The sequence below is a fragment of the Psychrobacter sp. ANT_H59 genome, from assembly GCF_008369225.1.
GTDB lineage: Bacteria > Pseudomonadota > Gammaproteobacteria > Pseudomonadales > Moraxellaceae > Psychrobacter > Psychrobacter cryohalolentis.
In genome coordinates, this window is the sequence record NZ_VOBE01000002.1 from 346,028 (window position 1) to 403,698 (window position 57,671).

Genomic DNA, 57,671 nt, shown 5'->3' on the forward strand with positions numbered 1-57,671 from the left:
GTTTACCTTTATGAACACTGCCCGTATTGGTACTGGTATCCAAGGTCTGGCGCACACCGAATTGTCATTCCAAAACGCCCTACCGTATGCCAAAGATCGTCGTTCAATGCGTACTTTATCGGGTACGAAAGATCCTGAAAAAGTAGCTGATGCGATTATTCATCATGCTGACGTACGCCGTATGTTACTTACCCAAAAAGCTTTTGCTGAAGGCGGTCGCTCGATGATTTATCATTCAGCACGCTATGCAGATAAAATGGCACAAGGCATCATCAATGGCGATGATGAAGAGTTTGAAAAATGGGATGATAAGCTTGGCTTCTATACGCCTATCCTAAAAGGCTTCTTGACTGAGCTAGGTATTGAAGCAGCCAAACACGGTCAGCAAGTCTATGGCGGTCATGGCTATATCAAAGAATGGGGTATGGAGCTGATCGCTCGTGATGCCCGTATCGCGACTATGTACGAAGGTACGACTGGTATCCAAGCATTAGATCTATTAGGTCGTAAAGTGATCTTGCAGTCTAAAGGTAAAATCATTCGCGATTACACCTCAAGCATCATGAAATGGTGTGGCGAGTATGCCTTAGACAAAGACATGCGCAAGTTTGTTTGGGCATTGACTAAGCTGTGTGCTGAGTGGAACACTCTGACAGTACGCTTGATGCTGATGGCACGTAAAGACCGTGAAATCATCTCAGCAGCATCTGATGATTTCTTAATGTACTCAGGCTATGTGATGATGGGCTACCACTGGGCACGTATGGCAGCGGTTGCGTATGACAAGCTTGAAAATGGCGGTACAGAATCACCAGAGTTCTACAAAGCCAAAATCCAAACGGCAGAATTCTATTTTGATAAGCTGTTACCACGTACTTCAGGTCACGCCGAAGGCATGGTTGCACCAAGCAGCAGCATGACAGCAATGGACATTGATAACTTTGCTTTCTTAGACTAGGATTGATTAAAAGCTAGTCTAAGACTGTTATAAATAAAAAAGCGCTTAGTTAAATAACTAGGCGCTTTTTTTATACTGTATTAGCAAGTAACTAATAAATTCAGTTACGCATTTAACATTTTCTTATGATACACCGCACTAATCTCTTCAACCTCTACGCAGACTTGTAACGATGCGCGTCCTGATTGCTCAGCACCCAGCGTTTGCTCTATAGTAGTCACCAATTGCTCAGCAAGCTGATTACGGATACTTATATCACGACCGCTCATGATTTTTAGATGTGCATAAATAAAGCCATTGACTTGCTCATCATCTTCAACGCCCACTAAAAACGTTTCAACAGGAATGATGCGCGCTTTGATATCTGTTGCTTTACCAAAGTGTCCACTGTCCCACAAGATTTTATTCAACGCTTTAAGGAATGATTCTTCGTGAGCAATACTGACATTGGCTGTCACTTGAATGGTTAAATGCGGCATGATTATATCCTTATACAATACGGGTAAAAAACGAAAAGTGAATAGCTTCGCAAAGCTAATGTATCTGACAATCAGCTGTTTTCAATCATCGGTAATAGAGGCAAAGCGAGCCGTAAGTGTCGTCGCTAATTGTGCTGGCGGCAGTTCAATCTCTAGACCACGGCGACCACCACTGATGTAGATAGTCGAATGCGCTTGCGCTGACTCATCTATAACAGTTGGCAAGCGTTTTTTTTGTCCCAATGGACTGACACCGCCTAGTACGTAGCCGGTACTACGCTCGACTTGTTTGGGATCTGCCATTTGGACTTTTTTGCAGGCCAGCATTTTATTAACAGATAGCGCCTTAGCCATTTTTTTAAAGTTTAAGGTTTTATCCACTGGCAAGATAGCAACGGCGAGCACATCTGTATCGGTCAATACGACCAAGGTTTTAAAAACTTGTGTCACGTCAACACTCAGCTTTTCGGCCGCTTCTAACCCAAAAGAGGCAGCGTTACTGTCATGAGTATACTCGTGTAATCGATAATCAAGACCACGTTGTTTGGCGAGATTGATAGCTGGCGTCATAATATTCTCACTGAATTAAGTGACGTTAATGAGTAAGCAGAAATACAAGATAGTATATCTTGTTCAAAACTATTTTTACCCTAAATACTTTACTTTTCAAATCATTGAATAGCTTATGCAGCGCGTATCTTACTGCACAGTAACCAGAGCTTATTAATATTGGTAGTATCTACAGACACTATATATCGCTTTGATGGCTTTTATGGCATTATAAGGGCAATATATTTGACTAATTTTGATACCGATTATGATACCGAAGTTCTTAAAAAAACGGATTTTTAAAGCACCAGTGGTCAGCGGCAATACGCCAGCCACTGAACCGTCAGACACGCCAAAAATTAATGGCAGCCCTGTTGTACCCACGCCTTATACTAATGCACCCATTAATCAATTGTACCGTAAAATCTCGGGACAGATGCTAGATGTGGCGGTAAAACCAAAGCTTTTAGGTGAGTTACCTGAGTTTGATCAGGATGATCAGACGTTAAGATTTTATGTGCTGCAAGATTATTCGCGCTCCAACAGTATTTTGATTGACCTACAAACGCAAGAACATAAATTACCGCCAGCATTGGTTGGGGTAAATGACAGTGCTCATAATATCAAAGAAAATGCTGCCATTATATTTTTACATCACCCCCATGCTAAAGAAAACCAACTATCACCGCGCCTATCACGTCTGGTCTCTGCTGTTTTGCAGTATCCAGAATTAAAAGTACGCTTGGTACCAGTATCTATCCTCTGGGGACGCGCGCCTGAAAAAGAGGATTCTTTATTTAAACTGCTAACGGCTGATAACTGGCAAGATCCTAGCATTACCAAACAGTTATTTAATATCGGCGTGATGGGACGCGATACTTTTATACAGTTCCATCCTCCGCAAGATTTGCGTACCCTTATTAATGATAGCCTTAAAGACGATGATGATGAGCCTACTGACTTAAATTCCGCTATCTTTGAATCTGCTACTCTTGATACGAATGCCAGTGATGCTACAGATAGCGCCACTGAAAATACAATCAGTGTAGCGACAAATTATACTGTGGTAGCTGCGGCTGATGGCAATCGTGAGCTTGTACGCTCATTGCAGCAGCAGCTTAATATTTATTTGGACAAACAACGCGCCAGTATGCTCGGTCCTGACTTGTCAGACAGACGTAACTTAGTAGATAAGCTGGTTTACTCGCCTGCCATCAAACATGCAATAGAGGCAGAAGCGGCAGAGACCGGTACTAGCCCTCGAGAAGCGCGACTACTCGCAAAGAGCTACGCTAATGAGATGGTTAATGATTACTCACATGCCATCATCCGCGGTTTTTATAAATTTTTAACGTGGTTATGGACGCAACTGTATGATGGTGTAGAAGTACATCACTTCGAGCGCGTACGTGAACTGGCAGCAGATTATGAGCTGGTATATGTACCTTGTCATCGTAGCCATGTTGATTATTTATTACTGTCTTATGTCATTTATAAACGCGGCTTGAGTATTCCTTATGTCGCGGCGGGTGATAACTTAGATGTGCCAGTTTTAGGTCCAATATTACGCGGTGCAGTGGCTTTTTATATACGTCGTAGCTTCCGTGGAAATGCACTTTATACCGCAGTTTTACGCGAGTATATGCACACGCTTATTACTCGTAATACGCCGATTGAATACTTTATCGAAGGCGGGCGCTCACGCTCAGGACGTTTGCTACCACCGAAAATGGGTATGCTAGCAATGACAGTGCACAGCCAATTGCGTCAGAGTAACAAGCCAGTGGTCTTTATTCCGACTTATATCGGTTATGAGCGCATCATGGAAGGTGGCACCTATATCGGTGAGCTAAAAGGTAAGCCAAAAGAGTCTGAATCATTACTTGGACTCCTCAAAGTCGGTCGCAAGATTGAACGTATTTTTGGCAATGTGCACTTAAGTTTTGGTACACCGCTACATCTAACCGATTTTATGGCCAAATTTGATGTACCAGAAAACAGCTTACCTGCTGATCGCACCGATACGCCGCTCGATGATAAAGCCAGCGCCATGGTTGATAATATCGGTGTCAAAGTCATGCAGCATATCAATAAAGCAGCAGTGGTTACTCCGGTATCCTTGCTATCACTGGTGTTACTATCTGCACCAAAATCGGCGCTCGATGAAGATATTTGCCGCGAGCAAATTGCCCTTTATCAAGGCTTGGCTCAACAGCTGCCGTATTCAAGTGATACGGTCGTTACCGACATGTCACCGCAGCAAATTATTGATTACGGTATTAAGCTTAAGCTTATTGAACGTATCCCTCATATCTTGGGCGATATTATCCAGATTGCAGGTAAGCAAGCAGCACTGCTGAGTTATTTCCGTAATAATATCTTGCATGTCTTTATTCTCCTGTCTTTCTTAGCGGCTTTAGTTGCCCGTAATGGTCGTATCGAACGTAGTCGTCTAGACAATATCGCCATGCAGCTCTATCCATTTCTGCAAAGCGAGCTGTTTTTATACTACCCCGCACATGGTTTGGCGGATACCCTGAACAAAAAAGTTGACAGTTTAATTGCTCACGGTCTAATTGTAGAATTGGGCGATGGTATGCTCAGCGTCCCTGAAGCCAATAGCAGATGCTACCAACAGCTACAAGTGCTTGCTACACCTGTTGAGCAAAGTCTTGAACGCTACTTTATGACCTTAGCTCTACTCGCTCAACAAGGCTCAGGCAACTTAACCGAAAACGAAGTAGTTGATTTATGTCATCTGCTTGGTCAACGTTTATCAGTGTTATATGCTGATGATATTCCTGACTTCTTTGATCGCGCATTATTCACCAGTTTCCTCGGTGCATTGACTCGTTTGGATTATCTGCAAAAAGATGCAGAAACCGGTATCTTAACCTTTGATCAACGTATCAATGATATTGCTCATCATGCAAAATATGTGCTGAGACCCGAAATGATGCAAATCTTGCATCAAGTTGCCAGTCTCAATGAAGAAGAGATTGCCCATGCTATTACTGAGATTAGTAATAAAAAGCAGCGTAAGTTTGGGCGTAAGCGTTAACTTTTAAATCACTTAATAACACAAAAAAATGATGATGCATAAAAAAGACCTCTAATAATTAGAGGTCTTTATTTATTACTTTACATTTGAAATTTCTAAGCAGCTATCTTAAGTTGAAATCTTTTTATACTTCATACGCTTAGGATTGGCATCATCACCCATCGTTTTCTTACGATACGTTTCAAACTCAGAATAGTTACCATCGAACCAAACTGGACCTTCATCTTCGAATGCCAATATATGAGTCGCAATACGGTCAAGGAACCATCGATCATGCGATACAACCATCACAGTACCTGGGAAGACCTGAATCGCATCTTCTAGCGCACGTAATGTTTCAATGTCCAAATCGTTTGATGGTTCATCAAGGAGCAATACGTTTGCGCCTTGCTTCAAGGTCTTAGCTAACTGCAAGCGGTTACGCTCACCACCAGATAATTGACCGACGTGCTTTTGCTGATCTGAACCTTTGAAGTTAAAGCGACCAATATAAGCGCGGCTTGGCGTCGTATAGTCGCCAACGGTAATAATATCAAGCCCGTCAGAGATTTCTTCCCAAACTGTTTTGCTGTCATCTAAATTGTCGCGTACCTGACCAACATAAGCAACTTTGACACTTTCACCCAAATCGACTGAGCCTGTATCCGGTGTATCGCGTTCGGTAATCATGTTAAATAGCGTGGTTTTACCCGCACCATTTGGACCAATAATACCAACAATGGCACCAGCTGGGACGTTAAAGCTAAGGTTTTCATAAAGTAAACGGTCACCAAATGACTTGGAGATATCGTTGACTTCGATGACTTTATTACCCAAACGAGGACCCGGTGGAATATAAATCTCAGAGGTCTCATTACGCTTCTGGAACTCTTGTGAGTTCAATTCTTCAAAACGCTGCACACGAGATTTAGACTTAGCTTGTTGACCTTTTTGGTTTTTACGAATCCAATCCAGCTCTTTTTTCAACGCTTTAGCAAACGATTCTTCTTGCTTATTCTGCTGCTCTAGACGAGTGTTCTTTTGCTCTAGCCACTCAGTATAGTTGCCTTCATACGGATAGCCATGACCGCGGTCAAGCTCCAAAATCCACTGAGCGACATTATCCAAGAAATAACGGTCATGGGTAATGGCAACGATAGTACCGCTATAGTTCTGCAGGAACTGCTCTAACCATGCCACGGACTCAGCGTCCAAATGGTTGGTTGGTTCGTCAAGTAATAACATATCAGGGCGTGATAATAGCAAACGGCATAGCGCCACACGGCGTTTTTCACCACCTGATAGTTTACTGACATCCGCATCCCAAGGTGGCAGACGAAGTGCATCAGCCGCTTTTTCAAGCTGGGTATTTAAGTTATGCGCATCCCATGCTTGGATGATGTCTTCCATCTTACCTTGCTCTTCAGCAAGCTTGTCAAAGTCAGCATCGGGTTCAGCATATTCCGCATAAATGGCATCAAGACGCGCAAGCGCATCTAACGCCTCACGCATACCGTCTTCGACGTTACCACGGACATCTTTGCTGTCATCGAGCTGCGGTTCCTGCGGCAAATAACCAATTTTGGTACCCGTTTGCGCACGAGCTTCACCACTAAATTCAGTATCCACGCCCGCCATGATGCGTAGCAAGGTTGATTTACCTGAGCCATTGATACCCAAAACACCAATTTTGGCGCCAGGGAAAAAAGATAGATTGATGTTCTTTAAGATTTCACGCTTAGGTGGAACAAGTTTTGACACGTTGTTCATCGTGTAAATATATTGAGCCATTAACACTCCGATAGACTGCATAAAAGAGGCAAACAAACAGACTTAGCAATACTACTAAGTAAGCTGCACCTCAAAATCAGGGGTATTCATTGACTGTCATTATCGCATTGTGATGAAGCCCCTGCAAGCTAACTGGCTGTTTTACCGCTTGTTTCATACCTTTTGACACAAAGCTGAGCGCATTTTATATAAAAGCTTCTATTAAAATTATCATTCAGCTTACTGATGTATCTTTCTGATTCATGGCAGTTTTATAAAAACCACAAAAAACAGCATTAAACATTTCGCAAAATTAATCAATAGACGATATTATGTTAGCTAATCTTAATAAAATAGCTTTGTAAAAACGGCTTGATAGAAAAGGTACTCCATGACGACTGGCTATCGCCCTGAACTGATCCAACGCGTGTTTATTGATTTCATCAGTACGCGGCTGCACCCCTTTTGGTCATTAACTGTGCCTAAATTGCGTCTTATAGCACGCCGTACACTCAGTGATGACTTGATAGCGCTACAATTTGAGCCTAACCGCGCCTTTAAGCAGCAAGCTTTTAGTTCAGGTAATAGCTCACACGATGGCTGGCATGGCGGACAACATATTAATTTAAGCATACTGATTGATGGTATTTATCATCAACGCCACTATTCATTGGTTGGTCTAGCGCAGCAGCCATTATGGTGGCATGAGGACAGAGATAAAAATTCTAACGGAAATAAAAATAGCTTTGATGAGAAGTCACAACCGCAAACTATTGTCTCTACGATAACTATTGCTGTTAAGCCACAAGGTCTAGTATCAGATTATCTAAGTAAACGTGCAGCACTGGGTACTATATTTAATAGCAGTTTACCCAGTGGCGAATTTACTCTAGCTCATACAGTGTTAGCACAGCAAGCAAATCAAATAAGCGAACCTTTATCCCTTACCTCTACACCACTGCCACTATTGTTTATCGCTAGCGGCAGCGGTATTACGCCAATGCTAGGTTTGATTACGCAGGCGCTGCAAAATGGACATCCAGTAACGCTGCTACATTACAATCGTACAACTTTCTATAAATCACCATTGCAGGATCAATGGCAGCAGTTAGCTGCTAAATATCCAATATTCATTTATCATCTTATTAATACGGAAGACCCCAGTACTTATCTTGCCGGCTCACGACACTTAAATGTAGAAACTTTAACAGCATTAAAATTACCACTGATGGATACACAGATATTTGCCTGTGGTTCGCCGGCGTTATTAGCGGGTTTGTACCGCGCTTGCGGTGAGATTGATTTGCCAGATAACAAGCAGCTGCGTGACAATATTACGATAGAAAGCTTTAGTGCCATAGAAAGCTTAGATTATATGTTTTCTACTATAGATAAAGCAGACGAAGAAGTGATTACTAGCGACGTAAAAACCATTTATTTACGTGGACGGCAACGACAATATAACAGTAGTACGACATTACTATTAGGTGCTGAGAGCGCTGGTATTCGAATGAGCCACGGCTGCAGACAAGGTATCTGTCAGCTGTGTCGCTGTAATAAGATCAGCGGTAGGGTCAAAAACATTCAAACCGGTAAGATAAGTAATGATGGCTATGAGTCTATTCAAACCTGCATTAATGTACCAATGACTGATGTCATATTGGATATTTAAAAAATATTATCAAGGATAAGACAGCCTTGCATAAACATTTATTTGTAATGTTTATTAAAACTGACACCGATGATTAAACCGAACGTTGTGCTTACGATTTATTGATGCACCTTCGGATAAGGACTATCTATGCGCTTATTACCCCCTATATTTAAAGCTAAATCTGCCGTCTCTACTATAACTTCGTTAGTCGATGCACCATTCAAAACCACGCGATATCCAACGTTAACGGGTACGCCGTTACCAAAAGTGCAAACCGAAGCGCTCGCTAATGAATTGAATACTCTGTATCAAAGCGTGATGGACTCACTAGGCAGCGATGATGCGCGCTATATTCAGCGTGTTTATGGAACGGTGGTATATAGTGAGGTCATTTCACGGGCATTACTGGCATTTTCTGGGCAATTATCATCAAAACGTAGCAAACTTAGCGTTTGGCTACTGGGCACATCCTTGCTGAGTTTTAGTAAAATTTTAAACAATATGGAGCTTGGTCATAACGTCATGCATGGTCAGTATGATTGGATGCAGCATCCTCACCTTAACAGCCAAAAGTTCGATTGGGATATCGTTTGCCCTGCGCCTCTATGGCAGCATTCGCATAACTACTTGCATCATACTTTTACCAATATCGTCGGTCGCGACCATGACGTCGGCTATCACTTGATTCGCGTGACTGATGAGCAGCCTTGGACGCCAAGCGATCGTTATAACTTATTTAAGACGATGATATTGGCATTAGGCTTTGAATGGGCAGTCGCTTTCCATGATATCCAAATCAGTGTTGACGAATACGCAGATAGGCCGCAGCTGGCAGAAATAATGCAGCCAAAAGCTCGTGCCCTATTCAGTAAAATCACCCGGCAAGCGGGTAAAGATTATATGGCTTTTCCTGCGGTGGCAGGTCTGACATTAGGTCGTAGTAGTGCAATGACAACCTTAAGCGGTAATCTCACTGCCAATATTGCTCGTAATCTATGGACATGGGCGGTGATATTTTGTGGTCACTTTACTGAGCAGGCGCATATTTATACCCAGCTTGATGCCAATGAGAGCAAAGGTGATTGGTACGTACGCCAAATTCTCGGTTCTAGTAATATTCAGGGTAATAAATGGTTTCATATTCTGACTGGTAATTTATCGCATCAGATTGAGCACCATATCTTTCCCGATATGCCGGCTAGGCACTATGCGCAGATTGCACCAACCGTACAAGCCATCTGCGCTAAATACGATTTAGCCTATAATACTGGGCACTTTAGTCATCAATTTAAGCAAGTAATTGGACGCATTCGCCATTTTAGTAAACCAAGTAGCGATGAATGGCGCGCTTACACACAATCGATATCAAATAATGATAGAAGCATTACCAACAAAAGCAGTAATAACCATGCCTCTAACAACGCTACTGAGACGTTACGTGGTTTTAGAAGGTTTCTCCCTCAGGTTGTGCGCCAAGCTATGTTTTATGCCTGATTTTTTATTAACGAGACTGGCATAGTCTTTAAGCTTGAAAAGAGCTTTTAGAAGAGAAGCCTGTTAAAAATATTAACATTTGCCCTATCTACTCTTACGCTAACAGCCTAGAGATGTAAACTAGAAATCTGCACAATAACAAGAGTAGAAATAATTATAATATTTGAAATATAGGGAGTTTTTATGAGTAACGTCGGTACAAAATCAGATATAAATATCGTCCATAATGAGGCAGCGAGACGCTTTGAGACTTCGATAGATGGGCAGACAGGTTATATCAGTTACAAAGAGCGTGAGGATAAGCTGGTATATGATCATACTATCGTCCCACAGGAGTTAGGTGGTCGAGGGGTTGGCTCGGCATTGGTAAAACATGCATTGGACTATGCTCGTGAAAACAATAAGAAAGTAGTACCGCAGTGCTCGTTTGTTGCCTCATATATTGATAAAAATCCTGACTACAAAGATCTACTATAGTTCAAACTATTGAATAAGTATGTTTGACGATAAATAGCTACGATAGTTTGCTCTATTAACCGTTATACTAGCGCTATATCCTCTCATTAATAACGTCATTGCCCTCCTATCTTCTTGATACTTCTATTATATTTTTTTAGCCAAATATATAATAAAATGTCAGTGACAGGTGGGTTTTTTGTCCTATAAATTTTTATAAGCGTTTATTACATTCGTGAAGGCAAATAAAAATTACAGTAGTTGCCACACTATTTTATCGTTAATAATGATTTTTCTATCCACCATAATAATAAAGGATATCACCATGAGTAGTTTATCTAATCAACAGGTCGATTTGCAGCTAGAAGAATTACCAGGCTGGCAGCGCGAAGGTAATGCGATCGTAAAAACCTACCACTTTGGCGATTTTGTTGAAGCTATGAGCTTTATGAATCAAGCCGCTTTTCATGCTGAAGCGTTAGAGCATCATCCTGAATGGAGTAATACTTATAACGTAGTAGAAGTTCGCCTGACTACTGGCGATACTGGCGGCATCACCAGCCATGATGTTCGTTTAGCAAAACGCATGGAACATATCGTCCAGCCCAAACGCTTATAACTATCAAGCTGTGCGCTTACTACGTATCATTGAGCAGATAGCTATAATTTTACTTATAAAAAAAGACCTCAGATACTATCTAAGGTCTTTTTTACTAGCCAGTTTTCTAACTGGCTAATGTCTTTATAGGACGAGTATACTTTTCCTATTACATACGGCGGCTAACAAATGCCACGATGAATAGAATGACTGCTAATGCTAACAAGATATAGGCGAAGTTTGCAGACAATCCAGCAACACCACCAAATCCTAAGAAACTTGCTAACAATGCGATTACGGCGAAAATAATAGCCCAACGAAACATAATAATTCTCCTAAAATAGTAATTGAAAAGTCAAATAATAAGGTTGCTATAGTAATTGCTAACCAACTAACTCTTACATTACCAACCTCAGTCATCCGATATTTTGCTTTTTATTTTTTTACAGCTCTTAGTGTTTAAAAATATAGATAATGCTGTAGATAGTGCTTAGGAATATAGAGTAGCAATGATTTTCAATCTAAAAGGTTCATTTTGGTAATAATGTCGATAGGTTATGTAAACTTTGTAGCAAATCTTACCATTTAAAGATATTTTCAGTACTTATGTGTGGAAACGGTAAATAAGCACTTAAGTACTACTAAGTATATGAGAAAATTATTCAAAGATCTTACGCTCGATTTTATAAATGTTATTTATGATGCTTTTTTAAGCTCAATTGAACTTAACGATCATTTTCTTATAACAATCATTTGACAAAGCACACTAACAAGGAAGATAACGATGAATACGGATATAGCAAAGAGTACCAACTCATCAGGTGATAACAAAAAAATTAATAGTGAAAAACGAGCTTATGCGGTGGTTTTATATGGGGCAACCAGCTTTGTTGGGCAAATCACTGCCCATTATCTGGCAGAGTTTTTGTCTGCTAACAAAGATAAGAGCGGCTCTGAAATTAATTGGGCGATAGCAGGTCGTGATCAAGAGAAGCTCAACGAGTTGCAATCTAAACTGGTAAGCAAAGTAGATATTATCATTGCCAATAGCGATGATGCGGCAAGCCTTGATGCAATGACCGAGCAAACGCAAGTCATTATCTCAACCGTTGGACCTTATCTTAAATACGGCGAACCGCTTATCAAATCGTGTGTTGATAATGGCACAGATTATGTTGATCTCACTGGTGAGGCAATATTTATCAAAGATGTGATGGATAAGTATCAAGAGGCGGCAAAACAAAGCGGCGCCCGTATCGTCAACTCGTGTGGCTTTGATTCTATCCCATCAGATTTAGGCGTTTACTTTACGCAAAAGCAAGCAGAAGCGAAGTTTGACAGTGCTTGTGATGTGATTCATATGCGCGTGAAAGCCGCGAAAGGCGGACTATCAGGCGGTACGATTGCCTCAATGGCAACCATCTTTGAGGAAGTTGGACAAGATAAATCTCGTCGTAAGCAAGTGGCAAATCCTTATTTGCTGAACGATGATAAAGATGCGCCAAACGTACGTCAAAGCAATGTCAGTAAACCAGAATACGATAGCGAACATAAGCGCTGGCTTGCACCTTTTGTGATGGCAAGTATTAATACGCGCATTGTGCATCGCAGTAATCAGTTGCTTGGTTATGAATATGGACACGAATTTAAATATGATGAAGCAATGTGGATGAAAGATGGTATCAAAGGTAAGCTTACGAGTTATGCCTTGAGTGCAGGCTTGCTCGGCTTTGCCACTGCCATGATGATTACGCCAAGCCGCGAGTTATTATCCAAGCACGTGTTGCCTAAATCAGGTTCAGGACCTTCTAAAGAAGAGCAAGAAAACGGCTATTTTGATATTCGTCTCTTTGGACAAACAGCTAACAAAGACAGTATTACTACCAAAGTAACGGGTGATAAAGATCCAGGCTATGGCAGCACTTCACGTATGTTGTCGCAAGCGGCATTATGTCTAGCGCAAGATATCAGCAAAGAAGAAGTGAAGGGTGGTTTTTGGACACCTGCTTCAGCAATGGGCGACAAGCTACTTGCTCGTTTAGAGAAACACGCTGGTCTGAGCTTTGATGTGATTGATAGCTAAACCTATGTCTTAAAAAGCAGTTTCTAGAATATCAATCAGTAGTATTAAAATAACCGCATTTTGGTCACAAGGTGCGGTTTTTATCTCACAATAACACTACAATAATTGCACGACATCACTTATTAGTAGGAGTCTGTTAGATTTTTCATGGATGTACCACTGAATGATTAGTATTTAAATTGCTATTATTACGCCTAGTGTTTACGACGTCTTTTACGTTTATAGATAACGTTATGCACTGACCAGAATTTTTATACGAATCAATCATGATAGTCTCCCATTGATTATCATGATTTTATTTTTTCTATAGATTATATATTAGTTATTTTAAATATATAGATTCTGTATTCTACATAGATAAGTATCGTATCAGACCGCATTTAATCAAAGTTATCTCTACGACCATTTTAGCTGACATTATAAAAATATAAATTGAGGATTAAATAGATGAAAAACCATACTCTAGCTTTATCATTACTGATTGGCGCGGCACTTACTGTTCCGACATTGGCAATGGCAGCTCCAGCTGATACTAAAGCCGCTAAAAAGACGACCGCCACTGCTGAGATGGCTGTTGAAGCCAAAGTTGAAAGCACAGGCAATGAGACTGATGCAAATACTTCTAAAACAAGCAAAATGACGCCGTTTGCGATTAGAGAAACTCAAACGATTTCGCGCGCACGCGTCAATAGCAATATCGGTCAACAGCCAATCACTACTGAGATAAAAGCGCCAAACGGTCAACAACCGATGACTACAGAAATAAAAGCACCTGCAGAAGCTTTACAAAACTCAGAATTACAAACAACTGAAATTATCTCTGAAGATGTAGTGTTAGATGCAGAAGAAGACTTAGCAGAAGTTTCAGAAGAAGATGATCTATAAGTAAATACCTAAGTAATTATACTAAGGCGATTCTTGAAATAAATATAGTGATTAAAAAACACCATTGATATATTTGATTTAATAAAAAAGGCAGCCATTAGGCTGCCTTTTTTGTTTCTATTTAGAATAAGACGTCTTATTTCTTAACTTTAGTCACACCTGCTTCTTGCAATAGCGCGCCGAAAGTACCCATTTTGCTAGGCGCTTCTGCTTTTTCCGCACGAGGCGCCTTACTGCGACTGTCGCTATTATTGCTGCTACTAGGTTGACGCTTAGGCTTAGACGGACGCTTATCGCCAGCTGGACGATTGCTGCGCGGACGACTGGTATCCTCATCATTATTAGTAACATTTGCCGTCGCAGGTTTCGCTGCTGGACGTGCAGATTTTTCAGCTTCAGGTTTCATACTAAAACCAATACGACCGCGTTTTTCGTCAATAGAGATGACACGGACCGAGACAATATCACCGGGCTTGACGCGGTTCATCGGGTCTGCGACAAAGTCATTGGCCATTTGCGAGATATGAACCAGACCATCTTGATGCACGCCAACATCAATGAAGCAACCAAAGGCAGTCACGTTAGTAACAACCCCTTCTAATGTCATGCCTTCGCTCAAATCTTTAATGCTATTAACGTCCTCACGGAAGTTAGCCGTCTTAAACTCAGGACGTGGGTCACGAGCGGGCTTAGCAAGCTCATCTAAAATCGCTTTTACGCTAACATTTTCATCATTAGCAGCTAGCGCTGTGGTATCGATACTATTTAACACACCGTCGTTACCGATAACTTCTGGCAAGGCTTTACCTGTTTGTGCAAGTAAATTATCAACTAGCGCATAGCTTTCTGGATGTACACCAGTTGCATCAAGTGGATTGCTACCATCATGTATGCGTAAGAAACCTGCGGCTTGCTCAAAGGTCTTAGCACCTAAGCGCGGCACATTTTTCAATGACTCGCGGCTATCAAAAGCGCCATGCTCTTTGCGATAGGTAACGATTTGCTGCGCAACATTCTTATTTAAGCCAGCAATGTGCGCCAAGATAGCGGGGCTTGCCGTATTCACATCAACACCAACGGCGTTAACGCTGTCTTGTGTGACTTTATCAAGACTATCTGCCAACTGAGCTTGATTGACATCATGTTGATATTGACCAACACCAATGGCTTTTGGATCTACCTTGACCAGCTCTGACAATGGGTCTTGTAGACGACGAGCAATAGATACTGCCCCACGTACAGAGACATCTAAATTACCAAGCTCATCAGTAGCAAGCTCACTGGCAGAATAGACTGACGCGCCAGATTCATTCACGATGACTGCTTTGGCTTTTAGCACATCATTTGCTGCCAAAATCTCTTTAATCATCGCATCTGTTTCGCGGCTTGCCGTACCATTACCGATAGCCACTAGATCCACATTATAAGTACTTAATAACTCATCGATAACCACTTTGGCTTCAGTCATTTTATTATCAGGCGCAAATGGATAAACCGTTGCGATAACAGGCTTGTCTTCGCCATCTAACATTACATGACCTTGAGCATCAACAATCGCCATCTTAACGCCATGACGGATACCGGGATCAACACCCAAAATAACTTTGCGACCAGCAGGTGCTGACATCAATAAATGCTGTAAATTATTGGCAAAAACATCAATCGCAGCCGCTTCTGCAGTCAGACGCTTTTCAGTCAATAAACGATGCTCGATATGCGGACGCCATTTGTCTTTCCATAAGCTGCTCGCCGCTTCTGTCAAAAATTCTTGACGCTCAGTTGGCGCTTTAGCATCAATCTCAAAATGCTTAATAATTTTTTCAATAAAAGGCGCATTTTCGCCTTCGATTTTTAGACCCAAGACGTTTTCTTGACGACCACGTAGCATCGCTAATAAGCGATGATTTGGCAAACGTGCAAGGCTTTCGCTATGCTCAAAGTAATCTTTGAATTTTTCACCGACTTCACGCTTTTCTTCACTGGCAACGCTCGATACAATACTGGCTGTTTTGGCAAAACTGCTACGTAAATAATCTAACAAGTCTAACGCTTGCGTCCATTCATCTACGATAATGGCTTGTACACCAGCAAGTTGCTTCTCGATATCACTAAAATCAACTTCAATCTCATTACCGCTTTCATCAGTAATACTTGATTGTACTTGATAGTTTGCTAATGCATCGGTTGGCGTCACATCTTGTGTTAACACTGCTTGTGCAGCAATATCAAGACCAGCAGCACGTGCTTTGGCAGCTGCTGAACGGCGACGCGGACGATATGGCAAGTAAATGTCTTCAAGCTCAAGTTTTGAGGTTGCATTATCAATACGTGTCTGCAGCTCGTCAGTCAAATTGCCTTGTGTGCTCAGTAATTCAATAATTTTAAGGCGACGGGTTGCCATATCACGTTCATAATTGAGAGACTTCTCTAGCGCACGCAATTGCGCATCGTCAAGATTCTGCGTCTTTTCTTTGCGGTAACGGGCAATAAACGGAACGGTCGCGCCTTCATCGTACAGTTTGACAAACGCATTGACTTGAGCAGTCTTAATGCCAAGCGCGCGAGCAAGCTTGTCGTGAATATTCGCGTGTGTGGTTGCATCCAAAACCTGTGCATTTGTCGAGGTTTGAGATGGCGTTAAGGTATCAGTGCTACTCATAGACGTATCAATCGTTGAGAAATGTAGTTTTGCATTATAGCAAAAGCTGCATGAATAGAAATCCTTTTTATCTTTTCGTTATTTATCGTGTTATTTATCGCAAAAATCGTTTAATGAGCACACTCTTGACGCTTTATTAAACAAACACCTACAGCATTTGCCTTTATCAGTGATGCAATTATGACTGCAATCTTATACACTAAAGTCTCATCAGCACAAATATTGCTGTGTATCAACGTACTGAACAATAGTTCTCATTTTTATATTTTTTTTGCCAATCGATGGAATGATGCTTAAATAGTTGCACTAATAAATGGTAAAAGTGGTATTCACACTGTTTTTATTGAGAGTAAATATACTGACTGGTGCGTTTTAACAATAATTTTTGCTAATAATAATTTTTATGAGAGGATGCCTGTATGTCTGAAAATAACAGCCCCGATACTTTAACTCAGCGTATTCTAGTCGTTGATGACGATGCACGATTGCGCTCTTTGTTACAGCGCTTTCTAGAAGACGATGGTTTTGTTGTCCGTACTGCCCACGATGGCAGTCAAATGGATAAGCTGTTGCAGCGTGAGCTTTTTTCATTAGTGGTACTTGATTTGATGCTACCAGGCGAAGACGGTATCAGTATTTGTAAGCGCCTGCGCGAAGATAATGGCGACATCCCTATTATTATGCTTACTGCTAAAGGTGGCGACGCTGATCGCATCGCGGGTCTAGAAGCGGGTGCGGATGACTATCTACCAAAGCCATTTAATCCAAAAGAGCTATTAGCACGTATCAAAGCAGTACTTCGTCGTCAAAATCGTGAGCTACCAGGGGCACCAAGTCATCAGCTTGAAGTAGTAGAATTTGGTCCATGGACACTTGATTTATCGACACGTACGCTCAAACGCGACGGCAATGTTGTCACCTTAACGACGGGTGAATTCTCGGTACTAAAGGCATTGGTTCAGCATCCACGCGAGCCATTGACCCGTGATAAGCTGATGAACCTTGCCCGTGGTCGTGAATGGGGCGCGATGGAGCGTTCAATTGACGTTCAAGTATCACGTCTGCGCCGCTTAATTGAAGACAATCCTTCACAAGCACGTTATATCCAGACTGTCTGGGGCGTAGGCTATGTATTCGTACCTGACGAAGCAGAAGTCGAAGCAGCTAAGAGCGAATCACTTTAAATTTCTAAGTATTGCTTGTGTCCGTTGATATATCATACTATTAATGGGTAATCCTATTAATACAACGGGCGCAACATTGAAATCCTCTATTATTCATCAAAATATACCCTGCACTTTGGTGACAGGGTTTTTGGGTTCTGGCAAAACCACACTTATTAACCAATTGATTGCCGATAAATCCACTGATGAGCGTTGGGCATTATTGATTAACGAGTTTGGTCGGATTGGTATCGATGCAGCCTTGGTTTCAAGCTCACAAGATAGCAATTCCGCTCAAAATGATATCGCCATTCGTGAAGTTAGCGGCGGCTGTATTTGCTGTACCAGCCAGTTACCTCTACAAGTAGCTATTGGTCGCTTGCTGAGTGACCATCATCCACAGCGCCTGCTTATTGAACCGACAGGTCTTGCCCATCCACGTGAGCTAATACGGCAGCTTAGCGCGCCGCATTGGCAGACGGCTCTAAAGATGCAAGCGGTCATAACTGTACTTAACGCTCTGCAGTGGCAACGAGAAAAATATCGTGCTCACGAAGGGTTCCAAGCGCATATTCGTGATGCCGATGTCTTGGTCATTAATCGCTATGCCCAATTAAGTACTGACGATAAGCAAGCATTACAAGATTGGATAGCAGAGTTAAATGCGCAAATCACTATTATTTGGGCAGAATCTAATGATCAGACCACAATTAACGATATAAGCACATCAAATGACTATTCAGCAGTGTTAAGCAGGCAGCTGATCAAGCCTAGCCAGACTATCTCACAACAGCGGACAGTCAATATCGCTCAGCCGAAAAAATCTGTGATTAGCTTGCAGCCACTGAGTCATTCATTATCGAATAAGTCATTATTCGACCCTTCCACAAACGATAATAATATTCAGGCAGACAAAGACATCGAGCTGCCCTATCGTTATCATGAAATACAGCAAGATATCGTAGTTGCAGGTTGGCGACTACCAGCGGACTATATATTAAATGCTGATAAGTTACAGGATTGGCTGCTAACGCTACCAAACTGGCAACGCATTAAAGGCGTATTGCATACGTCTAATGGCTGGCTACAAATCAATTTTACGCCTGATAGCTTGTCCACAAAGACAGTGAGCGTACAAGCCGACAGCCGACTAGAGATTATTTTGCAAACAAGTACTGGGCAAGAAGATGCGATAGAGGTTAAGCTAGATTGGGAAGCCTATGACCATGAACTCATGGCGTTGATACTATAGTTAATGATTGCATAGCCATCTATTGTAGTGATAGAAAGATTGTTGATAAAAATAGAACCAATAAAAAAGCCCCTACTATCAAAATAGTGAGGGCTTTTTTATTGGTTCTATTAGCGTAACTGACTGTCTTTACTGCCACGGCGATTAAACAATTCCGCAGCTTTTGCTTCTTGCTCAAGCTCAGATTGACAGCCAACACAGTGCTGTACACCGGGTACTGCAATGCGCCGTGCTTCTGGAATGGGATTGCCGCATTCATCACAACACTCTGCGCTTTTACCTGTCGGTAATGCACGGCGTGCGCGCTCTAGCGCATCGTTAACGGTCGCATCCATTTGCTCATGCTCAGCACCATCTCTTGACCAACCACCTGCCATATTATTATCCTATTTATTTTTATTAATTATGCGTATTTTTAATCGAGCATAAAGGTCTTTGATAACAAATAGATGGGGTTAGATATCAGCAATTTCAATCTACCTGCGCAGACAAATTGTCGCTCAATCCTTGGGTTGTAACTCAACCACTTGTCCACGTACCCCGGTACTCTCATCACTCATCAAGCACACATAACCTGCCATAATATCTTCAGGAGTTTTCAGACTCATCGGATTTTCACCTGGATAAGCGTGAGCACGCATATTGGTGCGAGTACCACCCGGATTGATACAGTTAAAACGCAGATTGGTGGTATTTTGCGTCTCTTGGGTAAAGATATCGCTCATTCCTTCTACCGCTTGCTTAGACAGCGCGTAAGCACCCCAAAATGCGCGAGGATGCGTACCAACACTGCTAGAGGTAAATACGATAGAACCATGCGGTGCATCTTTGAGTAACGGCAGTAACGCTTGGGTAAGCATAAAGGTCGCTGTGAAGTTAATCTTCATGACTTGAGCAAACATATCTACATCGTACATCTCAAGTGGCGTCAATGGACCAAGCATCCCAGCATTATGCAATATTCCATCAAGCTGACCAACTTCTCTATGAATCAAATTTTCTAGCTTTTGCATTTCTGCATAGGTAGCCCCTTCCAGATTCATCGGTAACATAGCAGGTTGCTTACCACCAAAGCTCTCGATTTCATCATAGACATATTCAAGCTTGCTACTGGTACGTCCTAATAGCAGCACCGTTGCGCCATAGCGTGCATAGGTCAATGCAGCGACCCGACCAATGCCATCGCCCGCACCTGTCACCAAGATGGTTTTGCCATCTAAGCAGTTTTCAGAGGGTACAAAGTCACGAATATCCCCGTGGGTTAATTCGGTTGCAGACGATTGCAATTCAGTCTGCTGGCTTGCAATATTATTGGCTATATTGTCGGCTGGATAGTTTGCCGACTGATTCGCTAATGGGTTGATATTGTCACTCATGGCGTTACTCACTACTTATCGTTTAATAAATGGAATGGTTAACCATTATGCTATGTTGTTAAATATTGCCTGATAACACGCTGATCTTGTGGCTCATTTGAGTTATAACATTTGAATTATAAATAGTCGAATTTACCAGAAGAAAGCAGTAATTTACTCAACTGCTCAGGGGTTTCCGTAATATAATCTGCGCCCCATTTCTTCAGGTTATTTTGATCTTCAGGCGGAATATAACCATAAGCGGCCAGAATCGTGGGCATACCAGCGGCATTACCAGCTTCGATATCACGGATATGATCGCCAACATAAATCACACTTGCAGCAGCGCCGCGAGGGATACCAAGCTTCTCTAGCGCCGCATACATAGGCTCTGGATCAGGTTTAGGGCGTGACACATCATCAGGACAAACCAAAACCGCACAGCGCGTATCTAGCTGCATTTTTTCTAATAACAGCTCTGACAAATAGCGCGGTTTATTGGTCACTATACCCCACGGTATACCTTTTTCTTCAAGGGCACTTAAAACGTCCTCAAGCGTGTCAAAAACATGACTATCCACACAAATATCCGCTTCATAATCGTCTAAAAACTGCTGACGAAACTCAAGCAACGTCTCTTCGCTAAAGTCTGTTTGCTCATTATGACGTAGCATAAGCTGCACCATCGCTGAAGCACCTGCCGATACTTGCTCACGAATCTCTGTCTCAGACGGCGCTTGCCAGCCGTTTTCTTGGCTCATTTTGCCAATAATACGTATAAAATCGGCAGCAGTATCTATCAATGTCCCATCTAGGTCAAATAAGACCGCTTTTACAAATTGGCTCATTACGAAGGCTCTTAATTAAGGTGGTAAAAAGGGTATTAAGCGAGAGGTTTCTGTACTGCTATCATATAGTTGACATCGACGTTTTGAGCTAGCCAGTAACGCTTGGTCAATGGATTATAGTGCAGTCCAATAATATCTTGGCGCGCAAACTCTGCATCAATTGCCATTTTATCGAGCTCAGCTGGCGTAATAAACTTGGCATAATCATGCGTACCGCGATCAAGCAAGCGTAATACGTACTCTGCACCCACGATAGCAAACAAATAAGATTTTGGATTACGGTTAATCGTTGATAGTACGCATACGCCGCCTGGCGCCAACAGCTTAAAACAAGCATCTACAATAGCGGCTGGATCTGGTACATGCTCTAGCATCTCCATACAGGTAACCACATCAAACTGACCAGCATGGGTAGCAGCCAATTGCTCAACCGGAATATGCTGATAGCGCAAGGTATCTTGTAAGTTGCTTTGTTCAGCATGGAGACTTGCTGCTTTAAGATTTTCTGTCCCAAGGTCGATACCTGTCACATCTGCGCCGCGACGTGCCATTGATTCTGATAAGATACCACCGCCACAACCGACATCAAGAACCTTTTTACCCGCCAAGCCCATCTCTGCCGTTTTTTGACTATCAGCACTCACGTAGCCACGCTTCACATTTTCCTCTATCCAGTTTAGACGCAGCGGATTGATTTCGTGTAAGGTAGCAAAGGCACCGGTTTTATTCCACCACTCACCCGCCAATTTATTAAATTTTTCAACTTCGCTTGGATCGACATTTATAGCGTTTATGATATCGTCAGCCATGCCACTATCATTTGCTTGAGTGTGCAAAGGCTGCCCAGAAAATAAAGCTTGGCTCATAGTTTTTCCTTTATTGTTATAGTATGTGACTAAAGACTCAATATTAACATGCGAGCCGCAAAGCTGCCGTAAGTACATCGTCACCGATTGTGAACTGCTTTATTAATGCTTTAAAGGTCAATAAAAATAGAATAACAGGCTATAAGTAAGATACCTTAAATAATGACTGACAGCATTACAACCATTAGTTAAGAATCCGGTTCACAAACTGCCGCATTTTACGCTATTATAGTTGCTATTCTATAGTAGGTCGACTCAGTCGACCTATCGTCGTCTATTGACTTTGTCATTGCTTATTTGCTTTGGTATTTATATGACTATCAAAGCTATAACTATTAAAGCAAACTTCTGAATGTCGTTATTTCAAGGAATAAGTATGAAACGTATCATCGCATTAACTGGCTTGGCTTGCGCTATTGGATTTGCCAATATGGGTGCACAAGCTGCCAATTATGTCGCAGGAAAAGACTATCGTGTGTTAGATAATCCAGAAAAAATCAGCGGTGATGCTATCATTGTGCGTGAGTTTTTTTGGTATGGTTGCCCGCATTGTAATGTCCTTAATCCACACATGGAAAAATGGGCAAAAAACAAAGATAAAGATGTAGCATTCTTTAAAACACCCGCAGCATTAAACCCTGTTTGGGAAGCCAGTGCCCGTGGTTTTTATGCCGCGCAATTACTGGGTTTTGAAGACAAGACCCATGACGCTTTATTTGATGCCGTACATAAAGATGGTAAGCAGTTATTTGACCAGTCTTCATTAAGCAAATGGTATGCCTCAAAAGGTGTGAACGAAAAGAAATTTAATAGCCTTTATAACTCTTTTGCTGTTGGTACCAAAATCGGTCGCTCGCAAGCAGGCGCTAAGCGTTATCAGTTATCGGGTGTGCCAGCCGTTGTTGTGCAAGGCAAGTACGTGGTAACCGGTGAAAGTGCTACCGTACCTAAAGTAGTTGATTTCCTAGTCGACAAAGTACGCGCAGAGAAAAAGTAGCATTAGTTTTTTAAAAAAATATAAAAACGCTATTTCTGATCCATTAAAAAAGCCAATCATTAACGATTGGCTTTTTTATATTTTAGCATTCTGTTTTTTGTATTTTATAGGTAGCCGATAAACTAAATACGCCTTCCTATATCTCGTCGCTATTTTTTTAGATTCGTCAAAATAGCCACTTCACGTATATAACTGGCAAGGTCAGCTTTTGACTCTGCCATTAGCTCCTCATCGTTGGTATGCTTGGCATACTCAATCCAGAGCAATAACTGATACATACTATGCTGTTCAGAGGCTTTATATTGTTTGACGAACTGCTTAAGCGTCCCTTCATCATTGATATTTAGACGCTCATACCAGCTCTCTATCTTAGACACTTGCTCTTTAGGAAAATAGGCATCAAATAATGCTTTTATCAGCTCATGGCGATTTTCTTCAATCATAAGCTTGCCAACACGTTTGGTCTGACGATTTCGTGCATTGGCGCTAGTGATATCGGCAAGCGCCATCAACTCTGCCATAAAATAATCACTGGCAGGTAAGGCTTTTAGTTGTTTTTTCGATAAGCTGGCAAGCGGTATCGACAACTGTTGCAGGCGCTCATGAGCTTTTTTGAGCTCTGTGCGCGAGACGCGCATATCTTGTTCTGACCAGTCAATCATAAAAGCTTTCCATTTTTGAAAATAAATAATAAGTATAAAAAAAATATTTATAAAGGGTTTTGTAGACGCTACCAGCGATGCTTTTCACGGTGTTTCGCCGTCACGGTTAAGCCTTCTGGCAAGCTATCTTGTAATCTGTCTTGTAAATGTTTGGTGATAAATACTGAGCGGTGCTTGCCACCGGTGCAGCCAATGGCGACCGTTACCGTATGGCGATTGTTGTGTAAAAAATCCGGTAGCCAACGATTTAAGAAGGTAGCAATATCCTCAGTCATTTCAGCGACTTCTGGATAATCCGCAAAAAATACACCTACTTCGGCATCAAGACCCGTTGCTGCTCGTAGGCTCGGATTCCAATGCGGATTGGGTAAAATCCGTACATCAAAGACAAAATCTGCATCGATAGGACTACCATATTTAAAGCCAAATGATAGCAAGTTAATTACAATTTGATTGTCCACACCGACGTAATTACGCAGACGCTCTTTTAGCTGATGTATATTCAGCATACTGGTATCTATCTTGATATCGGCATGCTTAAATATTGGCTGCAACATCTGAATTTCTTTCTCAATTGCCGCAGGTAAATTATAAACGTTATTTTCTACACCCTTGGTATCTAGAACCATCAACGGATGAATGCGACGTGTGGCATTAAAGCGGGCAACCAGCGTCTCTTCTTGCGCCGTCACATACATCACCGTGACCGCCTCTTCACCATAAGTCTCTTTTAAACACTCATGAATATCAGCAAAATTGGATAAATCTGCACGCGGCGTACGAATATCAACCCCAAGGGCAATGCGTTTAATCCCACTATCACAAACTAGCTTTTGCGCCGCTTCAGGCACAAGCGACAAAGGCAGATTATCAATAGAATAAAAACCCAAGTCTTCAAGGATATTAAGTACCGAAGTTTTCCCAGAACCTGAACGTCCTGATACTACTAAGATACTCAGTTTATCAGCAGCGGATTCGTTGGAATCTGTTAGCTTTGATTGAGCATTATAGGTGTCTTGATTTACCTGCATGTTCCGTCATCCTTATAAATTGCATCCCGCAAATTACAGTATTATAAATAGCAGTGTCATCGAATTTTATTAATTTTGACCAATTGATTATCTAGCAAGCGCGCCCGACCTAACCATGCAGCAACTAATATCACCAAATCTTGATGATTATTGATACTCTCATCACCTACAGCAGTCAGCTCAGCTGTTTTCACTTCTAAATAATCAATAATAAAACCAGCACTGGTCATACGCTCACGAGCTGCAACCAAAAGCATATCTAATGGCTGCTGATTATCGCCAATCTGTTTGGCTAAATACTGTAATTCTTGCTGCAAGATAGGCGCTGTTTTTCGCTCAGATTCACTTAAGTACTGATTGCGCGAAGACAAAGCCAAACCGTCAGTAGCACGGACAATAGGTGCGCCAATAATCTCGATTGGATAGCTTAAGTCACGCACCAACTGCTTGATGATTGCTAGCTGCTGATAATCTTTTTGCCCAAATATTGCGACATCAGGCTGCACGATATTAAATAACTTTGAGACAACGATACCAACACCATCAAAATGCGTTGGGCGAGTTTTGCCACATAATTGTTCAGTGATAGCCCCAGTGAGTACGGATGTCGGCGGTGGCAATACCGGATACATCTCATCAATAGTAGGAGCAAAAACATAATCCGCGCCGACAGTAGCAAGTTTCGCCACATCTTCCTCTAAGGTACGAGGATAGCTATCAAAATCTTCGCCAACCCCAAACTGCGTTGGATTAACAAAAATACTAACTACCACGATATCTGCATGCTGTTTGGCTATTTTTACCAGCTCTAGATGACCATCATGTAGATTGCCCATGGTAGGTACTAAAGCAATGCGCTGCGCTGTGCGGTAAGGCCGTAAAGCCAAGCGTAGCTCTGAGATATGGTGATGAATCGTTGGCATAGTTGACTGCTCTTTTACTGATAGATCTAATGACTGACGTTTAATATTTGCTTAGCTAAACTGATGTTGCGCTGTTGGGAAGCTACCTTCCTTTACTGACTGCTGATACAGAGCAAATGCGCCTTCGATACTGTGCTCCGTGTTACGCTCATCAGTCAAAAAATCATGGATAAAACGTGGCGCGCGACCGTGAACCATACCGAGCATATCGTGCATGACCAATACTTGACCATCGGTATCAGCGCCTGCCCCAATACCAATCACTGGCACAGCAACCGCTTCAGTTACTGCTTTAGCAAGCTCAGCAGGCACGCATTCTAATACTAAAAGTGCGGCACCAGCGTCAACAACAGCTTTTGCATCATCAAGGAGTTTTTGACCTGCCTCATCGCCGCGTCCTTGGACTTTATAACCGCCAAAAACATTCACCGACTGTGGCGTTAATCCCAAATGTACACACGTTGGCGTGCCGGCTTGCGCCAATGTTGTAATCAACTCGCAAAGCTCACTGCCACCTTCAATTTTGATTACGTGTGCGCCTGCTTGCATCAGCTTGCGGCTGTTAGCAATAGCTTCTGGCAGCGTCACATAGCTCATAAAGGGTAAGTCTGCTAAGATGAGCGCTTGCTTATTACTACGAGCGACATTAGCGGTATGATAAGCCATATCATCGACCGTAACCGGCAAGGTTGAATCATGACCTTGCACAACCATACCTAAGCTATCACCAATCAAAATCGTATCAATCTCTGCTTTTTCCATCATGCGCGCAAACATAGCGTCATAACAGGTCAAACAAGTAAATTTGGTACCATCTTTTTTAAACTTATTTAAAGTAGATAACGTTGTCATATTGCTATATCGTCCTCAATACTTTTGACTATTAATCAATCATCATTCGCTTTAAATGAATGAATATCTCTATTTACTTAACGCTTCATGCATTATATTCTGATATCTTCAAGCCTGACCAATCGCTGCTCTGTGGATAATCGATTATCGACTGCCCGGCAATCATTAGCTCAGGCGCGAGCTCTCGTAGCGGTATCAAGACAAAATTACGCTCATGTAAGCCGGCATGCGGTATCGTTAATGTTGGCTCAGCAATCCGCTCATTGCCATATATTAATATATCGACATCAAGACTGCGCTCACCCCAATGGCGTAGGCGGGCGCGTTTTGCTTGCTGCTCTAGATTTTGACAATATTCCAGTAACTCAAACGGCGTAAATATCGTCTCAAAACCCACAACCGCATTGACAAAATCTGGCTGATCTTGGGGTCCCATCGGTACTGAAGCATAAAATGAAGAAATACGCACTGTGCGTATTTTTTCTTCATTTTGCAGCATCTCAGATGCTTGCTGTAAATGCTCGACGGGCGAACCAAGCTCATTTGCTAGATTGCTTCCCAAGCCAACATAGCAAGTAATCCAGGAACGCTCACTGTCATCATTTACGCACTTATTGGCATCAATATGAATATCATTAAGGCTCATACTTATCGCTATCCTTTGACCTTTTTAGCCATTGCCAATACTAAACATCACCGTTACTTGGCTGACGACGGCGACGTTTCGATGGCACAGGACCTTTATCTGCATTCATGTTGCTAATAGCAATCCTGTTAGCGTCTATCTTGTTACTAATGTTTCGATTACTAGCTTCTTCTTTATTGGCATCTTGCTTATTAGCAACCTGAACACTTTTAGCAAGCTTAGCACTTGATGCTTTAACAGGTTTTGGCGCTCTAGCAATAGCATTATCATTAGAATGACTAGCTGGCTTAGGCACTTTTTTTGCATACTTGCCGACTGCTTTTTCATTGCTATTCGTATCTATTACCACTGCCTTTTTGGTACTGCCGACCTCTACTACAGTGCCAGTATTTTCAATCGCAGTAGGCTGACGACGACGGCGCTTATGCGGTATCGGCTCGTTATTCATACTAACAAGTGCTGGCGACTGGGCGACGTTGCGCTCTGCATAAGCGGTGGTAAGCGCATTATTTGAAGTTGGCTGAGTATCAACTGATGCTTGTCGCGTATTCGATCGACTGTTTGAGTTATTTACTTTATCAGCAGATTTTGTTTGCTGATTCGATTGACTATCAGTCGATGCTTTTTTAGCAACTGTTTCTTGCACAGGCGCTTTTTGCGTCGCTTTAGGCAAAGGTTTATCTGAAGCAGACAGCTGTTTTTTGAGAGGCGGTACGACGTTGCCATGCTCTATGACAAACAGCGGCGCAGGTTTTGATGTCTGCTGCCGATTGCTACCATTATTGCGACTCGCCAAAGACAATTGCTGCAACTGCGCTAGCTCATTATTGTCTTGTTTGACTTGCTGAGGGCTATAAACTTTATCGTTAGCATTAGCATTAGCAGATGTATGCTGACTGGCACGGCGGCGGCGTGATGGCACGTTTGAGGCATCGTTAACCATCTCTGATTTTGGACTGTCATTACTTAGCGCTTTATCTTTATAGTCGTTATCTAGCTGATTTAGCTTAGCTGTGTCATTCACATACTGTGGCTTTTGACGATTGCGTCCGCGACTACGTTGACCTTGTTTATAAGCACCGCGGCGGATATTTTCATCAAAACTATCAATCGCTTGATTCTGCTGTTGCTCGGACAAAGTTTGATAGGTCTGCCACCACTCGCCCATATCATTGGTCGACTCAGAAAGCGGATGCTCAGCATCGCCGCACTGCTCGCGCAATAACAAGAAATCAAAACCGGCGCGGAAACGTGGATGCTCAGATAGCTGAACAATCTGTTTGCTACGCGGCGCGGCCAGCTTTGGCTGCAATATCCAAATATCACGGATAAACTGTTCCGCAAATTTTGGAATAGCGGTCTTAATACGTTGACGATCAATCACTTTGCCTGCTGCATGCATTTGTGCATCCGCAAAAGGCATATTGCGCTTCTTGGCTTTTTCTAGTTGATGTAAGTAGTTCTCCCACAGCAAAGCGGCATAAAAGAATGCTGGGTTGATACTTTTGCCAGCAGCAATACGTTTGTCGGTATTAATAGCGACTTGTTTAACTAAGGCACTTGGCTCAGAAGGCGGATAAATGATGAGACTATCAATCGCGCCTGAATCAAACAATAACGGTAATAATGGTACTAAATAACCACCGGTAAACATCTTTTGCGTTTCATCATACAGACGGTGCGGAGAGATTTGTTCAAGTAATGACCAGTTGCCATCATGGAACTGTGCGGCTAATTCGCTATCAAACTCAAAACCCAATTTTGCTTTGAAACGCAAGGCACGCAGCAATCTGACCGGATCTTCTTCGATACGAATCGGTGCATTGCCTAATAAACGGATAATTTTATTGTCAATATCTTCAAGCGCGTCGCAAAAATCATGAACTATGCCTTTAAGCGGCTGATAATAAAGGGCATTGATAGAAAAATCACGACGGGCAAAGTCTTGTTTGATATCACCCCAGACATTGTCGCGCAGAATCATACCGTCTTGATTGGTATTAGAATCATTAATAGGTGGACCACGGAAGGTGGCTACCTCGATAAGCTCACGCCCAGAGTACACATGCGCCAACTGAAAACGGCGACCGATAATACGGCAGCGCTTACCAAAGACGTCTTTAATCTCATGAGGCTTGGCATCAGTGACCGCGTCAAAATCTTTTGGACGCAGTCCTAGCAAGGTATCACGCACGCCACCACCGACGATATAGGCGTCAAACCCAGCTCGGGTTAGGGTTGCGATTACTTCGGTAATAGAATTGGGTAATTCAGATTTATTCAGTTCTAACTGCTTGGCGGCACGCTCGGCCATGCATCTACTCCTTGCCTTTTTTCTTAACCACCCTGACGAACACAGCGTCAATCAGGCGGATGTACATGCTAGTTTAACAAATTTTGGCCATGGTGGGTGTATTTAGACAGTTACTTACATGCTATTTTGTCAATATTGGGGTTAATTAAAGTAAAATACAGCGATTAATCTTGCACGGTCAAACGTCCTCGATTTTTATCAACGGTTTTTGCGCCAATACCCTTTACCTTTGTCAATTCATCAACCGTTCTAAAACTGCCAAACATCTCACGATATAGGATAATGGCTTGCGCCTTATTGCTACCAATACCATGTAGCAACGTAAGCTCACCTTCTGTTGCTCGATTAATATTAATGATTGACTGCATACGCGCTTGGCTTTGCGCTGTTTCTTGCGTTAATAGATAATTATAAGCACTTTGCGCATTATCAAAACAAGGCGCGGCAAGGACAGGATGAGATAGCATAGCCATGATAGAAACTATGCCTACTAAAAAAATGGCTGCATTTTTAAATAGATTAGCATGCTGCCATTTGATAAACGAGTATTTAGTAAACAAGCTTTTATTAGTCGCGTTCATGCTGTTTCGCCGCTTCCCATAACGCATCCATCTCATTAATATCGCTATCTTCTAAACGCTTGCCAGCGGCAGCTAACTGGTCTTCAATATAGCCAAAGCGTGATTTAAATTTATGCACACAAGTTAACGTCGCAGTTTCAGCGTCGAGGTTTAGTTTACGGGCGACATTGACCAGCGCAAACATGCAATCGCCAAGCTCTTTTTCAATATCGGCAATATTATCTTTTATCTCGACTTTTGGCTTATCTAAAATCTCGGCCTTTAGCTCGGCAATTTCTTCATCGAGTTTATCAAATGCGCCGCTGACGCCTTCCCAATCAAAACCCAATTTTGACGCCTGTTTTTGCACATCCTGCGCTTGCATCAGCGCGCTGCCTGCTTTGGTATTGTCCAAACGGCGCTGTGGTTTACCACGTGCAGCGCGGGCTTGTTGCTCCTCCACCTTAATCTCATCCCAGCGTTCTTTTACCGCGGCTTCATCTTGTAGCGTTTCTGCTTCAAATACATGCGGGTGCCGGCGAATTAATTTTTCTTGTAAAGTGGTAATCACATCACTCATACCAAAGCGCCCTTGTTCAGTGTACATCTGACAATGAAACACCACTTGCAACAATACATCACCAAGCTCGCCCTTGATGTCTTCATCATCATCGCCTTGTACCGCTTCGCCAAGCTCATAGGCTTCTTCAATCGCATAAGGAATGAGGCTATGGTTGCTTTGCTTTTTATCCCATGGACAATCTGCTCGCAGCCGTGCCATTAAGGATAATAAATCCGCCAACTCGCCACTTGCTTCTGGCGTTCCTTGTAACGGTGTAGGCGCTGTTATTTTATTTTCTAAGCTATTCATAAAAAACACTCTTATACTTTTATTGGTTATTAAATAGAACCCTATTAAGTTTATAACGATTTTGTCGTTAGTGTAACATTGAACACTGATTGGCTTATAATTGGGTGACTTACTTAATTATCATCTCACTGCTTAAACGCAAGGATTTTATCGTTATGCCCACACCCGATACCAATAATGCCAGCTATGCGACTCAAACCCAGTTCGCACCGATTAACATTTATTCATTTAAAGCTTATGATATCCGCGGCGAGCTTGGTGTCAATCTCGATGAAGCTATCGCCTACCGTATCGGCCGTGCTTTTGCCCAAATTTTATTTCAGCGTTATAGCAGTGCCGATAGTGATGCCACCGCTGAACTGAAAAACTTAAAACCAGCTATCGTTATTGGCAGCGATATTCGCCATTCAAGTGAGCAGCTAAAACAAGCGACTATCACCGGTATGCTAGATGCTGGCGTCGATGTGATTGATTTGGGAATGACAGGTACGGAAGAGGTGTATTTTGCCACCAGCTACTATCAAGCGTTGGGCGGTATCGAAGTCACTGCCAGTCATAATCCCATTAATTATAATGGCTTAAAATTGGTCAAAGAGCACTCAAAACCGATTAGCGCCGATGATGGTTTGGCAGAGATTCAAGCGTTGGCAGAATCGGGGCAATTTACCCCTGCTAACACCTTAGGCAACCTACAATTACTGACGGACAAAAGCGCCTATATCAATCATGTGATGACTTTTATTGATACTGACAAATTAAAACCACTTAAACTGGTTATTAATTCAGGAAATGGCAGCGCCGGTCCCGTGGTTGACTTATTAATCGATAAGTTAGCACAAGCTGGCGCACCGATTGAAGTGATTAAATTGCATCATGAGCCTGATGGTAGTTTTCCAAATGGTATTCCCAATCCGATGATTGAAGCTAATAGAGCCGCCACTCAGCAAGCCGTGTTAGCACATAAAGCCGACCTTGGGATTGCCTTTGATGGCGATTTTGACCGCTGCTTTTTATTCAATGAATACGGCGAATTTATTGATGGTAGCTATGTCGTTGGCATGTTGGCACAAGCTTTTTTAAATAAGTATGCGGGCGAGTCGATTGTTTATGATCCACGGGTAATTTATAACACCGAAGCGGTCATTCATGAGCATAAAGGCAAAGCGGTTATTAGTAAATCTGGGCACTCATTTATTAAGCAAGTCATGCGTGATTCTGGCGCAGTGTATGGCGGCGAGATGTCAGCGCATCATTATTTCCGCGATTTTTTCTACTGCGATAGCGGCATGATTCCTTGGCTGCTAACCATTGAGTTATTATCGATTACTGGTAAAACCTTGTCAGAATTGGTCAGCGGTTATATTGCAGCCTATCCAAGCTCAGGTGAGCTGAACTTTCATCTGACCACTCATGATGCGCAGGCGATTATTAGCGCTATCGAAGAGAAGTTTAGTGCCGACAAGCCAACTAAATCGATGCTTGATGGTTTGAGTTTAAATTTTGGCGAATGGCGTTTTAACTTACGCGCCTCAAATACTGAACCATTAGTTCGGTTAAATATTGAAAGTCGCGGTGATAAGGATTTATTACAAGGCAAGACCCAGGAGATTCAACAATGGCTTGCCAGTAAAGGTGCTGTACCTGCTTAAATAGCTGCTGTGCTGAATAAAGACATTCTAAACTTATAAAAATAAAAAAAGCGCCGATTAATTTTTATATTAATCGGCGCTTTTATTTAGCTTTAGTCTAATAACTGTTTGTCTACTGAGCTTATTTTATACTTGATAGAAAATCTTATTTAGCGCGACCAATCCCTATATAGTCGCCGACTAGACCATCTATCTGCGTTCGTGACAAGGCATTTTGCGCATCGAATACGGGCATCGCTTGCTCATTAAGCTTAGCAATATCTAGTCTATTTTCTGGTAACCAGCTGATAATAAAGATTGCTTGCACCTCATCAAGCTGTTGATAAGGATTGTTTATCAACTCCAGTAATGACTGCTGCTTATAAAGCGCTGCTAGCTCCGTTTGCGCTTTATCGCTATAAACCAGCGTTCGGATATTATAAGACCATAATAGTGCTAATAACGGATGAATCGCCGACTCTGCCGTCCGTCCCGAGCCTGCTTTATAACTACCACCCCAAATCATGATCGTTTTATTATCGATAAAACCATCAAAATATTGCCAAAATTTGCGGAATATCAGCTCTTTTTGGTCTTCGTTGATATGGATAACCGATTGCAATAGCGGCATGGCCAAGCTCTGTGCTTGACTTGATTGCTGTAGCTGAAGCAATTCTGTCGGTAGCGTATTACCACCAAACCCCCAGCCCGCCTGCAAGTAGCTACTGCCCACGCGCTCATCAAGCCCCATGATATGGCTGACTTGCTGGATATCGACTTGTTGACTATCTGCCAAGCGTGACATCTCATTCATGAAACTGACCCGCGTTGCGAGCATCGCCATGATGCTACTACGAGCAAATTCGATAGTCGCGATGTTGGCATAATGAGTAGCACGCGCATGCTGCATTAATGGCTGTAGCATACCCAAATGATGACGACTATTAGAGGTTTTTTCACCGAGTAGCCATAGTGACGGATTTAACATCGAGCTATAAGCGTCGCCATCTTTTAAGAAAACGAACGGTAGATAATAGACCCAAGCACGCTTTAAGCGCTGAGACAATGCATCTATAGTGCCAAGCTGCTTAATGCCACTCATCATGAGCGGTTGTGTCTGCTGTTGACTGTGATTAAAAGCGGTAAGCCAATCATCCTCTACCCATACCGAATCGACACTGTCTAAAAACAACCAATATAGGATTACTGATTTTGGTTGTTTTACCTCTTGCTGCTCGTCGATAGCCTTCGTATTACTATGACCTGCTACTTCATAAAGCTGTATAAGCTTATCAGCGGTATTAGGCAGTACAAAACTCATAATGTGCTGTTGCTGCGTATACATTTGCCATAGTGCCTGCAAATGATGCTCAAAGCCATATTGATGTAGCTGCTGCGCCAATATCTCTTGGTCTGCGTATAAATGCACTTGCTGACCAAGACTTGCCAGTACGACAGCACTGGTCACCGCCTCAATACTATGACCAATAAGTACGCAGACAGCAGAATCTTTTGCCAAATAGCTAAACGAATTGGATTCAGATTGGGGCATTTTTTTATCCATAGTCTCGGCGCTCATGAGTGTACCTTTAATCGTTATTAATATAGCAGCGCTCTCAAGAAAGCTGTTTGATGTGTTTTAACAGCTGATTGGTTGAGGTATCGAATGGTGCGTTACCCTCTTGCTGCATCGCATCATGAACGGACTCTGCCATCTGCTTACCCATCTCAACGCCCCATTGATCAAATGGATTGATATCCCAGATACTGGCCATGACATAAACCTTATGCTCATAAAGCGCGATTAACGCCCCTAAGCTATGCGGAGTAAGTTCATCAATCAGCAAGGTTGTAGAAGGCTGGTTGCCTCGGTAGTATTTATATTTATCAGCATCACAAGCAATTTGACTATCCGTTTCAGCGATAGCAGCATTACCAAAAGCCAGTACACGGCTTTGAGCCAAACAATTGGCTAAAGACAGTTCATGCTGCTGTTGTAGTGGCGTATTTTTTACCTCATCACTGTAGCGACGTACACAAGCGATAAAATCACAAGAGACTTGCTGCGTTCCTTGATGTAGCAGCTGATAAAAAGCATGTTGGGCATTGGAACCAATTTCACCCCAAAGAATAGGACAGGTATCATAATCAATACGATCACCATGCTGGGTCACCGATTTACCATTACTTTCCATCTCTAGCTGAGTTAAATAACTGGGTAAATAGCTTAAGCGCCCATCATAAGGCAGCACAGTATGAGCATTTACCTGCAAAAAGGTGCTATTCCAAACTGCGATTAAGCCCAATAATACCGGTAAGTTTTCTGCAAAATCCGCCTGCGCAAAATGCTCATCCATACTATGCGCGCCTGCTAACAGCTCTTTAAACCCAGACATACCGATACGAATAGCTATGGCAAGACCAATCGCTGACCATAAAGAAAAACGACCCCCTACCCATTCCCAAAGCTGCAACTGGTGCTCAGGGTGAATACCCCAATCACTCATTTTTTCACTATTGGCCGAGATACCGATGAAATGACGACGTAATACACTGTCTTCAGTGCCCGCACGCAGCTTTGCGGTTGCAAGCAGCCATGATAGTGCCGTTTTGGCATTGGATAAGGTATCAATGGTACCAAAGGATTTAGATGAGATAATAAATAAAGTGGTTTCAGGATTTAGATGTTTTAGCAAATTATCCAGCTGCGTGCCATCCATATTGGAGACAAAATGGACCTCAACACAGGTATCTGCCCACTCATCAAGGGCAGTGGTTGCCATTAGTGGCCCTAAGTCAGAACCCCCTACACCGATATTAACAACATCTGTAATTGCTTTACCTGAAAACCCGCGCCATGTCCTACTGCGTACACGCTCAGATAAGCGTTCAACTTGCCCCAAACTTTGATGGACATCAGCGACTACATCTTGATTATCAAGTTGTAAGTTTGCTGTGGTGGGCAATCGTAGTGCAGTATGCAAAGCGGCACGTTCTTCACTGGTATTCACCATCGCCCCTTGTAGCAAGGACTGAATACGAGCAGACAATTCACAACTATTTGCCAGACTTAATAAACTTTCTAGCACAGTATCATCTAGACATTGCTTGCTGTAGTCCATATACAGCGCCCCACTCTGAGCACTAAAACGTTGGGTACGTGTATTATCCTGTGCAAACAAGGCAGCTAATGACCACTTCGACTCAGCTAATGCCTTCAGCTTCTGCCAATATTTAGAATGGCGGGCACTGCTATAGACTTTATTGTCTTTTGTATCGTTCATTAACTACTCTTCATCGGCTAGTTGCTGCTGAGCGAAATATATAAAAGCTTGCATATAAGAGCGCATATCGCCAGCATCATAACTGTTACCACGCATGGTCGTGACATTGACACCATACTCACTGATAAGCGCATCAATAGCGTCAGTCAATTGGATCTCTCCGCCAACTGAGGCTTGGGTATTAGCCAGATAATCAAAAATATGATGACTAAAGACATAACGACCAACCACAGCGAGTCTTGATGGCGCATCAGAGAGATTTGGCTTTTCTACAAAACCTGCCACTTTAAAACTGACATTCTCATCTGTTTTATCATCTATATCGCCCTCATCCATAAGCGCTTCACTTAATTGAGCGATACCGTATTTGTGCACATCTTTATCGGCGACCTTATCGACCAATATTTGCGAATGGTTATCTTCAGAAAAAGCGTCAATCATGAAAGCCAAATTGTCAGCAGACATATCACCATTAAAAGGGTCAAGCACCACATCTGGCAGCAGTACTGCAAAATCATGCTCACCAATGATTGGGCGTGCGGCAAGCACCGCATGACCTAAGCCCAATGGCATACCCTGACGTATCATCGATATAGTTACATCATCTGGTAGCCAGTTTAAGCTGTCTGCCAGCTCGTTCTTACCTTTAACACGCAATTGATTGTCAAGCTCGGCATTGAGATCAAAGTAATTTTCAATAGCACTTTTTTGTGCATGACCAACCAAGACAATGTGCTTAATACCAGCAGCAATGGCTTCTGCCACCACATAATGGATGGCAGGACGATTACCAAGCGGCAATAGCTCTTTAGGTACGGATTTAGACAATGGCAACATACGAGTACCAAAGCCTGCAACGGGTATCACCGCGTGAGTAATTTTTTTCATAAGGATTAATACATACTTAATAAGAATGGATAAGGGTTTGTTTTCTATAATACTTATATTGAGTTATAACCATTTGGATTTATGCTTTGCCAACGCCATGTATCTTGACACATATCAGTAATAGATAAGCTTGCCTTCCATCCTAATAACTCTTGTGCTTTATCAGCACTAGCATAGCAACTGGCAATATCACCAGCTCGTCGCCCAACAAACTGAAAAGGAATATCTTGAGCTGATACGGCAGAAAACGCTCTAACTAACTCTAACACCGAAGTGCCTTTGCCCATTTCTAGGTTAATAGGTAGGAATCCTACTGAGCTGATGTTCTTTAAGCCTACCTGTTGCTGTAAATAATTAAGCGCAGCAACATGCCCTTGGGCAAGGTCAGTGACATGTATAAAGTCACGCACACCCGTACCATCTACCGTAGCATAGTCATCGCCAAAAATGCTTAATCTATCAAGCTTGCCAACAGCAACTTGTGAGATATATGGCATTAAATTATTTGGAATATCATTGGGATCTTCGCCAATTTGTCCAGATGGGTGCGCGCCAATAGGATTAAAATACCTCAAAGGAATAAGGCTCCAGCTGTTATCTGATAGCGCTAAATCTTCTAGAACATGCTCAACCGTAAGCTTACTCTGTCCATAAGGATTGGTACAGGAGCGTGGAGAGTCTTCATTAATTGGCAGAATTTCAGGATCACCATAGACCGTAGCTGATGAAGAAAAGACTAGTTTTTAACCTCATATTCAGCCATGATTTTAAGTAAGGTAATTGTACCACTCACATTATTATCATAATACATCAAAGGTTTAGCGACAGATTCGCCAACCGCTTTTAAGCCAGCGAAATGAATGACGCCAAAAAATTGATGGGTAGTAAACACTTGCCTGAATGAATCAGCATCACGTATGTCGCCTTCGATAAAGTCGATAGGCTGCCCAATAAGGCTAGAAACACGATTTACTGCCTCAAAACTGCTATTGGATAAATTGTCGTATATCACCACCTCGTAGCCTGCTTCATGCAGTGCAATACAAGCATGTGAACCGATATATCCTGCACCGCCAGTCACTAATATTTTATTTTTATAATTTTCCATATTGATATCCAAAGCAATTTTTAAACAAAAAAAGACACCCCATTGTAGGGGTGCCTTCATTATTTTTCAACGTCATTTGAGTATCAACAGTCAGTTAGCTGCTGATACTACCAACCTGTCACTTCTTTTAGCTTCTCGCCCAATTTTGATGGGTCACGCGTGTAAGCAATACCTGCCGCTTCGAACGCTTTAAATTTATCTTCAGCTGTACCTTGACCGCCAGAGATGATAGCGCCGGCATGACCCATACGCTTACCTTCAGGAGCAGTTACACCAGCAATATAACCAACAACTGGCTTAGTTACATGGTCTTTGATATAAGCGGCTGCTTCTTCTTCAGCAGTACCACCGATTTCACCGATTAAGATAATTGCTTCAGTTTGTGGATCTTCTTGGAACAATTTAAGCGCATCAATCTGGTTCATACCAGGGATCGGATCACCACCGATACCGATACAGGTTGATTGACCAAAGCCAAGTTTAGTAGTTTGAGCAACGGCTTCATAAGTCAAAGTACCAGAGCGTGAGATGATACCCACTTTACCTGGCAAATGGATATGACCTGGCATAATGCCGATTTTGCACTGACCTGGGGTGATAACGCCTGGGCAGTTAGGACCGATTAGACGTACATCGCCTGCTGTTTCAAGGTAGCGTTTGGCTTTAAGCATATCAAGCGTTGGTACGCCTTCAGTGATCACAACAATTAGCTTCACACCAGCGTCAATTGCTTCGATGATAGAATCTAGTACAAAAGGAGCTGGTACATAGATAACAGAAGCGTCTGCTTGGGTGGCTGCCATTGCTTCAGACATGGTGTTGAATACTGGCAAACCTAGGTGCGTTTGACCGCCTTTACCTGGGGTTACGCCGCCAACAACTTTTGTACCATATTCGATGGCTTGTTCTGAGTGGAACGTACCATTTTTACCGGTAAAACCTTGCACCAATACTTTGGTGTCTTTATCAATTAATACACTCATTATCTTATCCTTGTATGCGGTTGTCTGGTAGGCGCTTGCCTATCCTGCCACGTTAAATGTTAACGTCGGTAGAATAACAGCAAGCGTCTTATACTCTTGAGCAATTAAGCTTTAACAGCGTCAACAATTTTTTGAGCGGCGTCTGATAAACCTTGAGCTGAGATCAGTTTCAGACCAGATTCTTCTAGAATTTGTGCGCCAAGCTCAGCATTGTTACCCTCTAAACGGACAACAACTGGTACTTTGACGTCAACTTCCTTGATCGCAGCGATAATAGCTTCTGCAATCATGTCACAACGTACGATACCACCGAAGATGTTGATCAGAACACCTTCAACGCTGCTGTCTTCAAGAATAATCTTGAATGCTTCAACAACGCGATCTTTAGTTGCACCGCCGCCAACGTCCAAGAAGTTAGCAGGCTTGCCGCCGTACAATTTGATGATGTCCATCGTAGCCATTGCAAGACCAGCACCGTTTACCATACAACCGATATTGCCTTCTAGGGCAACATAGTTTAGATCAAACTCAGCCGCTTTAAGCTCACGCTCATTTTCTTGTGATTTGTCTTGTAGCGCAGCAATCTTAGGCAAACGATATAAAGCGTTTGAGTCGATACCAATTTTGCCATCAACACAAACGATCTCGCCATTTTCGCGAACCGCTAATGGGTTGATTTCAAGTAAATCAATGTCGTTTTCAACGAATGCTTGATAAGCACCACTCATCAATTTAACGAATTGATTGATTTGCTTGCCTTCAAGACCCAATTTAAACGCGACTTCACGCGCTTGGAATGGCAATAAACCAACCAATGGATCAATATTTACTTTAAAGATTTTCTCTGGCGTTTCTTCTGCAACTTTCTCAATCTCAACACCGCCTTCCGTTGATGCCATAAACGTCACGCGACGTGAAGAGCGGTCAACAACAGCGCCAAGATATAGCTCGGTTTGTACTGGATACATATCTTCTGCAACCAAAACGAAATTCACTGGTTGACCAGCGGCATCGGTTTGATACGTTACAAGGTTTTTACCGATAAGCTCATCAGTCACTTGCTTTGCTTCTTCACGAGTCTTAACCAGTTTCACGCCGCCCGCTTTACCGCGACCACCAGCATGAACCTGCGCTTTGATGACTGCGATATCAGTTGGAGTTTTGTCAAAAGCTGCTGCTGCTTCGTCGCCACTGTAAGCAATGATGCCTTCTTGAATTGGCAAGCCATAGCTTTTCAATAGCTCTTTTGCTTGATACTCATGTAAATTCATTGATTGAATCCTTTATTTTTACCATTAATAAAAAATGAAAACTCATACATCGTAGAATGCTCTACTGTATGTTAGACCAACGCAGCATTCAAAATAGTCATTCAAAATAGCTATTCGAACAATGCGATGGTCATGTAATCATCTAATAACCATTTAAAACACTTAAAATATCTTTATACAAATATTTTTAGCCGTTAAAATTATTTACGTTTTTTACGCTGAATCGCGTGAATGGCACGACCATCCGCAGACAATGCTGCTTCATGAACGGCTTCAGAGATCGTTGGATGCGCAAACGTCATTAACTGCAAATCTTCGATGCTTGATACAAATTCCATCGCAATCATACCTTGATGGACGATATCGCCTGCACCAGCAGAAATCGCATGCATACCTAACAAACGGTCTGTTTTGGCATCAGCAACGACTTTGATAGAACCTTGAGCTTCACTTTGAGCAAGAGCGCGACCGTTTGCAGCTAGGTTAAATGAACCTGTTTTGACTTCATAACCTGCGGCTTCTGCTTCTTGCTCTGTCAAACCAACCCATGCGATTTCTGGATGCGTATAGATGACGTTGATAATAGTGTCGTAGTTAACTTGAGCTTTTTCGCCATGAATACGCTCAACAGCCATCATGCCTTCTTCCATGGCTTTATGCGCAAGCATAGGACCGCGTACCAAATCACCGATAGCATAAACGCCATCAAGATTGGTTTTGCACTGATCATTGACATCGATCAAACCGCGTTCGGTCAATTGAATACCACTGTCTTCGCCAAGTAGTTTCTCAGAATAAGCGCGACGACCGACACAAACGATCAGCTTATCAAAGCTCTCTTCACTAGATTCGCCTTTGGTTTCACTAGTAACGATGACTTGATCGCCTTTCACTTCAGCATTGGTCACTTTGGTATCGACACGGATATCAAGACCTTGCTTTTTCAGCATTTTACCGGCTTCTTTAGCGATGTCTTTGTCAGCAGCAGCCAAGAAGCTAGGTAGTGCTTCATATACGACAACTTCTGCACCTAGACGACGCCATACTGAACCAAGCTCAAGACCGATAACACCGGCACCGATTACGCCTAAACGCTTAGGTACAGCAGTGAAGTCAAGCGCGCCAGTAGAGTCAACGATACGATCGCCGTCAGTTTTGGCAACTGGAATATCAATCGGCACTGAACCAGCTGCAAGAATCACGTTTTTAGCAGTGATAGTCGTTTCTGCTTCATCAGCAAGAGCGGTAAATTTAACTTTTTTATCAGCACCTTTACCATCTTCTAATGTGCCCCAGCCTTGTAGCCAGTCAACCCCATTACCTTTCAATAACGCAGCAACACCGCCAGTTAACTGCTTAACGATGCCTTCTTTACGAGCAATCATTTGCTCGATATCGATAGCAACATCACCAGTAGTAATACCATGCTCATTAAGGTCGTGCTTAGTCGCTTCATAGCGATGTGAGCTATCAAGCAATGCTTTTGATGGGATACAACCGACGTTTAAGCAAGTACCGCCAAGTGCAGGCTCGCCTTTATAAACGCGTTTTTCGATACAAGCGACGCTCATACCAAGCTGTCCTGCACGGATTGCTGCTTCATAACCACCAGGTCCGCCGCCGATGACGACTAAATCGTAACTGTCTTTCATAATACGTTCCTATTTTAATTTTAGTTTAATGTTAGGTATCATATAAACCAATTTTATCTCGTTAGTAAACCATCGACTTATCTGTTCGATAACCAATACGATATCTAAATGCTAGATAATAGATGCGTTTAAAAAGACGATAAAGATAGTTGCTGAGTATGCTTAGCTCATTGCTCATAAGATAGAACTGAAAAAGCTAAAAGGCATTAAAAGATAATCTATACAAAGCTAAAAAGCTTGTATCAGTCATTACTGATACAAGCCTAAAAACTTAAAGATCTAAAAGTAGCATAGTAGGGTCTTCAACCAATTCTTTCAGTGTTACTAAGAATTGTACCGCTTCTTTACCATCAATCATACGATGGTCATAAGACAGTGCAAGATACATCATTGGCAAGATTTTAACTTCACCATTAACTGCCATAGGGCGGTCATTGATGGCATGCATACCCAAGATAGCAGTTTGTGGTGGGTTCAAGATAGGTGTTGACATCAGTGAACCAAATACACCACCGTTTGAGATGGTAAATGTACCGCCAACCATGTCTTCTAGACCAAGTTTGCCTTCTTGTGCTTTACCACCAAACTCACGAATCTTGGCTTCAACATCTGCCATGCTCATGCGATCAGTATCACGCAGTACTGGTACGACTAGACCACGGTTAGAAGATACGGCAACACCGATGTCATAGTAACCATGATAAACGATATCATCACCGTCTAATGATGCATTCACGGCTGGATAGCGTTTTAGTGCTTCAGTCGCCGCTTTTACGAATAACGACATAAAGCCTAAACGTGTACCATGACGCTTTTCAAACTGATCTTTATATTTAGTACGCATATCCATCAACGGTTTCATGTTGACTTCGTTAAACGTCGTTAGCATTGCTGTTTCTTGAGAAGCAGCTAGCAGACGATTCGCGATTGTTTTACGTAGACGTGTCATTGGTACGCGTTTTTCAGTACGCTCGCCAACTGCTTCAGCAACAGGACGACCACTATCAGAAGTGATTGAGCTGTCCGCTTTCAACGTTGGGTTTGACATGTCAGTTTTAGTCACACGACCGCCGCGACCACTACCTTCGACGTTTTTAGGATCTACGCCAGACTCTTTGGCTGCTTTACGAACCGCAGGGCTTTGATCTTTATGATCAGATTCAGCAGACGCTTGTACTGGCTCGCCGCCATCTGTTGCTTGCTTAGGTTGTACTGGCGCAGCTGGTTGATCTGGATCAACGGCAGGAGCAGCTTCAGCACTGGCGCTAGCACTGGCGCTAGCACCAGCTTCAAATTCGGCAATCAGCTCATCAGACAATACGGTGTCATCTACTTGCTTAACGATTCGGGTTACAACACCGTTATCAGGCGCGACCACTTCTAATACAACTTTATCAGTTTCGATTTCAGCTAATAGGTCATCACGGTTTACTTGCTGACCTTCAGTGACATGCCATTCAACGATTGTACCATCGGCAACCGATTCTGGAAAAACGGGGGCTTTAATTTCAGCCATCGATATACTCCTTAGATTTGAATATTACTATTTATAATTAAGTCGTGATAGGCAGTCAGTGCCATTTAAAATGTGATATTTAAATTGTCTCACTGGGTACTGACTGTCATCGCCTGATTCATTGATTACATACAATCTGTTATTTAGATGAGCTATTAAATAGACAGCTCATCTACACTGATACCAAGACCACCAGCGATTAAATCTTGTTGTTGCTTAACGTGTAATTTTGCTGATCCTGTCGCAGGCGCTGCACTGGCAGGACGTGCAACTGGCTCCATCACTTTTGCTCTGGTTGGATGCGGTACAACAATACGGAACATATGTGGTGCTAAGTAATACCAAGCGCCTTGGTTCAACGGCTCCTCTTGCGTCCAAACGATTTCTTTTAAGTTGCTGTATTTTTCAATTTCAGCAATTAAGCGTTTTTCTGGTAAAGGATAGAGTTGCTCAATACGAACGATTGCTACATGGTCTAGACCTAAAGCACGGCGCTGCTCAAGCAAGTCATAATAAACTTTACCGCCACATAGAACCATACGAGTCACATTGTCCGGATTTTGCTGATCCATCTCTGGCAATACTGTTTCAAACTTACCATTTGCCAATTCTTCTAATTGAGAAGTCGCAAGCTTATGACGTAGCAAGCTCTTTGGCGACATCACGATTAACGGTTTACGAATCGGGCGAACCGCTTGACGACGTAGCGCATGATAAATCTGTGCAGGCGTCGTTGGTGTGATGACTTGCATGTTGTCTTCAGCACATAACTGCAAGAAGCGCTCAAGACGGGCTGATGAATGCTCAGGACCTTGACCTTCGAAGCCATGCGGCAATAACATGGTCAAGCCGCAAACGCGCTGCCATTTGGTCTCGCCACTCGCGATGAATTGGTCGATAACTACTTGAGCACCGTTAACAAAATCACCGAACTGCGCTTCCCAAACAACCAATGCATTTGGCACCGTGGTCGCATAACCATATTCAAAAGCTAGTACCGCTTCTTCTGATAGCAATGAGTTATAAGTGGCAAAGCGTGCTTGATCTTCACTCAGGTGAGCAAGTGGCACATACATGCTGCCATCTTCAATATTATATAGCTCACTATGACGATGTGAGAACGTACCACGTCCTACATCTTCACCAGTAATACGTACCAGCACTTTATCGTTATCGACCAGTGATGCGTATGCCAATGTCTCAGCTGCACCCCAGTTCAAAGGCTCTTCGCCGGTTTGCATCGCTAAGCGCTGCTCAACCACTTTTTGTACTTGGCGCTGTAGTTTGTAACCTTCAGGCATTTGTGCCATACGGCGACCATAGCCTTTCAACACTTCGATATCAACACTGGTATCCCAATCATCAACCAAATCGTGACCCAAGTAAGGTTTCCAATCGACAAATAGCTGCTCATTAGGCTCGTTTACTAATGAGTTAGCAACATATTCACCGCGGTCTAATGATTCACGATACTCATCTTCTAAACGCGTTTCATCTTCTTTACTCAGCAAACCTTCTTCGATTAACTGTTGCGCGTAAATAGTACGAGTCGTTGGTAGCTTTTTGATCACTGCATACATGAGTGGCTGAGTAGCTGAAGGCTCATCTGCCTCATTATGACCGTTACGGCGATAGCAGAAGAGATCTATAATGATGTCTTTGTCAAACTCATGACGATAATCTAACGCCAATTGCGCGGCAAATACCACAGACTCAGGATCATCACCGTTGACATGCAAAATTGGCGCATGAACCATTTTTGCCACATCAGTACAGTATTCAGTTGAGCGTGCATCTTCTTGACGGCTGGTGGTAAAACCAACTTGGTTATTAATCACAATATGGATGGTGCCGCCCGTCGTATACGCACGGGTTTGTGACATCTGAAATGTCTCTTGTACCACGCCTTGACCGGCAAACGCCGCATCACCATGAATGACGATTGGCAATACTGAATTGCCCGTCTTATTTTCATGAAGTGGCTGATCATTACGACGTACTTGACGCGCACGTACTGAGCCTTGTAATACTGGCGCAACGATTTCAAGATGTGACGGGTTAAATGCCAACGCTAAATGCGCCTCCCCACCTGGTGTCATCACGTTCGATGAAAAACCATTATGGTATTTAACATCGCCTGAGCCCTTTTCTGGCTGAACTTTGCCATCGAACTCATCAAACAAATCAGCAGGGTTTTTGCCCAAGATGTTTACCAATAAGTTTAAACGCCCACGGTGAGCCATACCAATGACCATCTCTTTTGTACCATAACCGCCAGCACGTTGAATGATTTCATTGATCGCTGGAATAAAGCTCTCGCCGCCTTCCAGACCAAAACGCTTTACACCCGTATATTTACGAGCAAGATATTTTTCTAAGCCTTCTGCTGCCGTCAAACGCTCAAGAATAGACAAACGTTTTTCTGTATCAAAAGAGATATGACCTAGATTGGTTTCTAGATATTTTTCCATCCAGCGCTTTTCTGTGCTGGTGGTCACGTGCATATATTCTGTGCCGATATAACGGCAATAGACGCGCTCCATGATTTCAATGATTTCACGTAACGGTGCTTCATTTTTACCGATATTTAGATCATTAGTAGGAAATACCGTATCTAGATCCGCGTCAGAAAGATTGTGATAGGCAAGGGTCAAATCCTCTACTTCCGCACGTGGATGCAGACTTAATGGATCTAACTGCGCACGGCGATGACCGCGACGACGGTAAGCTGAGATGAGCTGCTGTACGCCCATTTGCTTATTGTCACCAACATTGTTGCTATGACTGCTAGCCGAGCTATTGGTATCAGTACTGACCTTATTAGCCGTCTGATTACGGGCCAATAATAAAAACTGGTCTTTAATGGCGTTGTGCGGCGCATCATTTGGCGATTTGTATTGTTCAAAATACGTTTGCCAATCGCTGCCAACACTATTAGGATCTTCTAGGTATTGCTCGTAGAGAATATCAATATAATTGGCATTATCAGCGGCCAATTCTGTGTGATCTACGCTCGCTGCTTCTTTAGTTATACTATTCATAATAATCGTCTATTTGATAGATAAATGAATGGAATCGTGCTTATTATTGTAAAATCTGTTGTATACAGGCGGCTCAGCTATTGAATAAATAGCCTTTTAACAATGAACAATCAACATAGAACACCATTCAAATTATTTGTGAACGTTCAGTTTTCTTATGTCGCTCGTCGCAAAACATTAATTTATATATAATGCTATAAGTTATAACTAAATTGTTATTTATAGCATTTTTTTAAATTTTTTTTGTTCAGCTGGCTTATTTACAAGCCATTTCTGCTGAATAACTTGGCTATTGTAGCTATACAATGACTATTTGACAAATGATACACTGCCGTATAGCGTAACATGGCAACAATTGCAGCCATAGTTTGTTTGTTCAATACTAAGTATTTACACAATGAATATCTATTATCACTTTACGCAATTCATAGGTGATTGACTTCCTGCATATTCACACATCACTGCTATGCATCCTTTTTAACCTCAGTATTATATACCTTCTATCATCGTCATTCACCCCTATAATCTTATAATAACCAAGCATTTTTTATGCTTAGCCATTACTACTTATAATTATATAGGCAGATGGAGCAGATAACAGGTTGTCTTACATATAAGCAACGTATTGTTAGCATGGCCTTACTTGTCATCATTATTCTGATGCAAATTCAAATATTGTTCTAAGACGACTTAACAAGCATGGTAACTTTACGCTATTGTTTTGCTTATTTTAACGAATAAAAAACACCACCTTATCTCAGGTGGTGTTTTTTTATAGCGCTATTATAAAGCTAATTGAGGCTAAAAGGTATATTAACCTGCTTGATCAAGCAACAAATTACGCAGATGACCGATAGCTTTGGTTGGATTCAAGCCTTTTGGACATACTGATACGCAGTTCATGATACCGCGGCAACGAAATAAGCTGAATGGATCGTCTAAACGAGCCAGACGCGCGCGCGTATCACTGTCACGGCTGTCAGAAACAAAACGATCAGCATGCAGTAGTGCTGATGGTCCTAAGAACTTATCAGGATTCCACCAGAATGATGGGCAGCTGGTTGAACAGCAGGCACATAAAATACATTCATATAAACCGTTTAGCTTGTCACGTTGCTCAGGTGACTGCAAGCGCTCAGTCGCAGGCGCTGGCTGATCATTAATTAAGAATGGATGTACTTTTTCGTACTGCTCGTAGAATTGGTTCATATCAACGACCAAATCACGAACCACTGGCAAACCTGGTAACGGACGAACGGTTACTTTTTCTGGCAAAGTATTCATGTTGATCAAACATGCTAGACCATTTTTACCGTTAATATTCATGCCATCAGAGCCACAGATGCCTTCACGGCACGAGCGACGGAAGGTAAGAGTTTCATCTTCCTTCTTTAGGCGTAATAACACGTCAAGCAACATACGATCTGAGTCTAATAGCTCAATCGTATAAGTTTGCATACGCGGCGCTGCGTCCAGATCAGGATCGTAGCGATAGATTTCGATGGTGCGAGTACCTCGGCTCATAATGCTAAACTCCACACGTCGGTGATGGCGGGCATACAAGGACTGCAACATAGTCGCGCTGGCTATTAATCTGTACTGACAAGAATGATCAAATACTGATTAATAGGGCGCTGGCATGAGCTTGTAGCTGGCGGTCACCTTTTTAATAAATGAATAAAGGATAAAACGTTTATGCTGTCTATACACATCAGGCGCAAGGCGTCTGAATTAGTAGACACGAACCTTTGGCTCGATATAATCAACCGTTAATGGAATTTTACGAACCGGCTTATAGATAATCTTATTGCCTTCAGAATACCATAAGGTATGCTTCATCCAATCATTATCGTTACGACCGTTTGGTGCGTATTCATCATCTTCAGGACGATCATAGTCAGAGACACTGTGCGCGCCGCGGCTTTCATGACGCTGGGCTGCCGATATCATCGTCGCTTTTGCTACTTCGTAAAGATTGCCCACTTCAAAGGCTTCAATACGAGCAGTGTTAAAGACTTGTGATTTATCAGCCAAATGAATCTGATCAATCTTCTCGCCTAGCGCTAGGATTTTTGCAACGCCTTCATCCATCATCGCTTGTGTACGGAATACACTGGCATGCGTTTGCATGGTTGCACGAATCTCATCGGCAACGTCTTGCGCATTGTAGCCTGAAGTTGACTGTTGCAGCTTATCTAAACGACCGACTGTGTAATCAAGGACGCGAGGATCAAGTGGCTTATAGTTATGATCTGCATGATGGAATTCATCAACGATATGCTTACCTGCAGCGCGACCAAATACCAATAAATCAAGCAATGAGTTGGTACCTAAACGGTTAGCACCGTGAACACTGACGCACGCACATTCGCCAATTGCATATAGACCTTTAACAACGTTGCCTTTTGCATATAGACCGTCTTCATCCGTACCTGCTTCTAGATCCGGTACAATCACTTGACCATGAATCGTAGTTGGAATACCGCCCATCATATAATGAATGGTTGGAATAACAGGAATTGGCTCTTTCGTGATATCGACGTTGGCAAAGTTTTTACCAATCTCGAATACTGATGGCAGACGCTTCATGATGGTTTCAACACCCAAATGGGTCATATCCATCACGATATGATCAGCGTTTGGACCACAACCACGGCCTTCTTTGATTTCTTGATCCATAGAACGAGAAACCAAATCACGTGGTGCCAAGTCTTTTACGGTTGGGGCATAACGCTCCATAAAGGCTTCGCCATCTTTATTACGTAAGATAGCGCCTTCACCGCGGCAACCTTCGGTCAATAGTACGCCGGCACCATGAACGCCGGTTGGGTGGAACTGCCAGAACTCCATATCTTGTAGTGGAATACCAGCACGAACGGCCATGCCAATACCGTCGCCTGTATTGATGTAAGCATTGGTAGATGCGGCAAAGATACGACCAGCACCACCTGTCGCTAGGACAGTAATTGGTGACTGGAATACAGCAACTGTACCAGTTTCTTGTTCAATCGCGATAACGCCATTGATATTGCCGGCTTCATCTTTGATCAAATCAAGGGCAATCCACTCGATAAAGAATTCAGTACCTTGCTGTAGGTTTTTTTGATAGAGCGTATGTAATAGTGCATGACCGGTACGGTCAGCAGCAGCACACGCACGTTGTACGGCTTTTTCGCCATAGTTTGAGGTATGACCACCGAATGGACGCTGATAAATCGTGCCATCTTCATTACGGTCAAACGGCATGCCCATGTGCTCAAGCTCGTATACTACTTTCGGCGCTTCACGGCACATGTACTCAATCGCGTCTTGATCACCCAACCAGTCTGACCCTTTAACGGTATCATAAAAGTGGAAATGCCAGTTATCGTTGCTCATGTTACCCAGACTTGCACCGATACCGCCCTGAGCTGCAACAGTGTGCGAGCGGGTTGGGAATACTTTGGTTAAGACTGCAACCTTCATGCCGGCTTCAGCTAAGTGCAATGATGCACGCATACCTGAACCACCACCACCAACGATGACCGCGTCATAGTTTAAAGTTTTGATATTGCTAATGGTATTGTCTTGTCTAGTTGCCATTACGGTTTTCCTAATGCCTGTTAATACTTGCGAAGTAAATACAAGGACTGCTTAACCAGTCATACACTCCGAGCTGAATCATCGACTCAAAGCACGGATATGGATGATGTAATTGTATATAACTGGGTATCTAAGCCGCCTTCAACCACTTACTAAAATGTGCATATCTATCTGAGCGTTAAACAGCAACGACACCGAAGCCGTTACCCCAAAAAATCATGATGCCCCAGAATAAAAATACAAAAACGGCAATAATCATTAATGTCTGTAAGACCAAGCGTAGGCCAGCTGCGCTCGCGCCCAATTTACCGGTAGTGATATAGTCTGTGAATACGGTCCACATGCCAATCCATGCATGACCCGCAAGGGCTAGAACTGCTACTAAGCTAAATAGACGCATCGGTAAGCTGGTCATAAAATTTGACCATTCCGTGTAGCTCACATCGCCATGGGTCAAAAAGAAGCCCAATAGCACCACACTGTAAACAGCTAAGACCACCGCACTGATACGTTGGACTATCCAATCACGTGAGCCTGAGCCGGTTAGACTGGTTGCGCTTTTTATTCCTGAATCGTTTCTCATTAGAACATCACCCATACAAATGACGCGACAATTAATATCGCTGCAATTACAAAGCTGATCATAGAGGCAGCACGGCCAGATTTCAGCTCTTCATTCATGCCCATATCAGCAAATAAATGCTTCATACCCATCACAAAGTGATAAGCGATGGCGGCGACGAAAATCCATGCCAAAAAGCGCACTAAAACATTGTCAAAAACGGTTTCAAAACTCTCAGGCGATGCCAAAGAATTCTGCAATAACCACAGCATGACTGGAATAAGTAAAAATAAAATGATGCCAGAGATACGATGCAAGATTGAAGCAATCGCAATCGGTGATCGATTAACACTAATCACTTGGCTGAGGGGCAGATCAATAGGTCGGTTGCTTTTCACAGCGGGCATCCTTTTTGCGGTTATGTCTGGTAGTTACTTATGATTTAGCAATCGTCTGCCAAATACACTGAGCACCACACAAGACGAATAAAGTAAGGAAGGAAGAGCTAGCTGACGTCATTTAATTTGCGCTAAATCTGAAAGCATACGGAGATTGACATGGTCATTATGGGCATTCAACTATCGCTCAATAAACCCTTTCAACAATAAGCTTTCTACATATTAACAGACCACAAAACGAAGCACGGGATAAATCGATTAACTATTCTATTTTTACTGGTTCCCATTAACAAAAAAAAGACAACGCCATGGAGTCATCTCTATGTTATCCTTTTTTGTTAAGGTAAACTTCACTGTAGGCTATTTAAAAATAGAACAGTTAACAAGAATATTCAAGCGATAAGCTCGGTCTTGGTCTACAAAGTGATTATTCAATCGTAACAAAGTATGAGTGGAGCAAAGCCCCTCACCTACTTTATTAGGACAAGTCATCAATTTGCGCAAAGCTAGTGCCAGTTAAATCCCTCTAATTATAAAATGACTGAGCACTAATTACAAATTTATCCCCTAAATAGTGGTTATTAGAGATTTATTAACAAAAAACTGGCTATTTGCAATATGAATTCATTAGTATTACTCAGGCTTAGTGACCTATGAAGCCAAACGAATGTATCAGCTAATGATGCTCTGTCTGTTTTATAGTAAATATTAGAAGATATCTCAACAGAGTACTTGGTTAAAACTGTCTCTTTATATCTAGGTTAATAATAATCATTACGCTATGATAAATAAGATGGTTTACAGTCAAATTACCTACTAGACATATTTTGATACAAAGTTTACAACCGATAAGCACTATTGGCGCACGTCTATTGGTGGTCTAGCAAGTAAAAGTCTTTTCAAAACTTAAGTAATAACTGCTAATATAGCCTGCATATTAAATAGGTCACATTCATTTTGGCCATTTGACTATTTATGATGCGAGGGTGTGCGTCACTATTATTTTTGTTCTAACAAGTTAAAACAATGGAGATTAAATTATGGCTGATAATCAAGCCACATTGACCGTAGATGGTAAGGACTACCAACTTCCTATTACTGAAGGTACTTTAGGGCCGTCAGTTATCGAAGTTGCTGCTTTCCAACAAGCTGGCTACTGGACCTATGATCCAGGCTTTATGGCAACTGCTCCTGTCGAATCGAAAATTACCTTCATTGATGGCGGTAAAGGCGAGCTATTGCATCGCGGCTATCCTATTGACCAGTTAGCAAACAATGCAGAATATCTAGAAGTGGCTTATGCCCTGATTCATGGTGATCTGCCTAACGCTGAGCAAAAAGCCGATTTCTTTGAAAAAATTCGTAAGCATACTGGTGTTCATGATCAATTGCGTAAGTTCTTTGAAGGCTTCCGTCGTGACGCCCATCCAATGGCAATTATGGTTGGTGTCGTTGGTGCCTTATCTGCGTTTTATCATGAAGATTTAGACATCAGCAATGAAGAACATCGTGAAATTACCGCGATTCGTCTCATCGCTAAAATGCCTACACTTGCGGCAATGAGTTATAAATACTCACAAGGCGAACCGTTCATGTATCCACGTAATGATTTCAATTATGCGGAAAACTTCTTATACATGATGTTTGCAACCCCTGCTGATGTTGATTATAAAACCAACGACGTTATCACGCGTGCTATGGACAAAATCTTTACCTTGCATGCTGATCACGAACAAAACGCATCAACGTCAACGGTACGTTTAGCCGGCTCTACGGGTGCTAACCCTTATGCTTGTATCGCTGCTGGTATCGCCGCCCTTTGGGGACCATCACATGGTGGCGCTAACGAAGCCGTACTTGAGATGCTAGATGAAATCGGTTCAGTAGAAAACGTTCCTGAGTTTATGGAAAAAGTGAAAAGCCGTGAAGTGAAACTGATGGGCTTTGGTCACCGTGTTTACAAAAACTTTGACCCACGTGCACAAGTGATGAAAGAAACTTGTGACGAAGTACTAGGCGCATTGGGCATCAATGATCCTAAGCTTGAGCTTGCTATGGCACTTGAGAAAATCGCTTTAGAAGACCCGTTCTTCGTTGAGCGTAACTTGTATCCAAACGTTGATTTTTACTCTGGTATTATCCTTAAAGCCATCGGTATTCCAACGTCAATGTTTACCGTTATCTTTTCACTAGCTCGTACTTCTGGTTGGATCAGCCATTGGTTAGAGATGCACAGCGCACCGTTCAAAATCGGTCGCCCACGTCAGTTATACACTGGTGAAACGCAGCGCGATTTCGTTAAAGTTGAAGACCGTAAATAGTAATTAAGCATTTGTAAAAATAAACAGCCATAAAAAAATCTCGCCATGTGCGAGATTTTTTTATGGGTAAATTTAACGGATTACTTAAATTCTTTTAGCGTTTGCTCATATTTAGCGATTTGTTCATCATAACCTTCAATCGTTTCATTGAATTTTGCCATTAGCATCTCAAATTCTTGCTGTTGGGTTTGTTTCATTTTCTGCATATCTAGTACTTGCTGGGCTTCTATCTGCTCCCAAACTTGATGCTGAATAATTAAACGTGCCAATGCAGGGCTTTTAGCACTGACTCTGCCAGCAATTTCTGCATCTTCAAAAAGCTGTGGTACTAAGGTTGCGATATTAATCAAAGTATCCGTATCCTGCGCATTCAGTGGCGTGGTTACTGGCTGATAAAGCGCTTCCATTGCTTGCTTATAGCGTTCTATAATCTGCTTTTCAGTTAATATCACAGGCTTACGTGGCTCTAAGCTAATACGCTTTAACACCGTTAAATCGCGCTCACCAACTTCGGTACTGGTGTTAATTTCATCGTTTGTGTCAGTATCTGTCACAGAGTTGCCATTTGCTGCATCCTTTGCAGCTGCTACCGGATCTTGTGTTAGCTGTGGCGTAGCAGCTATAGCTCCTTGATCGCTGTTAGCTGGCTGATTATTGCCAGTTGCAACAGTAGGCTCATCGACTAATAAAGCGTTTTCACTGTCTGCGATATCAGCAGCTTGTAGCGACTCGTACTCTGCTTGCAGACGCCCCTGCAATGCCTGAAACTGGGTAACATATAAAGGTTGGAACTGCTCAATACGTGCTGCAGCAGAATCACTTTGCGCCATCGGTTGGCTGTCTTCTTCACTTGTTTGCTCACTGGTTTGGGGCTTATCCGCTACATTTTCTTCTGCTGCTTGCTGCTGACATCCGCTTAACAATAAGACACCAGTCAATGCCGCCGCCAGTAAGGCATTTGAGTGCTGTGGACACTCAATACCTTTATTGCTAAGGTTACCATAAACACCATTATCATGTTTTACTAGCCAAAATTTAAACATCTGAATTTATTTCCTGTGTTAAAAACAAAAATATCACATAGCTATATAGAGGTTAAGAATCAGTCGCGGTATGGTCTACTAGGCTCAAGATTAGTCGCTAATTAAACCACTAAAAATGGAATACAGCCTGCAAGATCTTGACAGTATTGTCCGCGCTGACGACGAACAAAATAGTCTTGTACTATGCGTGCCTGCTGCTCGATACCATATTTAAGAAAAGGCTTACCCATTTCTAGTACATAATTATAGCGACGATCGATAATAGCACCGCGTACCACCTTCAAGCCTTGTTGCAGCTGCCACACATGTGTTAATTCATGTATCAGCCAACCTTGTTTGCCCAATGGCGCTTGGCTGAAATCATCTATCCAATCTGATGCATGAAAATAAATATGACCATTAGGACTCACAGCATAATGTTTGAGTACCCACCATGCTGTTTTCAGCTGAACGTCATCAAGTCTGAGGCTGTCACCAAAAACCGAACGTGCAAGATTAATTTCACCTTCAGTAAGAGACCGCGCTTGTTGTTTAGCAGTTACTAAGTTAGCAGATGCCGAATTACGATTTAATAGACGCTTAAAAATCGACTGCAACATGACTACTATCATCCTTTATCTGTGATCTATCATTTTCGTGAAGTTAGTTAACACCTTAATAGGGATAATATAGATATAAATAAAGCGTTAAAGACATAAGCTGTACATTTAGCTGACTTTTATTAACGTGAATCTGCGTTAGCCTAGCTTTTATAATAATGTTAAAAACATCATGAATTATTACCTTATTTATGACTTATTACTTAATCGCAATAAGGACAGCATTATAAAGACAAATGTGAAAAACAGTAATTTGACTTTGAATACTATGGATAACTGTTTAATCTTATAACAAAAAGCTTTGAATAACAGAAGCTATAGAGAATTTTATGCCACCTAATTTTCATGCTGATACACCCCTCGCCCAGCGTATGCGCCCGACCACGCTTGATGCCATTATTGGTCAAGAGCACTTGTTAGCAGCAGGTGCTCCGCTAAGGCGCTTGGTAGAGCAAGGACACCTACCGTCTATTATTTTGCATGGAGAAGCAGGCATTGGCAAAACAACCATCGCTATGCTTTTGGCGGATGCCGTTGAACGACCTTTCCATGCACTATCTGCTTTGAATACTGGGGTTAAGCAGTTACGCGAGGTATTAGACACTAAGGATTCATTGAGTTTTGAATCGCCGGTGGTCTTTATTGATGAGATTCATCGGTTTAATAAAGCTCAGCAAGATGCGCTACTTGGTGCAGTAGAGTCTGGTGATATCACCTTGATTGGCGCGACCACCGAAAATCCTTCTTTTAGTGTCAATAATGCGCTGTTATCACGTTGCCAAGTGTATCGCCTAGAGCCATTGACGCCTGAGCAAATCAGTGCGGTATTACAGCGGGCGCTTTTAGAAGATAATATACTGAAAAACCTATCGGTCAATTTGCAGGCGCAAGATACGATTAGCCAGTTGGCACATGGTGATGCACGAAAAGCCCTTAATTTATTAGAGCTGGCGATTCAAACGGCTGATACCAAGCAATTACCGATCATTATCGACGATACCTTAGTCGCTCGTGTCGCCCAGACTGCACTCGTACGCTATGATAAAGATGGTGAGCAGCACTATGATATGGTATCAGCAATGATAAAGTCAGTACGTGGCTCAGATCCTGACGCGGCACTATATTGGATGGCGCGTATGCTAGTGGGCGGTGAGCCGGCTGACTTCATCGCGCGGCGTTTGGTCATTTTGGCCAGTGAAGATATCGGCAATGCCAACCCTAATGCTCTACTCCTTGCTGATGCGGCATTGCGCAGTGTCCAATCCATCGGCATGCCAGAATCACGTATTATCTTGGGGCAAGTGGTGGTCTATCTGGCAACCAGTGCCAAGAGTAATAGTACTTACAACGCTATCAATGCTGCGATGAGCTTGGCAGAAAAAGACGCCTCACCTGTGCCGCTACACCTACGTAATGGCGTGACCAAATTAATGCGCAATCAAGGCTATGGACAAGATTATGTCTATCCCCACGATTATCCCAATCACTATTATGCGCAAAGTTACTTACCAGACAATTTAATCGGTACGCGCTTTTATGAATTTGCGGACAATCAGCGTGAGCAGCATAGCAAGCAGTTTATCGATTGGCTGAAAGACCAAGCGGCGAGTAATGACTAATCACTCAAAATATGACTGATTATATGCACTGATCTATCAATTGTCGTTACCATTAGTGATACTAATCACGATTTTAGACAGACTGGCCTATATAGTTTCAAGATGAGGCAGCACAGTGGGATGAAAAGCGTTAAAATGTCCTTATAATGATGTATAAGCAATGATTAGATAACGTCTACAGTTGATCAATTTGATCCAGCGCGTTTTGCTTAGCCGCAACAGCGCTTTGTCGCATCTACTGCTACAATAGGCAGATAACGCTTTATATCCCATATTGACACCTATTTATATAATAAAATATTGAGACATCCTATGAGTTTAAATACGATTCCTGAGATTATCGAAGACATTCGTGCAGGTAAAATGGTCATCTTGATGGATGATGAAGACCGTGAAAACGAAGGCGATATTATCATGGCAGCGACCCACGTGCGCCCTGAAGATATCAACTTTATGATTACTCATGCACGTGGCTTGGTCTGTTTGACCTTGTCACAAGCACGTTGCCAGCAGTTGGCACTGCCACTCATGTCTGACCGTAATGAGGCAAAATTTAGTACCAATTTTACCGTTTCTATTGAAGCGGCTGAAGGCGTGACTACGGGTATTTCAGCCGCTGACCGTGCGCGTACCATTCAAGCAGCTGTCTCCTCTTCAGCAAAGCCAGAAGACATCGTTCAGCCTGGGCATATTTTTCCAATCATGGCACAGAATGGTGGTGTCTTGCACCGCGCCGGACATACCGAAGCAGGTTGTGATTTGGCACGTCTTGCCGGACTTGAGCCAGCAGCGGTGATTGTAGAGATTATCAATGCGGATGGCACCATGGCACGCCGTGATGATCTTGAAGTATTTGCAAAGGAACATGATTTAAAAATTGGTACGATTGCTGATTTGATTAACTACCGTATTGCTAATGAGCAAACTGTCGAAGAAATTGCATCGCATCCGTTTGAGACCGAGTATGGCACTTTTACCTTACATCGTTTCCGTGAGTTCGGTGCGACTGAAACCCATTTAGCTTTGGTTAAAGGCGATGTGAGTCAAGGTATTAGCACTGTTCGCGTCCATGGTTTCCATCCTCTACGCGATTTATTCGCTGCCAAAAATGATACCACTGGTCGTAGTGGCTGGAGCGTACGCTCAGCATTAGAAGAGATCAGTGCATCAGAGCGTGGTGTCTTGGTTTGGATTGGCAATCATGAGCCGAC

At 42.5% G+C, this 57,671-nt stretch carries 46 protein-coding genes and 1 pseudogene (2 of these 47 running past the window's edge); 15 read left to right on the forward strand and 32 right to left on the reverse strand.

The annotated features are described in order from the left end of the window. On the forward strand, window positions 1-958 hold the 3' portion of the coding sequence (locus FQ083_RS04545; RefSeq protein WP_149409001.1) for an acyl-CoA dehydrogenase C-terminal domain-containing protein. Its footprint begins 863 nt before the window's first position; the window shows 958 of its 1,821 coding nt (coding positions 864-1,821); the start codon falls outside the window, past its left edge; its stop codon occupies window positions 956-958. 104 nt (window positions 959-1,062) lie between these two features. On the opposite strand, the gene FQ083_RS04550 is transcribed toward FQ083_RS04545, so the two are convergent. Both FQ083_RS04550 and ybaK read right to left on the reverse strand, forming a co-directional pair. Then, window positions 1,063-1,437 carry a 5-carboxymethyl-2-hydroxymuconate Delta-isomerase gene (locus FQ083_RS04550; protein WP_149409002.1) on the reverse strand — a complete coding sequence of 125 codons (375 nt, stop codon included), beginning with the start codon at window positions 1,435-1,437 and terminating at the stop codon, window positions 1,063-1,065. A gap of 81 nt (window positions 1,438-1,518) precedes the next feature. Beyond that, window positions 1,519-2,007 carry a Cys-tRNA(Pro) deacylase gene (gene ybaK / locus FQ083_RS04555; protein WP_149409003.1) on the reverse strand — a complete coding sequence of 163 codons (489 nt, stop codon included), beginning with the start codon at window positions 2,005-2,007 and terminating at the stop codon, window positions 1,519-1,521. Window positions 2,008-2,254: 247 nt separating this feature from the next. Between ybaK and plsB the strand changes: the two genes are divergently transcribed. Beyond that, on the forward strand, window positions 2,255-5,047 hold the full coding sequence (gene plsB, locus FQ083_RS04560; RefSeq protein ID WP_149409004.1) for a glycerol-3-phosphate 1-O-acyltransferase PlsB: 2,793 nt from the start codon (window positions 2,255-2,257) through the stop codon (window positions 5,045-5,047). A gap of 108 nt (window positions 5,048-5,155) precedes the next feature. On the opposite strand, the gene ettA is transcribed toward plsB, so the two are convergent. Then, window positions 5,156-6,817, reverse strand: coding sequence for an energy-dependent translational throttle protein EttA (gene ettA / locus FQ083_RS04565; RefSeq protein WP_011512518.1), 1,662 nt, complete (start codon window positions 6,815-6,817; stop codon window positions 5,156-5,158). Between the two features lie 370 nt (window positions 6,818-7,187). Between ettA and FQ083_RS04570 the strand changes: the two genes are divergently transcribed. The 4 genes from FQ083_RS04570 to FQ083_RS04585 all read left to right on the forward strand — a co-directional run bounded on the left by FQ083_RS04570 (window position 7,188) and on the right by FQ083_RS04585 (window position 11,019). After that, on the forward strand, window positions 7,188-8,468 hold the full coding sequence (locus tag FQ083_RS04570) for a flavin reductase family protein (RefSeq protein WP_149409005.1): 1,281 nt from the start codon (window positions 7,188-7,190) through the stop codon (window positions 8,466-8,468). A gap of 129 nt (window positions 8,469-8,597) precedes the next feature. Next, window positions 8,598-9,944 (forward strand): fatty acid desaturase family protein, encoded by a 1,347-nt coding sequence (locus FQ083_RS04575; protein WP_149409006.1) that lies wholly within the window; start codon window positions 8,598-8,600, stop codon window positions 9,942-9,944. A 183-nt stretch (window positions 9,945-10,127) separates the two neighbouring features. Further along, window positions 10,128-10,421, forward strand: coding sequence for a GNAT family N-acetyltransferase (locus FQ083_RS04580; protein ID WP_149409007.1), 294 nt, complete (start codon window positions 10,128-10,130; stop codon window positions 10,419-10,421). Between the two features lie 304 nt (window positions 10,422-10,725). After that, window positions 10,726-11,019, forward strand: a complete 294-nt coding sequence (locus tag FQ083_RS04585) for a 4a-hydroxytetrahydrobiopterin dehydratase (protein ID WP_133103928.1) — start codon at window positions 10,726-10,728, stop codon at window positions 11,017-11,019. Window positions 11,020-11,167: 148 nt separating this feature from the next. Here the strand turns inward: FQ083_RS04585 and FQ083_RS04590 are convergent, their stop codons facing one another. Beyond that, window positions 11,168-11,323 carry a DUF1328 domain-containing protein gene (locus FQ083_RS04590; protein WP_011512513.1) on the reverse strand — a complete coding sequence of 52 codons (156 nt, stop codon included), beginning with the start codon at window positions 11,321-11,323 and terminating at the stop codon, window positions 11,168-11,170. A gap of 459 nt (window positions 11,324-11,782) precedes the next feature. Here FQ083_RS04590 and FQ083_RS04595 point away from each other — a divergent pair, with 459 nt between their 5' ends. Further along, window positions 11,783-13,081, forward strand: a complete 1,299-nt coding sequence (locus tag FQ083_RS04595; RefSeq protein ID WP_149409008.1) for a saccharopine dehydrogenase family protein — start codon at window positions 11,783-11,785, stop codon at window positions 13,079-13,081. 447 nt (window positions 13,082-13,528) lie between these two features. Then, window positions 13,529-13,966, forward strand: coding sequence for a hypothetical protein (locus FQ083_RS04600; RefSeq protein ID WP_149409009.1), 438 nt, complete (start codon window positions 13,529-13,531; stop codon window positions 13,964-13,966). A 136-nt stretch (window positions 13,967-14,102) separates the two neighbouring features. Here FQ083_RS04600 and FQ083_RS04605 read toward each other — a convergent pair whose 3' ends face one another. After that, the gene (locus FQ083_RS04605) at window positions 14,103-16,625 is read right to left on the reverse strand and encodes a Tex family protein (protein ID WP_149409010.1); all 2,523 of its coding nucleotides are present in this window, start codon (window positions 16,623-16,625) and stop codon (window positions 14,103-14,105) included. A 419-nt stretch (window positions 16,626-17,044) separates the two neighbouring features. On the opposite strand from FQ083_RS04605, the gene ompR reads away from it, so the two are divergent. Together ompR and FQ083_RS04615 are read left to right on the forward strand one after the other, a co-directional pair. Further along, window positions 17,045-17,809, forward strand: coding sequence for a two-component system response regulator OmpR (ompR, locus tag FQ083_RS04610; protein WP_011279439.1), 765 nt, complete (start codon window positions 17,045-17,047; stop codon window positions 17,807-17,809). A 43-nt stretch (window positions 17,810-17,852) separates the two neighbouring features. After that, a complete protein-coding gene (locus FQ083_RS04615; RefSeq protein ID WP_149409011.1) occupies window positions 17,853-19,040 on the forward strand; it encodes a CobW family GTP-binding protein in 1,188 nt (395 codons plus the stop codon). A 110-nt stretch (window positions 19,041-19,150) separates the two neighbouring features. Here the strand turns inward: FQ083_RS04615 and FQ083_RS04620 are convergent, their stop codons facing one another. The 4 genes from FQ083_RS04620 to ubiG form a co-directional block, all read right to left on the reverse strand. Beyond that, a complete protein-coding gene (locus FQ083_RS04620) occupies window positions 19,151-19,417 on the reverse strand; it encodes a DksA/TraR family C4-type zinc finger protein (RefSeq protein WP_149409012.1) in 267 nt (88 codons plus the stop codon). 123 nt (window positions 19,418-19,540) lie between these two features. After that, window positions 19,541-20,416, reverse strand: a complete 876-nt coding sequence (locus tag FQ083_RS04625; RefSeq protein ID WP_149409013.1) for a YciK family oxidoreductase — start codon at window positions 20,414-20,416, stop codon at window positions 19,541-19,543. A 116-nt stretch (window positions 20,417-20,532) separates the two neighbouring features. After that, the gene (locus FQ083_RS04630; protein WP_149409014.1) at window positions 20,533-21,243 is read right to left on the reverse strand and encodes an HAD family hydrolase; all 711 of its coding nucleotides are present in this window, start codon (window positions 21,241-21,243) and stop codon (window positions 20,533-20,535) included. 35 nt (window positions 21,244-21,278) lie between these two features. Then, the gene (gene ubiG, locus FQ083_RS04635; RefSeq protein WP_149409015.1) at window positions 21,279-22,109 is read right to left on the reverse strand and encodes a bifunctional 2-polyprenyl-6-hydroxyphenol methylase/3-demethylubiquinol 3-O-methyltransferase UbiG; all 831 of its coding nucleotides are present in this window, start codon (window positions 22,107-22,109) and stop codon (window positions 21,279-21,281) included. A 376-nt stretch (window positions 22,110-22,485) separates the two neighbouring features. On the opposite strand from ubiG, the gene FQ083_RS04640 reads away from it, so the two are divergent. Further along, window positions 22,486-23,106 carry a thiol:disulfide interchange protein DsbA/DsbL gene (locus tag FQ083_RS04640; protein ID WP_011512504.1) on the forward strand — a complete coding sequence of 207 codons (621 nt, stop codon included), beginning with the start codon at window positions 22,486-22,488 and terminating at the stop codon, window positions 23,104-23,106. Window positions 23,107-23,255: 149 nt separating this feature from the next. On the opposite strand, the gene yjgA is transcribed toward FQ083_RS04640, so the two are convergent. From yjgA to mazG, 8 genes are all read right to left on the reverse strand, one after another. Further along, window positions 23,256-23,768 carry a ribosome biogenesis factor YjgA gene (gene yjgA / locus FQ083_RS04645; RefSeq protein ID WP_011512503.1) on the reverse strand — a complete coding sequence of 171 codons (513 nt, stop codon included), beginning with the start codon at window positions 23,766-23,768 and terminating at the stop codon, window positions 23,256-23,258. Window positions 23,769-23,836: 68 nt separating this feature from the next. Next, window positions 23,837-24,799, reverse strand: coding sequence for an RNase adapter RapZ (rapZ, locus tag FQ083_RS04650; RefSeq protein WP_149409016.1), 963 nt, complete (start codon window positions 24,797-24,799; stop codon window positions 23,837-23,839). Window positions 24,800-24,855: 56 nt separating this feature from the next. After that, complete coding sequence (gene panC / locus FQ083_RS04655) at window positions 24,856-25,722, reverse strand: pantoate--beta-alanine ligase (protein ID WP_149409017.1); 867 nt, start codon at window positions 25,720-25,722, stop codon at window positions 24,856-24,858. Between the two features lie 51 nt (window positions 25,723-25,773). After that, window positions 25,774-26,574 carry a 3-methyl-2-oxobutanoate hydroxymethyltransferase gene (gene panB / locus FQ083_RS04660; protein WP_149409018.1) on the reverse strand — a complete coding sequence of 267 codons (801 nt, stop codon included), beginning with the start codon at window positions 26,572-26,574 and terminating at the stop codon, window positions 25,774-25,776. A gap of 85 nt (window positions 26,575-26,659) precedes the next feature. Further along, complete coding sequence (gene folK / locus FQ083_RS04665) at window positions 26,660-27,220, reverse strand: 2-amino-4-hydroxy-6-hydroxymethyldihydropteridine diphosphokinase (RefSeq protein WP_149409019.1); 561 nt, start codon at window positions 27,218-27,220, stop codon at window positions 26,660-26,662. Window positions 27,221-27,260: 40 nt separating this feature from the next. Next, on the reverse strand, window positions 27,261-29,534 hold the full coding sequence (gene pcnB, locus FQ083_RS04670) for a polynucleotide adenylyltransferase PcnB (protein WP_149409020.1): 2,274 nt from the start codon (window positions 29,532-29,534) through the stop codon (window positions 27,261-27,263). Between the two features lie 164 nt (window positions 29,535-29,698). Beyond that, on the reverse strand, window positions 29,699-30,007 hold the full coding sequence (locus tag FQ083_RS04675; RefSeq protein ID WP_410477353.1) for a ComEA family DNA-binding protein: 309 nt from the start codon (window positions 30,005-30,007) through the stop codon (window positions 29,699-29,701). Window positions 30,008-30,101: 94 nt separating this feature from the next. Beyond that, window positions 30,102-30,965, reverse strand: coding sequence for a nucleoside triphosphate pyrophosphohydrolase (gene mazG, locus FQ083_RS04680; protein ID WP_149409022.1), 864 nt, complete (start codon window positions 30,963-30,965; stop codon window positions 30,102-30,104). Window positions 30,966-31,120: 155 nt separating this feature from the next. On the opposite strand from mazG, the gene FQ083_RS04685 reads away from it, so the two are divergent. Continuing rightward, window positions 31,121-32,614 carry a phosphomannomutase CpsG gene (locus FQ083_RS04685; protein ID WP_149409023.1) on the forward strand — a complete coding sequence of 498 codons (1,494 nt, stop codon included), beginning with the start codon at window positions 31,121-31,123 and terminating at the stop codon, window positions 32,612-32,614. Window positions 32,615-32,759: 145 nt separating this feature from the next. Here FQ083_RS04685 and FQ083_RS04690 read toward each other — a convergent pair whose 3' ends face one another. The 13 genes and pseudogenes from FQ083_RS04690 to sdhC form a co-directional block, all read right to left on the reverse strand. Continuing rightward, window positions 32,760-34,172, reverse strand: coding sequence for a UDP-glucose/GDP-mannose dehydrogenase family protein (locus FQ083_RS04690; protein WP_149409024.1), 1,413 nt, complete (start codon window positions 34,170-34,172; stop codon window positions 32,760-32,762). Window positions 34,173-34,209: 37 nt separating this feature from the next. Beyond that, window positions 34,210-35,877 carry a glucose-6-phosphate isomerase gene (gene pgi / locus FQ083_RS04695; RefSeq protein ID WP_149409025.1) on the reverse strand — a complete coding sequence of 556 codons (1,668 nt, stop codon included), beginning with the start codon at window positions 35,875-35,877 and terminating at the stop codon, window positions 34,210-34,212. Between the two features lie 3 nt (window positions 35,878-35,880). Next, complete coding sequence (locus FQ083_RS04700) at window positions 35,881-36,765, reverse strand: UTP--glucose-1-phosphate uridylyltransferase (protein WP_149409026.1); 885 nt, start codon at window positions 36,763-36,765, stop codon at window positions 35,881-35,883. Window positions 36,766-36,818: 53 nt separating this feature from the next. Then, window positions 36,819-37,873, reverse strand: a pseudogene (gene galE, locus FQ083_RS04705) (UDP-glucose 4-epimerase GalE). 107 nt (window positions 37,874-37,980) lie between these two features. Further along, on the reverse strand, window positions 37,981-38,856 hold the full coding sequence (sucD, locus tag FQ083_RS04710; protein WP_011512490.1) for a succinate--CoA ligase subunit alpha: 876 nt from the start codon (window positions 38,854-38,856) through the stop codon (window positions 37,981-37,983). A 104-nt stretch (window positions 38,857-38,960) separates the two neighbouring features. Continuing rightward, a complete protein-coding gene (sucC, locus tag FQ083_RS04715) occupies window positions 38,961-40,127 on the reverse strand; it encodes an ADP-forming succinate--CoA ligase subunit beta (protein ID WP_011512489.1) in 1,167 nt (388 codons plus the stop codon). A 200-nt stretch (window positions 40,128-40,327) separates the two neighbouring features. Next, window positions 40,328-41,779: a dihydrolipoyl dehydrogenase gene (gene lpdA / locus FQ083_RS04720; protein ID WP_149409027.1), complete on the reverse strand. Its 1,452-nt coding sequence runs from the start codon at window positions 41,777-41,779 to the stop codon at window positions 40,328-40,330. Window positions 41,780-42,050: 271 nt separating this feature from the next. Further along, window positions 42,051-43,295 carry a 2-oxoglutarate dehydrogenase complex dihydrolipoyllysine-residue succinyltransferase gene (gene odhB, locus FQ083_RS04725; protein WP_149409028.1) on the reverse strand — a complete coding sequence of 415 codons (1,245 nt, stop codon included), beginning with the start codon at window positions 43,293-43,295 and terminating at the stop codon, window positions 42,051-42,053. Window positions 43,296-43,450: 155 nt separating this feature from the next. After that, on the reverse strand, window positions 43,451-46,336 hold the full coding sequence (locus tag FQ083_RS04730) for a 2-oxoglutarate dehydrogenase E1 component (RefSeq protein WP_149409029.1): 2,886 nt from the start codon (window positions 46,334-46,336) through the stop codon (window positions 43,451-43,453). A gap of 813 nt (window positions 46,337-47,149) precedes the next feature. Next, on the reverse strand, window positions 47,150-47,860 hold the full coding sequence (locus FQ083_RS04735) for a succinate dehydrogenase iron-sulfur subunit (RefSeq protein WP_011512485.1): 711 nt from the start codon (window positions 47,858-47,860) through the stop codon (window positions 47,150-47,152). A 207-nt stretch (window positions 47,861-48,067) separates the two neighbouring features. After that, on the reverse strand, window positions 48,068-49,918 hold the full coding sequence (gene sdhA, locus FQ083_RS04740; protein WP_011512484.1) for a succinate dehydrogenase flavoprotein subunit: 1,851 nt from the start codon (window positions 49,916-49,918) through the stop codon (window positions 48,068-48,070). A 178-nt stretch (window positions 49,919-50,096) separates the two neighbouring features. Further along, window positions 50,097-50,483, reverse strand: coding sequence for a succinate dehydrogenase, hydrophobic membrane anchor protein (sdhD, locus tag FQ083_RS04745; RefSeq protein ID WP_262880863.1), 387 nt, complete (start codon window positions 50,481-50,483; stop codon window positions 50,097-50,099). 17 nt (window positions 50,484-50,500) lie between these two features. After that, window positions 50,501-50,887, reverse strand: coding sequence for a succinate dehydrogenase, cytochrome b556 subunit (sdhC, locus tag FQ083_RS04750; RefSeq protein ID WP_011512482.1), 387 nt, complete (start codon window positions 50,885-50,887; stop codon window positions 50,501-50,503). 1,031 nt (window positions 50,888-51,918) lie between these two features. Here sdhC and gltA point away from each other — a divergent pair. Next, a complete protein-coding gene (gene gltA, locus FQ083_RS04755; protein ID WP_011512481.1) occupies window positions 51,919-53,199 on the forward strand; it encodes a citrate synthase in 1,281 nt (426 codons plus the stop codon). A gap of 80 nt (window positions 53,200-53,279) precedes the next feature. On the opposite strand, the gene FQ083_RS04760 is transcribed toward gltA, so the two are convergent. Both FQ083_RS04760 and FQ083_RS04765 read right to left on the reverse strand, forming a co-directional pair. Then, a complete protein-coding gene (locus FQ083_RS04760; protein WP_149409030.1) occupies window positions 53,280-54,242 on the reverse strand; it encodes a hypothetical protein in 963 nt (320 codons plus the stop codon). A gap of 101 nt (window positions 54,243-54,343) precedes the next feature. Next, the gene (locus FQ083_RS04765; RefSeq protein WP_149409031.1) at window positions 54,344-54,841 is read right to left on the reverse strand and encodes a type IV secretion protein Rhs; all 498 of its coding nucleotides are present in this window, start codon (window positions 54,839-54,841) and stop codon (window positions 54,344-54,346) included. 329 nt (window positions 54,842-55,170) lie between these two features. Between FQ083_RS04765 and FQ083_RS04770 the strand changes: the two genes are divergently transcribed. Both FQ083_RS04770 and ribBA read left to right on the forward strand, forming a co-directional pair. Beyond that, window positions 55,171-56,460: a replication-associated recombination protein A gene (locus tag FQ083_RS04770; RefSeq protein WP_149409032.1), complete on the forward strand. Its 1,290-nt coding sequence runs from the start codon at window positions 55,171-55,173 to the stop codon at window positions 56,458-56,460. A 312-nt stretch (window positions 56,461-56,772) separates the two neighbouring features. Beyond that, a protein-coding gene (gene ribBA / locus FQ083_RS04775; protein WP_011512477.1) for a bifunctional 3,4-dihydroxy-2-butanone-4-phosphate synthase/GTP cyclohydrolase II crosses the window boundary here: on the forward strand, window positions 56,773-57,671 show its 5' portion. 214 nt of this gene lie beyond the right edge of the window; 899 of the gene's 1,113 nt are visible here — the first part of the coding sequence; the start codon lies at window positions 56,773-56,775; the stop codon falls past the right edge of the window.

Excerpts from the sequence above, each read along its gene's own strand:
- FQ083_RS04550 (WP_149409002.1), bottom strand. The coding sequence starts at position 1,437 with ATGCCGCATTTAACCATTCAAGTGACAGCCAATGTCAGTATTGCTCAC.
- ybaK (WP_149409003.1), bottom strand. The coding sequence starts at position 2,007 with ATGACGCCAGCTATCAATCTCGCCAAACAACGTGGTCTTGATTATCGA.
- plsB (WP_149409004.1), top strand. The coding sequence starts at position 2,255 with ATGATACCGAAGTTCTTAAAAAAACGGATTTTTAAAGCACCAGTGGTC.
- ettA (WP_011512518.1), bottom strand. The coding sequence starts at position 6,817 with ATGGCTCAATATATTTACACGATGAACAACGTGTCAAAACTTGTTCCA.
- FQ083_RS04570 (WP_149409005.1), top strand. The coding sequence starts at position 7,188 with ATGACGACTGGCTATCGCCCTGAACTGATCCAACGCGTGTTTATTGAT.
- FQ083_RS04575 (WP_149409006.1), top strand. The coding sequence starts at position 8,598 with ATGCGCTTATTACCCCCTATATTTAAAGCTAAATCTGCCGTCTCTACT.
- FQ083_RS04580 (WP_149409007.1), top strand. The coding sequence starts at position 10,128 with ATGAGTAACGTCGGTACAAAATCAGATATAAATATCGTCCATAATGAG.
- FQ083_RS04585 (WP_133103928.1), top strand. The coding sequence starts at position 10,726 with ATGAGTAGTTTATCTAATCAACAGGTCGATTTGCAGCTAGAAGAATTA.
- FQ083_RS04590 (WP_011512513.1), bottom strand. The coding sequence starts at position 11,323 with ATGTTTCGTTGGGCTATTATTTTCGCCGTAATCGCATTGTTAGCAAGT.
- FQ083_RS04595 (WP_149409008.1), top strand. The coding sequence starts at position 11,783 with ATGAATACGGATATAGCAAAGAGTACCAACTCATCAGGTGATAACAAA.
- FQ083_RS04600 (WP_149409009.1), top strand. The coding sequence starts at position 13,529 with ATGAAAAACCATACTCTAGCTTTATCATTACTGATTGGCGCGGCACTT.
- FQ083_RS04605 (WP_149409010.1), bottom strand. The coding sequence starts at position 16,625 with ATGAGTAGCACTGATACCTTAACGCCATCTCAAACCTCGACAAATGCA.
- ompR (WP_011279439.1), top strand. The coding sequence starts at position 17,045 with ATGTCTGAAAATAACAGCCCCGATACTTTAACTCAGCGTATTCTAGTC.
- FQ083_RS04615 (WP_149409011.1), top strand. The coding sequence starts at position 17,853 with ATGGGTAATCCTATTAATACAACGGGCGCAACATTGAAATCCTCTATT.
- FQ083_RS04620 (WP_149409012.1), bottom strand. The coding sequence starts at position 19,417 with ATGGCAGGTGGTTGGTCAAGAGATGGTGCTGAGCATGAGCAAATGGAT.
- FQ083_RS04625 (WP_149409013.1), bottom strand. The coding sequence starts at position 20,416 with ATGAGTGACAATATCAACCCATTAGCGAATCAGTCGGCAAACTATCCA.
- FQ083_RS04630 (WP_149409014.1), bottom strand. The coding sequence starts at position 21,243 with ATGAGCCAATTTGTAAAAGCGGTCTTATTTGACCTAGATGGGACATTG.
- ubiG (WP_149409015.1), bottom strand. The coding sequence starts at position 22,109 with ATGAGCCAAGCTTTATTTTCTGGGCAGCCTTTGCACACTCAAGCAAAT.
- FQ083_RS04640 (WP_011512504.1), top strand. The coding sequence starts at position 22,486 with ATGAAACGTATCATCGCATTAACTGGCTTGGCTTGCGCTATTGGATTT.
- yjgA (WP_011512503.1), bottom strand. The coding sequence starts at position 23,768 with ATGATTGACTGGTCAGAACAAGATATGCGCGTCTCGCGCACAGAGCTC.
- rapZ (WP_149409016.1), bottom strand. The coding sequence starts at position 24,799 with ATGCAGGTAAATCAAGACACCTATAATGCTCAATCAAAGCTAACAGAT.
- panC (WP_149409017.1), bottom strand. The coding sequence starts at position 25,722 with ATGCCAACGATTCATCACCATATCTCAGAGCTACGCTTGGCTTTACGG.
- panB (WP_149409018.1), bottom strand. The coding sequence starts at position 26,574 with ATGACAACGTTATCTACTTTAAATAAGTTTAAAAAAGATGGTACCAAA.
- folK (WP_149409019.1), bottom strand. The coding sequence starts at position 27,220 with ATGAGCCTTAATGATATTCATATTGATGCCAATAAGTGCGTAAATGAT.
- pcnB (WP_149409020.1), bottom strand. The coding sequence starts at position 29,534 with ATGGCCGAGCGTGCCGCCAAGCAGTTAGAACTGAATAAATCTGAATTA.
- FQ083_RS04675 (WP_410477353.1), bottom strand. The coding sequence starts at position 30,007 with ATGGCTATGCTATCTCATCCTGTCCTTGCCGCGCCTTGTTTTGATAAT.
- mazG (WP_149409022.1), bottom strand. The coding sequence starts at position 30,965 with ATGAATAGCTTAGAAAATAAAATAACAGCGCCTACACCGTTACAAGGA.
- FQ083_RS04685 (WP_149409023.1), top strand. The coding sequence starts at position 31,121 with ATGCCCACACCCGATACCAATAATGCCAGCTATGCGACTCAAACCCAG.
- FQ083_RS04690 (WP_149409024.1), bottom strand. The coding sequence starts at position 34,172 with ATGAGCGCCGAGACTATGGATAAAAAAATGCCCCAATCTGAATCCAAT.
- pgi (WP_149409025.1), bottom strand. The coding sequence starts at position 35,877 with ATGAACGATACAAAAGACAATAAAGTCTATAGCAGTGCCCGCCATTCT.
- FQ083_RS04700 (WP_149409026.1), bottom strand. The coding sequence starts at position 36,765 with ATGAAAAAAATTACTCACGCGGTGATACCCGTTGCAGGCTTTGGTACT.
- sucD (WP_011512490.1), bottom strand. The coding sequence starts at position 38,856 with ATGAGTGTATTAATTGATAAAGACACCAAAGTATTGGTGCAAGGTTTT.
- sucC (WP_011512489.1), bottom strand. The coding sequence starts at position 40,127 with ATGAATTTACATGAGTATCAAGCAAAAGAGCTATTGAAAAGCTATGGC.
- lpdA (WP_149409027.1), bottom strand. The coding sequence starts at position 41,779 with ATGAAAGACAGTTACGATTTAGTCGTCATCGGCGGCGGACCTGGTGGT.
- odhB (WP_149409028.1), bottom strand. The coding sequence starts at position 43,295 with ATGGCTGAAATTAAAGCCCCCGTTTTTCCAGAATCGGTTGCCGATGGT.
- FQ083_RS04730 (WP_149409029.1), bottom strand. The coding sequence starts at position 46,336 with ATGAATAGTATAACTAAAGAAGCAGCGAGCGTAGATCACACAGAATTG.
- FQ083_RS04735 (WP_011512485.1), bottom strand. The coding sequence starts at position 47,860 with ATGAGCCGAGGTACTCGCACCATCGAAATCTATCGCTACGATCCTGAT.
- sdhA (WP_011512484.1), bottom strand. The coding sequence starts at position 49,918 with ATGGCAACTAGACAAGACAATACCATTAGCAATATCAAAACTTTAAAC.
- sdhC (WP_011512482.1), bottom strand. The coding sequence starts at position 50,887 with ATGCCCGCTGTGAAAAGCAACCGACCTATTGATCTGCCCCTCAGCCAA.
- gltA (WP_011512481.1), top strand. The coding sequence starts at position 51,919 with ATGGCTGATAATCAAGCCACATTGACCGTAGATGGTAAGGACTACCAA.
- FQ083_RS04760 (WP_149409030.1), bottom strand. The coding sequence starts at position 54,242 with ATGTTTAAATTTTGGCTAGTAAAACATGATAATGGTGTTTATGGTAAC.
- FQ083_RS04765 (WP_149409031.1), bottom strand. The coding sequence starts at position 54,841 with ATGTTGCAGTCGATTTTTAAGCGTCTATTAAATCGTAATTCGGCATCT.
- FQ083_RS04770 (WP_149409032.1), top strand. The coding sequence starts at position 55,171 with ATGCCACCTAATTTTCATGCTGATACACCCCTCGCCCAGCGTATGCGC.